The sequence below is a fragment of the Paenibacillus bovis genome (assembly GCF_001421015.2).
GTDB classification, from domain to species: Bacteria; Bacillota; Bacilli; order Paenibacillales; family Paenibacillaceae; genus Saccharibacillus; species Saccharibacillus bovis.
The window spans coordinates 1,150,686-1,208,356 of sequence record NZ_CP013023.1 but is presented as its reverse complement, the minus strand read 5'-3'; the positions used below and the strand labels follow the sequence as shown (position 1 = coordinate 1,208,356).

The following is a 57,671-nucleotide window of genomic DNA, read 5'->3' as shown; positions in this document are numbered from 1 at the left end:
GTAACCGATCGTCTGGTTGATGTGTATGTTCGTTGGGTTATGTCAGTTGTTGCTATGTCAGTTGTGCGTTATTTCAGATGATTTCAAGCATTTTCAATGACTGGCATTAAGAATGGCAGGTTCCCCTTCACGGGGGAACCTCCGCTTCTTTATTCCTGGTTGGCAGGCAGCTTGGCCTTGCCGGGTTTAAGTTTGGCGATGATTGCTGTGACCGGTGAGATCAGTGTTTTGGACATCATCACGCCGGATACGCGAGTTTCCTTGAACAGGAAGGTAAATGCGTAGCTGGAGACGATGAAGGCCAGTACAGTACCGACAGCTGCTCCGACACCGCCGAACAGCGGGATCAGAATCAGGTTGACGATGATCTTGGTTACTGCGCCCATCACCTGGCTGATCAGTTCGAACCGGTACATGCCTTCGCTGATAATCCATTTGTTCAGCGCTGCTCTCATAAAGATGAACAGGCAGGCCCAGACGTGAATGACCAGGATACCGATCGACTCGATATATTCCTGACCGTACAGAATGGAGATGACCGGCTTGGCCATCAGGGTTACCGCGATACAGATACACAGTGCGAACCAGAACAGCAGATTGTAGAGCTTTTGCAGTTCGGCATTGTATACTTCAGGGCCGAGCTGCTTGTTTTTGATCATACTTGGAAAATAGGAAGCGGCGACGACCGTCGGAATCACGTACCAGACTTCCGACAATCGTGCAGCTACTGCGTAGATCCCAACAGCCGTATCATTGATCATGTAGCTGAGCATGACCTGGTCAATTTTCAGATAAATGATTGTTGAGATACCCGCTACAATTAGCGGCCAAGAGCTGTTTGTTAATCTTTTCCCTAATTTCCAATTAAATGTCCATTTTGTAAGTGAAATCTTCTTTCTCTGGGTAAATAACAGAAAGAGGTACCCGAGAATCAATTCCAGCGCATACGATGCGGCGAACCAGATCAGCGAGGAATGGAACACGATCAGCAGTACTTTCATCACGGAAGTCATCGCAAACGCGATTCCTTTGGCATAGACCGCGTACTTGGCTTCCACCGTAGAGTCAAACCACTGGGAAATGACGTCCAATGGCTGGAACAGCATGTTGGCTGCGATGATGACAATACTCCAGCGAACCATCGGGTCCTGACCGGGAATCATGAAAGCCAGTGCTATCGTAATAGCAAAGGCAATCAATCCGCTACATAGACGCAGTGTAGATACGGTTCCCAGTATTTCATTCTTGTTATCCGGGTCCTGCACCAACTCTTTGACGATGATATTGGCCAGCCCCAGCGGAACAACAGCCGCAATAATCGTTACGAAAGATATCGCAAAATTATATTGTCCGAACTGTTCCGGTCCCAGATAGCGTGCAATCCAGATACTGACGATCAGGTTAATTCCGAGTCGCAGGAATTTGTCCATCAGCTGCCAGTTACTGTTAAAGAAGATTTTGCGTTTCTCCGGGGTCATGGAGAATTTATTCTTTATCTTGGCAATTGCATTAGCCATTCATAATCATCTCACTTAGTAGACAGGTACAGCGGACGGCTTCAGAGAATGTCTCTTCAGGTCAGCGTCAACCATATTTTTTACCAGCTGATCAAATCCGACTTCCAGCTCCCAACCCAGTTGTTCTTTGGCTTTGGTGCAATCGCCGAGCAGCAGATCCACTTCAGCCGGACGTACGAATTTCTCATCGATTACAACGTAGTCTCTCCAGTTCAGACCTACATGGTCGAACGCGATTTGTACCAGTTCTTCAACGGTGTGCATTTCACCAGTGGAGATAACATAATCATCTGGAGTATCCTGTTGCAGCATCAGCCACATTGCTTTTACATAGTCACCGGCAAAGCCCCAGTCACGTTGTGCATCCAGGTTACCCAGACGCAGTTCTTTGGACAGACCCAGTTTGATCTGAGCAACACCGTCGGTTACTTTACGTGTTACGAATTCTAGACCACGACGTGGTGACTCATGGTTGAACAGGATACCGGAGCAAGCAAACATATCAAAGCTTTCACGATAGTTAACTGTGATCCAGTGACCGTACAGTTTTGCTACGCCGTAAGGGCTGCGTGGATAGAAAGGCGTTGTTTCCACTTGCGGAATCGCTTGTACTTTACCGAACATTTCACTGCTGGATGCTTGGTAGAAGCGTGCTTCCGGTTTTACCAGACGTACAGCTTCCAGCATGTTGGTCACGCCCATTGCTGTCATTTGACCCGTAGCAATAGGTTGTGGCCAGGAAGCCGCTACAAAAGATTGTGCTGCCAGGTTGTATACTTCGTCCGGATCGGAGACGCGAACTGCTTCGATCAGGGAAGCCAGATCGCCCAGGTCAGCAGAGATCCATTCGATTTGATCTTTGATATGCTCTACGTTTTCGTAGTTTGGTGTACTTGTTCTGCGGCGTACGCCGTATACTTTGTAGCCTTTTTCCAGCAGAAGCTCTGCCAGGTAAGATCCGTCTTGCCCTGTAACACCAGTGATCAATGCGCTTTTCATAAATTAATTCCCTCCACAGTATGTTTTTATAGTTTAAGTGTGCATTACATAAGAATTGTTCAGATAAAGCCAAAGCTTACTGCTGTACAGCCAGGCTGCTGCGGTAGTCTTCGTATACGGCACGGATGCCTTCTTCCAGCGGGATACTTGCTTTCCAGCCCAGACCGTTGATTTTGGTCGTATCTACCAGTTTGCGCGGTGTACCGTCCGGCACGGAAGAGTTGAATACCAGTTCACCCTCGTAACCCACGATGTTTTTGATCAGCATTGCCAGATCCTTGATCGCGATATCCTCGCCCACACCCACGTTTACAATTTCATTGCCTTCGTAATTGTTCATCAGGAAGATACAAGCGTCTGCCAGGTCGTCGGAGTGCAGGAATTCACGTTTCGGTGTACCTGTACCCCAGATTTCAACGGTTGGGGAGCTCTGCTCTTTGGCTTCGTGAATTTTGCGAACCAGTGCAGGCAGTACATGGGATGTTTTCAGGTCAAAGTTATCGTTCGGGCCATACATATTTGTTGGCATCGCCGAGATAAATTTGGAACCGTACTGACGGTTGTAAGACTCGCACATTTTGATACCGGCAATCTTGGCGATTGCATACGGCTCATTGGTTGGTTCCAGCTCGCCGGTCAGCAGATATTCTTCTTTGAGCGGCTGTGGAGCGAATTTTGGATAGATGCAGGTAGAGCCCAGGAACAGCAATTTCTGTACGCCGTTAAAGTGCGCTGCATCGATAACGTTAGTCTGAATCAGCAGATTGTCGCGAATGAAGTCTGCCGGAAAATCGTTGTTAGCCGCAATTCCACCAACTTTTGCCGCGGCCAGGAAAACATAATCAATCTTTTCCTGTTCAAAAAACGCGTATACCTCGGGCAGCTTGCGCAGATCGAGTTCGGAACTTGTCCGGGTTACCAGATTGGTATAACCCTGATTTTCCAGTGCTCTCAGGATCGCTGATCCTACCAGACCACGATGTCCTGCTACGTAAATTTTGGAATCTTTATTCATTAATGGTCACCTCATCATCGTCGGTATGATTATTTGTTTAAAACGCGTCCTTGGCACCAAACAGTACCTTCACGGTTTTCAGGAGAATAAACAGATCGAACAAAATTCCCCGTTTCTTGATATAGTGCAGATCGAGATCGACCATTTCCTCAAAGCTGAGTTCGTTGCGTCCGCTGACCTGCCATAATCCGGTGCAACCCGGTGTTACGCTCAGGCGCAGCTTGTCGCGCTGGCTGTATTCTTCCACTTCTCTTGGCAGCGGCGGTCTTGGTCCAACCAGACTCATATCTCCGCGCAGTACATTCCAGAGCTGTGGAAGCTCATCGATACTGGTTTTGCGAATAAAGCGTCCGATCCGCGTAATGCGTGGATCGTTCTTCATTTTGAACATGGCACCCTGAATTTCATTCTGGGCCAGCAATTCTTTAAGTCGTTCTTCCGCGTCTGACACCATGGACCTGAATTTGTACATCCGGAAAGTCTGCTCGTCTTTACCGACGCGGGTCTGATAAAAGAACACCTTTCCTTTCGGGTCTTCTAGCTTGATCAAAATGCCAAGTACAATAAAGAGTGGTGATAGAACGATCAAGCCCAGCAAAGAGCAAATGATATCGAGTGTGCGTTTGACCATCATGTAGAACCGGAGCTTGGCCGACATACTACCGACATGTGTCGCATAAAACTCGCTATAGCTCGCTAAAGCTTCCGCTTCACTCCCTTGTCTTGGAGTCATTAGCTCTCACCTCTTGCTATGAGCGCTTCCTCCTGCATCTCCCGCTCGATTACAGCTTTGAGAGAAGACAGAAGAGGCGCCTTAAGATCATCATTCTTCAAAGCGAATTCAATAGTAGTTTGAATAAAGCCCAGTTTCTCACCCACATCAAAGCGGGTTCCCTGGAAGTCATAAGCGAATACTTCCTGCAGTTCATTCAGACGCTGAATCGCATCGGTAAGCTGAATTTCACCACCGGCTCCTACTTCCTGTGCACCGAGGAATTCGAAAATTTCTGGTGTCAGTACGTAGCGGCCCATGATCGCCAGATTGGATGGTGCTGTACCGGCGGCAGGTTTCTCCACGAATTGGCGCACCTGATGCAGACGGCCAAATTGTTCAATCGGATCGATAATCCCATAACGGTGTGTCTGATTCTCGGGTACAGTCTGTACGCCAATCACCGATTTTTCCGTCATTTCATATTGCTCAATCAACTGACGTGTGCAAGGTGTATCGGATTCGACGATATCATCGCCCAGCAGAACCGCAAACGGCTCGTCTCCGATAAAGTTGCGTGCACACCATACGGCATGACCCAGACCTTTTGGTTCTTTTTGGCGGATATAGTGAATATCCACTTTGGAAGACTTCTGTACTTCATCCAGCAGATCCAGCTTGCCTTTTTCCAGCAGTGTCGCTTCCAGTTCAAACGCGTTATCAAAATGATCTTCAATTGCGCGTTTTCCTTTACCGGTTACGATAATGATGTCTTCAATACCCGAAGCGATTGCTTCTTCTACAATGTACTGAATCGTTGGCTTGTCCACGATGGGCAGCATTTCCTTGGGCATAGCCTTTGTTGCAGGTAAAAAGCGAGTTCCAAGTCCTGCAGCCGGAATGATTGCTTTACGAACCTTCTTCATAAGATCACACCCTATCCTTTTTTTGTTGTTTCTGTCATGCTGACCAAGTTGCACTTATGTAGGAACCGTAATCCCAGAACCCCTTGTCCTGGCAATTACAGCGCCCGCCGGTCTACTGGAGCATAGAATTTTCTGAAAATACGCGTTATAGTCTCTCCATGTATGTTTACCTATAACGCGTGTTTTCAGCGTCATTCATCGGACCGGCTTCAAACAGACGCCGGGCATTCAACCCGTCCTCATCATCATACCTTTGACGATAAACGTCTAAGGCTGCATGGCAGCCCACAGCATGACCGAGTGCCTCCGGTGATATGGGTGCAGGAGACATTACCCCAAGCTTGGCCTGTACAGATGAGAAGCAAACTACATGGAGATGGAATTGCCTTATTTATTGTTCGTGGTACGCGCTCGCCAGAGTCTTGCGGTTAGCCTGATTCAGTACGGCTCCCAATAGTTGGGCGCCTACAAATTCCAGGCTGGACATCGCTTTGGCAATATCCTTGCGGCTTTCGCCTCCTGCTTTGATGACCAGCACCACACCATCACACAGCGGTGTAGCTACCTGGGCATCTGTAAATGGCAGAATCGGCGGCGTATCCAGAATAACCAGATCGTATTGCGACTTCACTTCGTCCATCAGGGCTTCCATTTGACGGGAACCCAGGATCTCGGATGGATTCGGCGGGACAGGACCTGATGTCAGCACACTCAGGTTCATTGTCCGGCTCTGCTGGATATTTTTCTCCAGCTCGGCGGTATTGAACAATACATTAGATAATCCTTTGTCATTCGATACATTGAAGATTTTGTGCATAGCCGGGTTGCGCAGATCGCCATCGACGATCAGTACGCTGCGGCCGGTCTCCGCATAAGCAATCGCCAGATTGGCGACGGTCGTACTTTTGCCTTCACCGAGTGCTGCCGAGGTGACCATAATGCTCTTCACTCTGGCATCCAGCCGGGAGAAATCTATATTGGTACGCAGCCCTTTATAGGATTCTGCGATCAACGACTTGGGATTCTGTTTTGTAATCAGCGGCCATTTAAGTGTGGTTGGCACGTTCTCCACCTCCTACAAGAGGTTTGGCAGGCATAGTATTTTTGGCTTCCATGTCTTCCTCTTTGATTTTGGCGATAACGCCCAGTACCGGTAGCCCCAGTACATCACGGATATCTTCTTCCGTTTTGATGGAATCATCCATGTACTCCAGCAGGAAGGCAACTGCAATACCAATCACTACAGATAGTACAAGAGCAATCAGTACGAACAGCAGTGGGCTCTTCGTAATTGGTGGTGCGGATGATGATGGGTCAGCCTGATCCAGCACCGTAATATTATCAAGTTTCATGATCTGCGGAATCTCGCGCTTGAATACAGTAGCTACAGCATTTACTGTTTCTGCGGCACGCTGGTAAGAAGTATCCGTTACCGTCAACGACATAACCTGCGTCTCATCCACTGAATTTACATTAATGCTGTTAATCAGCTGATTAGCCGTCAATCCGAGTTTTGGATTCTCTTGCGCCACTTTATTCATGATGGCAGGTGTTTTGATAATCTGCTCATACGTCTTGATCAGTTGAATATTGGAATTGATCGTTCCCAGATCCAGCTGATTGGCCGGTTCACCGTTCGTATTGCTCGGTGTGCTGTTCACCACCAGCTTGGCTGTGGCGGTGTACATCGGCGTGTTCGTCATGAAACCGTAGATCCCAGTTCCCGCCGTAATCACCACGACGATAAGAAGCACCAGCCAGAGACGCTTCTTGATGATATTAAAATACTGTTTAATCTCCACTATAGTTCCTCCAATTACTGTTAAATTAAGCAGTGCATCGGGCGTGACCAGTAAAGTTCCTGCATTCCCCTTTCTTCTCGTCTTTTTCAGAAAAGACAGCCGCCTCTTCTGTACCCCTCGAATAACGTGTATCCCTCTTGGTTACATTTTGTCATTCTGAAATTACAAATTTGTAACATCTACAAAATAGAAAATAACGGCGATCACTTCATTGCTGAATAAGAGAGAATGCCGTCCTGTATAGTATGACTGTCGTAAAGCCCGAAAAGTTACTTTGTCATCCATGCTTGTTTTTAATTTTATAACAGATTGGTTACAACAGGATCAAGTTTCAGTCCAACATCACACTGCTGCTCATGATCACTATTGCCGATATGGCAGCCTGTCCAGCGTATGCATCTGCGAGCTGGCGGCACTGCCTTACAGGCTTTGATATTCAATCCAAATGTTATTCATTTTGAATAACTTATGCGCTCATTATAATCCTTCATGAAAACTTTGTAAACCACCTCTACTTGCGTAAATGATTACATTTCTCGTTTTCAGAGAGCTTGATTACCCTGTGCTGTGATGAATCCTTCCAGCGTACCACCACTATTTATATGTTCCATCAGATCGTTTACGCTGCATTTCATACCCATGTTCTGGAAGATCATGTCGAGCAGCAGTGCAACATTGATGCTTTGTTTGCCATTGTCTGGTAATGGACGATATGTTTTATCCTCGTAAATCCCGTGGTAGTAGGTAATTTCGTGGTTTGAAGGATATTGGGCCAGAGACAACAAATCGGTAAGAGGTTCGATCGAGTCCGAAGTCTGTGTAGGCTGGAGCGTAGGGTCTGCAGCAAGTTTGTGAAAAAATGTTTTGACCTCATGCTTCTTTTCAATCCAGTTGTTATTAAGGACATGCTGATTTCTCACCATCAATTCCCTCCTATAAATCCACTTATCTTTTATTCGTTTTGAATAATTATAAAATAGGTTATCTAAAAATCATGTCGAACGCTAGGATAAAAATAAAACTTTATTTATTTAATTTTCGACTTTCTATACCTTTAGTAGTGAGTATTAAGCAATAGGTATTGTCGGATTTTTCACCTTTAGTCTCGGTTTTAATTGGTTACAAAAAGTTTACAGGTCTTTTTGTCTAGTACCTTAACAAAAAAGGCTTATCTGGTAATTTAAACAGTTTTTTAATTCTGACACAGGTAATTTTTGTTAATTCATTCGTTTAGCTATTTTTGTGTTACTCATGTATCCGTTTTCATTTATTGATATATATAGCATTGTTGTGAAAATGATTGGAAGCGGATGATTTTTTTATAACCTGTGCTAAAATGAGATTTATCCAAAAAGAGAGCAGTAATCCTCCATCTTTATAGAAACGACAACATTTTCTATCTTTTTGGAGTTTTTTGCCAATTTTCTGATAAAAAGGAGCTAAGAACTATGGGTTTAATTAAGGAATTCAAGGAATTTGCAGTGCGGGGCAATGTAATTGACCTTGCAGTAGGTGTAATTATCGGAGCAGCGTTCGGTAAAATTGTAACATCCCTGGTAAATGATATTATTATGCCGCCTGTCGGCAAGCTGCTTGGTGGTGTGAACTTTGCCGATCGGTTTTGGGATTTGGATAGTCTAACCGGTAGCACCAAAAAATATGCTTCATTAACCGAAGCACAGCAGGCTGGAGCGGCAGTTATTGCATACGGACAGTTCATTAATACGGTTATCGACTTTCTGATCGTTGCGATGTGTGTCTTTTTCCTGGTCAAAGGCGTCAATATGCTCAAACGCAAAGAGCATGCCAAACCAGAGCCGGAAAAAACAACCAAAGAATGTCCATACTGCCTTAACGAGATTGCTCTCAAAGCAACACGCTGCTCGCATTGCACTTCCGAAGTGTAAATATATATCCTGCAAAAGGCATTGTTTCTATTAAACCATACACTCGTTTTGACACTTTGCACAAATACGCAAAAAAAGCGCCCTTTTCCGTTGCCGGAAAACCAGGGCGCTTTATTTTGGACAGGATCTATATCCTGCAGCTTATTTTTCTACTTCTGCAGAATCAGTGCTTGATTAGATCGGCCGGTTCTGATTAGGCAGAAGATTGGATAATAAATTCTTGAGGTCCCGGTCTTCGGTAAACTTTTGTTCACCGGTATCGAGCTCCCGAATACGAATATATTCAAAAGTAGACGATGCACCTGCAGGTAAAAAGCGCATCGGATCGGCAGGATCGGCTGTCACCTGATAGCTCATATCCTTAAACATTCCGATTAACTGTTCGGTTCCCGGCATAGCATCCTGGTCTACAAATACCAACCCTCGCAGTGATTTGATCTCATGAGGATATACGACGTCAAACTTTACGATACATTCCATAATAGTTATCATCCTTTCATTCGTGGTGTGTTACGGAATTGTAAATATTCCGTCGTCTCCGCTACGTATGATCCGGAGATAATAGCAGTATATTACTTCTTGTTTACAATCGACAGCCGGGTGTGAATCCGCTCCCTATTATAATAGAAGAAACTCGTTCAAAAGAATATGAATTATTTAACTTTGAAGCAACCGGAAAGGATAAAAAGAAGTAAATTCTTTATCCATTTTGGAAGGTTTGTCAGACCTCGATTTACTCCTCCAGCGGCAGCAGACCCGGCAGATAACGCTCCAGAATACGACCATACCCTGTGCCATAACGACGGATTAGTTCTTCGCCCAGATCATTTTCCATCTCATACAGGATCACTTCCTGGGAAAAATGCTGAAGCAGCAGCTCGGCCATCAGTGGATGCTCGGTGACCATTGCCTGGGCAGGCATGGTGTCGCTACGCATCCCGACTATACACCATCGGCGGTCGATCACCAGCCAGAATTTGCGCCCGCTGATTCCTTCACGCAGCATTCGGATGCCAGGATGACCTTCTTCTTCTCCCCCTTCAAAAGACCAGAGCACCCGCACACCGCGCTGCTCGGCCTGCTCCAACTGGGGACGGAACCAGGCTGCTTCCTGCTGCCAGATTGCTGCGATAATCTCATCCTCTGCCCGTTCCAGTTCACGGCTCAGAATCTCCATAATCCGGCGCTCTCCTTCTACGCTGTAAAAGGCAGGCGGGTCCTCCTTGTGACTGGGCATCGCCTGCTCCAGATAGGAGAGCGATTCACCGATCTGACCGGCAATCATACGGGTAAGCTCTTTGACAGGGAGCACGCTGTAGCGAGCAGGTTCACCCGGTGTCAGCTGTACGACTCCGCGAGTCGATAGACGCTGCAAAGTAGCATAGACATTCGAACGGGAGACACCGATTCGTTTGGCGACCTCGTACCCCGACTGTGTTCCCTGCTGTGCCAGGGCTATAATCACCTTGGCCTCCAGCTCGGTAAATCCCAGATTACGCAAATGATTGAGCAACTGTTCCATCAGGCATTCCATCCTCTCCGGTTGGCTTGCAGTCTGATCCAAGTGATGTCTATGTATGAGACAACAGGCTGATCACTATGCGATGATCAGCCTGCCTGCTGCATTATATCTGCTCTGTTCCACAATGCGGGCACCATTTGGAGCCTTTTTGCAGTACCTGTCCGCATGACTGACAGTGAAAAGTATCTGTCTCCACTTCGTCGTCAAATTCCATTTCCAGCGGCTCGGTAACGGTTACTACCTTTTTCACAGGTTCCTGACGTACAGTCTGTGGTTCACTTTGCACCGTACGCTGCTGCTCCGGGGCAGCTGTGGCAGCGACAGCAGGCACTTCTTCTTCCGGTTCTTCTTCATGCTCGATACCCAGATCCTGCTTCCAGGAACGAACAAGACGATCCAGCTCTTCCTGACGCTCGCGTTCTTCGCGCAGACGGGCTGCCCGGCGGCGTTCGGCTTCGTCCGCTGTCAATTCCTCCTGCTCGTATTCCTCTTCTTCCGGTTCGTGTACCGAAGAATCGGTCGGGAATACAATAGGTTCGTCGCGTATGATATCCCGTTCGCGCTGGAATTCTTCCCGATTTTCACGAGGCATCTCCAGCTTTTCCATTTTGCGTCCGCAATTCGGGCAGAAATTCGCATCCAATGCCACGACTGTACCGCATTCGCAGACACGTTCATTTCTAAGTATCGCTATCCGTGTACGGATTTCTTCAATTTCTTCATTAAGAAGATCGCATGCCTTGCACAACTCAGTCATCTCTTCTTCGGCAATAGACATATCACCTGCGCGGTACCCTTCGTAAAAGACTTCACCCATGCGCAGATAATGAACTCCGATCTCTCGTTCAATATCTACAATATGGCCGTTCATACGGTTTACTTCCACTGCATTTTGCGCCCGTTCGGTCGCTTTTCCGGCACCGCTTTTCAGCCGTTGTAACAAATTCATGACTGTTCTCCTCCTCTAATTGCACCATCTCACTGTACACCTATAGTGAACGGTTGTACCTGTTACATTACATTTTTTGATGAAGTTCCATATTGGGGATTACTCATCGGTTATACATCCATTATAATAGAAGGATATGCATAACAGTACCCGTATATAGGTTGATACAACCCTATCATACCAAATTTCTGCCTCACTTGAAAAAAGTGACGCCGGAAAGGAAGATTACCTGTTGAAAGACACGATGACCAAACAAGCTCTCCGACCTCAAGGTATCCCTGTTCATACCCCGCTGCCGGCCGCCAAACCGGCTCCTGCTGATACAAGTATTACCCTGGTTCCCGATTATGCGGAGGACGCAGCCTTTTTCCGTGCGTTGGAACAGCAGGGCATTCTGCTGAATGCGCCGCAGATAGAAGCCGTTCGTCATGGCGAAGGCCCGCTGCTCACACTGGCTGGTGCAGGATGCGGCAAAACGACTGTCCTCACAGCACGCGCCGGTTACCTGTTATCTGTACGCAAAGTCGATCCGCAGCATATTCTGCTGGTTACCTTTACGACCAAGGCTGCTGCCGAGATGAAATCACGGATCGCTGCGCTGCCAGGTGTCAGTGCCAGAACTGCGCGTGCTGTTGAAGCGCGTACTTTTCATGCGTTTGGCCTGCTTCTGCTGCGCCGTTACGGTAATCTCAAGGAAGATATTTTCGGGGATGCCCGTGCCCAGCATGCGGTTCTTCAGCGTCTGCGCCGGGAGATTGGCTCCACCAGCATCACGCCGCCGGAGACGTTGCTCGCTACCTTGTCCGCAATCAAGCTGGAAGGCGGTTCGGCAGATGATCTGCCAAAGGATACGCCGGAAGAACGGGATCGCTGTGCACTATTGTGCCGCTATGAGGAATGGAAACAGGAGCATCGCAAAATTGATTTTGATGATATTCTGCTGCGTACCGAGCAGCTGCTCAAAGACCCGGATCTGCTGGTAATGCTGCAGGAGCGGTTCCGCTATATTATGGTGGATGAATTTCAGGATACGAATCGTCTGCAATATGAGATGGTTCGCCGCCTCGCCGCGAATCACCGCAATCTGATGGTAGTCGGTGATGATGACCAAACCATTTATTCCTTTAATGGAGCCAAACAGGAATATATTCTCGATTTCCCCAAAGAATATCCCGGCACGCGCATTATCGCACTGGATATTAACTACCGCAGCCATCCGCAGATTCTGGGCCTCGGCGTCAAGCTGATTGCCCATAATGAAGCCCGACATGACAAAACGCTGCAAGCCGGTGCATCTGCCGGCCAGAGTCCGCTGTATATCCGGCCGGCCCATGCTGATGAAGAAGCCGACGAAATTGTGAAAAGGCTCAAAATCCAGCAGAACGAAGGTCGTTCACTCGGCGATGTGGCTATTTTGCACCGAACGGTCAGTGGCACACGGGCGATCGCCGAACGACTGCTGATGGAGGATATTCCATTTATCCAGTACGGGGAAGCGCCGGTATTCTACGACCATGCGCTGATTCGGCCGGTTATGGATCATCTACGGCTGTCCGTAAACTCACGACGGATGGATGCTCTGCCCGGCGTGATTGGGCCGCTTTATATCTCACGGGATGCCGGTATGGAGCATATTATGAGCCAGGAGCAAAAGCAGGCCAAAAAATATCCACTGATCCACCTTTTCCACTGGGAGCGGCTGCAATCGTTCCAGCGCCAGCAGGTCAAGGACCGGATCGTGTTTCTGAAAAAGATCAAAGAAATGAAGCCGCTGTATGCGATTCGCGAGATCCGCCGCGTCTTTTATGACAAGTTCGCCAGCGCCGACTTTAGTGGCCCGGCTACCCGGCACAAGGACAATATTCGCGAGACACTCGACGAGCTGGAAAGTGCAGCAGGCAAATTCGGCACTGTGGAAGAAATGGTCAAATTTGCCGATGAACTGTCCGCCAAGCGGGAACAAATGCTTGAGCTGATGAAGCAGGAAGCGCCAGAAGGTGTACATCTGATGACTGTGCACCGGGCCAAAGGTCTGGAGTTCCCCTGTGTCTATCTGCTGGGCGCCTCGGAAGGCATTTTGCCGCACAAAGCAGCCTTGCAGGAAGAAGCTCCCGAGGATGTCAAAGCCGGACAGGGATTCACTGGCCCCGATCCCGAGGGCAAGCTGATGCAGGCTGCTCTGGAGGAAGAACGGCGAATCGCTTATGTAGCCGTTACCCGTGCCAAGCACGAGCTGTATATTTCTTCACCGGTGATGCATCATGGCAAAACGGTACCGCCTTCACGTTTTTTGCTGGAAGCTTTTCAGTAAAATCGACTGATCCGGTATATCAAGCCGACCAAACCACTATGGATAAAAACACAAAAAAACTGCCTGCTGAATACGATCAGCGGCAGTTTTTTGTGTTTTTCATTCTTTCTTGTCAGGAAGCTACCGGGTCCAGCGTGATACCCTCAACCCGCAGCGCACCTGTCTGCCAGCCGTACTGCAGAATAACTGTACCGACTGCCACACCATCCGACATTTGGGCCGCCACTTCGGCATTCAGCTTGTTATGATCATCCACATAATAGCGGATCACCGAACCAAACTGCGGCAGCTCCGATGAATGGGCTGTATTGACCGGCAGAGCTACAGGTGATTGTCCGGGCACGCGAGCCTGTATGATCTGTCTGCCGTCCTGATGCAAAATAGAAAAGGATACCTGATCGCGCGTATAGTCCAGCGGGTCCTGTACTTCCAGCTCACGGGTACTGTTCCAGTCTACAATATGTGGCTCGGTAATATACATGCCTGTGCCGTAACCCCGGGTCGTTACAACTACCGCTTCCGCTTCGCCATCTTCATTGAGATCGGTCTGATAGACCAGCGGTTCATAACCGGGACTGCTGACTGTCTGCCAATCATAATCCCGGCTGATACCGGTTTTTTCATTTTCAACGGTTATATGATGATAGACCCCATCGCTGTTCTGAGTTGCATACAGACGGATCGGACCTTCCTGAACCAGTGGCGCAGCTGACGAGTGGGCTGGTGAAGACGAATCATCCGGAGATGGGGCCGGACTGAACGTGCATCCTGTCGTTTCCAGCAGTACAAAAGCGGCAAGTATCGTCAAAAACCGCCGATGGTTCATGAATGTTCCCCCTTTGCTCTGAAGATAAATGCAGATCACCATACCAGCCTCAGAATAAAGTAGGATTACTATCGCTTATTTCATGAAAAGCTGAATTCATTTATGGAGTGAATCTGAGTGTATTGGATAGGCTTTGCGTCGTTTTAGTTTACTGCTTGATCTTGTCCTGGTCAAAATATTCTTCCAGTGTCAGGTCTTTGGCAGTCACGTCCTGTGCCACTTCTTTGCCGACATAGCGGATATGCCATGGTTCCCAGGTGTACCCGGTAATAGCATCGGCGCCTTTTTTGTAACGGATAACGAATCCGTATTCTGCCGCATGCTGCTTCAGCCATTTGCCTTCGGCTGTTTTACCAAAGCTCTGTTCCAGTCCGTAACCGATACCCGGGCCGGATACATCGATAGCCAGACCCGTCTGATGTTCGCTTGTACCGGGACGTGCGCTGACACGATCGGTGTACGCTTTGCCTTTGGTTGCTACATTATTATTGTAAATGGATACCTGGCGTTTGTAGGAACGATAGCCGGATACCGCACGCAGATCGAGATCGTCAGACTTGGCTGCCTTAAACAGTTTTTCCAGTGCTCCTGCGGCTTCTTTGCGCATATGGCTTTTCTCCAGAACACCGTCATAAGAAAAGGCAACATCGGGAACGACCAGATCCGGCGGCTCATAGCCGTCCGGCAGATACCGATCCTTGTTCACAATAACGGTCATGGATTCCGGATTGGTTACTACGTCCTTGCCATCTACTTTTTTGATCGTGGATTGCAGGGAGCTTTCCTCCCGCTGCGCAGTCAGATCGGCACTTCCATCTGTAGAAGCACTGGTTTGTTTGCTACCGGCTGTCGACGGCTGGCCTGCCGTATTGTCCGCTGGAGCAGTTGTATTACTGCCTGTGCTACTGTTGGTTCCGCTGGCTGCAGTTCCTTCTGCCGCAGGTGCCGATGTACTGCCTGTCTGCGGAGCTGCTGCTGAATCGGTACTGCTGTCCGCAGCACCACAGCCTGCCAGCAGTAGACCCGATACTAGTACTCCTGCCGGAATCATCACTTTCCATCCTGTTCGTTTGTGCTTATCCATCATGATAAATCTCCTTTGCTCACTGCCTCCATCGGGAAGAAAACAGAGCCGGTTCTACCTACCGGCTCCATACGGTGATCCTTATTTTTTGCTCTGCCGGGACATATGGCGCTGCCTGATACGGTCAGCCACTTTGCGGCGTACTTCCTCATATCCATCCATGGCGCCTTTGACTTCGGGCAGCAATGTCTGCAGATCCGGCATCGTCTCCTCACCGGGAGAAGGCGTATATACAACCAGTGTAGCGTTTTTCTTTAATTGCTGCTGCCAGCTATTATTGGCATTTTGTAAATATTCCTCGACTTCCGTCAAACCTTCGCCCAGTTGATGCAATGTTCCTGCTGCAGCAGATTCTGCCAGCAGACTGCCCAGACTCGGTTCATCGGACAGGGTAGCTACCGCCTCGTCCTCCTGTTCGGAGACGCTCCATTCGGCAGGTGCCGGCAGCTGCTGTCCCCATTGCTGCCATATTTCGCGCAGCAGCTTGTCCGTACTCCAGCCAGCCAGATGCCAGGCAAGCAGCGGCTGGTGATTCAACTGCTCCCAGGCATGGCCCAGCAGCATCTGAATCTGCTGTTCCTCCGCTTGCCGATCATTTTCGGCTGTAAGATAAGCAGCCAGATCCTCGTTGGTATGCAGATACGGCGTACAAGAAGAAAGTACTTCGGCTACAGTCGCATCTGCTGGCAGTTCATGCACATAGTCCAGTCCGATCGCGGACAACAGGGACGAACTGACAGGAGATGATCCATCCTCGTTCGCTCCTGCTTCTTCCCGCAGTGCATCTCGCAGCAGCAAATATACCTTTTGCGCTGAGGCACTGAGACTGTTCAGCAGATGACGCTGTTCCTGTGCAGAAGGCGGCTGAATCAGAATTGTTACCGGTTCGCCGGCTGATTCCGTATCGCCCGACTGCTGGATTGTTCCGTGGATCATGCCCTCTGCAATGCGGCAGTCCCGGATCGTCCATTCCTGTGTACTCATTCGTCAGCCCCCCATTCTGCAGATTGCAGGGAGACCAGCTGCTTCAGCTCTTCATCCGACATTTCGGTCAGCCACTGCTCGCCTGCACCTACCACTTGCTCGGCCAGTGATTTTTTGCTTTCGATCAATTCATCGATCCGCTCTTCCAGGGTTCCCTGACAGATCAGCTTGTGTACCTGTACATTGCGCTGCTGTCCGATCCGGAAGACCCGGTCGGTCGCCTGGTTCTCAACAGCGGGATTCCACCAGCGGTCATAGTGAATAACATGATTGGCACGGGTCAGATTGAGTCCGACGCCTCCGGCTTTGAGTGAAAGCACGAATAACGGAGGTCCTTCGCCCTGCTGGAATAAACTGATCATCTCGTCACGGTTGGCTTTGCTGACACCGCCATGCAGGAAAAATGGCTCCTCGCCATAATGCTTGCTCAGACGCGCGGTCAGCAGCTCGCCCATTTCGACATACTGGGTAAATACAAGCGCGGCTTCCCCGCTGTCCCGAATCATATCGAGCAGTTCGATCAGACGCGCCATTTTACCGGAGCGTTCCTGCTTGCCTGTGTCCCCTTTGCCGGTGTTATGCAGCAGATATGGATGATCACAGATTTGCTTGAGTTTGGTCAGGGAAGACAGCACAATCCCTTTGCGCGTAATACCTTCGGTATTGCTCATGCGGCCCAGCATATCAGAGACGACGCTCTGATACATGCCAGCCTGCTCTACGGTCATATAGCAGTAGGACTTCAGCTCGATCTTGTCCGGCAGATCCCGGCGGATATCCGGATCGCTTTTGAGACGACGCAGCATAAATGGAGATACCAGCTTGCGCAGTGTCGACAGCTTGCTCTCCATTTCCTGACCGGCGCCTGTATTGTAGTTATGCCGGAACGACGAAGCTGTTCCCAGATAACCCGGATTCAGAAATTGGAAAATAGACCACAGTTCGCTCAGTCGGTTCTCCACCGGCGTACCGGTCATGGCAATCCGGTGCGGCGCATTCAGTTTCATAACGCTCTGCGCCTGCTTGGTGCGGTAGTTCTTGATATACTGCGCTTCATCGAGAATGATCGATGACCATTCGATCTGGCGCAGATCTTCGCCGTCCCGGCCAGCCAGATGATACGTGGTCAGCACAATATCATGCGATCGGGCTTCTGCGGCAAATTCCTCGCCGCGTGGACGACGACTACCATGGTGAATGTATAGCTGCATTTCCGGTGCGAAGCGTTCCAGCTCACGCTGCCAGTTGCCCAGCAGTGAAGTAGGACAAACGATCAATCTTGGCGCTGTCACCGGCTGGTCCAGCATACAGGTAATTACCTGGACGGTTTTCCCCAGACCCATATCATCTGCCAGACACGCACCAAATCCCAGATCCCGCATTGTGGCCAGCCACTGGAATCCCCGCTCCTGATAAGGACGCAATGTACCATGCAGTCCTTCAGGTACTGTTCGTTTTTCTACATCTCGCCATCCGCTGCCTTCCATCAGATTGGTCAGCATCGGATTGGTCTCGATCTCGAAAATATGCAGACCGTTCCAGAGTGCATCTTCTTCTTCGGCATAGATATGCATTAATTCATTAAAGGAAATCTCGCCTTCTTCATGACGACGGATAAAACGCAGCACCTGCTTGATCTCGTTCAGATCGACTTCGATCCAGCCACCATCAAGCGGAATAATCGGTACTCCGTTTTTGACAATCTCGGCCATCTCTGCAGCAGTCAGCGTTCTGCCATCCAGTACAGCCTGCGGTTCAAAGGATACCATCTGCTCCATCCCAAGTCGGGTATTTTCACTGGAGCTGCGGTTTTCCTGCGGCTGGGGTGATTTGACTTTCAGCTTCAGTCCTGCGCGCTTTTTGCCTTCGCGTGTCCAGCGCGATGGAATCTGTACGGTAATGCCTGCTTTGCGCAGGCGAGGAATATCTTCCTTGAGGAAAGCATAGACATCGCCTGCTTCCATCATGCCGCCGACCGGACTCGCCGTACGGATAAACAGCGACACAATAGGTGAACACTCCGCAGCACGTCCCAGCTGCATCAACAGACGCTGCTGTACCTGCTCATAAGTACGTCCCCGTACAACCATACGGGTCTCCGGCTGCTTCCACAGCATCGCTGCCGGCAGCAGCACAGCAGGATCGGATTCGTCGGTCGCCCAAAAGGACATCCGCCACTGCGGCAGCATATCCGACGGCATCTGTGCAGCTTTGGACTCCCGGTTCTCCAGCGGCGGTTCCAGACGAACGACGAGTCCCAGCTCGCCAATCCGCTCTTCCAGAACGCCTGCCTCGGGAAGAGGTACTTCCGCGCCATTATGATCCCGAATCTCTTCTTCCAGCTCTGCCATATCCTCTGCGGTGCCCTGAACAGCCAGTTCTGCTGTAGCATCGAACATGGTATTCCACCACAGATGTGCATGCGGAGAAGAACCTCTGCGATAATTTGCCTGGTATGCACGGAACTTGCCATAACCGGCATCCCGGAACATCCGGCGTACTTCCGCATCAATCATCGCTACCAGGAACGAGTGCAGCACTTCCGCCCGTGCCTGGGAAATGCCGGCCGGTTCGCCGGCTGCAAACAGTGACAGGGCAGATAATCCGATCATTGGAATCGACTCCGCCAGACGCGCGAACATTTCGCGGTCTTCTCCTGTCAGTAGCGGCTTCCATACACCGCGCAGTGAAGCCTGCGAGCTGCGTCTGCCTGTACCGGCAATGACGCGGCTATCCGGCAGAATCTTGCCTTCACGCAGCAGTTTTTCGGCGAATTTCGCAGCAATATGCCAGTACCGCATCTCTGCACCAGCCTGAATTCCCTGACGGGCTACCAGCTTCTCGTCCCATTCGAGCAGCAAATCATACGCCTGCTCGGCAGAGAGCGCCAGTCCTTCTACCATACGTCCTGGCAGCCTTTTATTGCGGCCAGCCCGGCGTGAGAATGTCTCTTTGGATGCCGTATTGACCGGGCCTGATTTCAGTTCGGCCAGACGCAGTCCGGATTGTACAAAAGGACGCCGCCCTGCAGGCAACTCCATTCTGCGCATTACTTTCATCCATGCATCCACTTTGGGCTCCGACATTTCACCGGAAAAACAAAAAAATACGTCTCCAATCCATATTCCATATAACGGTTGATCCATCATTGTCTCCCGTCCATCTCGGTCAAATCTTTACGATTGTAATAGTTAGTGTGTATTCTCATAACAGGATATTCCTCTCCTTACGGTAAGCAAGCCTTCAGGCCATCCTGTGCATGGCATCTGCTTTCTGGATAAATGCGAATAAAGCAGGTATCTTATCTATTATAAGGTTGGATGTTCGAAAATTCCATATACACTGTCAAAAATACAATAAATATCAGGAGGAAGATGTTCATGAGCGATGACATTTTGCTTGAAGTGATTGCGACGACTCCCGAAGATGCCCGGATTGCAGCCGCAGCAGGAGCCAACCGCATCGAATTGATCGCCTCCCAGCAGGAAGGCGGATTGACTCCTCCACTCGATCTAATACAGCAGATTACAGCCGAGAGCCCTATACCGGTTAACGTCATGATTCGTCCACACAGCCGCAGCTTTTATTATACGCCGGAAGAGTTGGGACAAATGGTGCATGATATCCGGCAGATCGCTGCGCATACACAGGCTTCGGCGCTGGTACTGGGTGTACTGAATGCGTCCGGTCAGATCGACGAACCGGCTCTGCAGCAGCTTCTGGCAGCAGCGGACGGGCTGCCTGTTACTTTTCACCGGGCTTTTGATGAAATTGCGGATCAGGAACAGGCGCTGTATACACTGTCCCGCTACCCGTCTATCACGCGTATTCTGACATCGGGCGGTCAAGCTTCTGTACTGGATGCAAAAGATACCATTATCCGGCTGAACCGGATTGCCCAGCAGCAGCAGATTGGCCTGATCGCTGGTGCCGGGCTTACACTGGAATCGCTGGACGAGTTTGTTCGCGGGACCGGCGTACAGGAAGTCCATCTGGGCAGCGCTGTCCGGCAGGATAGCAATATTCATCTGCCTCTGGATGCAAAGCGCATCCGCCAGGCCAAAGCAGCCTTGTTAGTCAGATAGTACGATGTCTACTACAATGTCTTCATCCTACACAAATATACCCGGCAGGCAGGTTATGATACTGCTTGTCGGGTATATTTGTGATATTTATAAATTCAGGTTTGATTTCTCATGCGGTGGTTCTGCATTGCTATCCGCGCTGCTCCGACCATACCGGCCTGATTGCCGAGCAGGGCAGGCTCCAGCAACACCGGTCTGCCGCCCAGTTCATCAATACGCTGGATCAGCAGCGGCCACCATGTTTCACGTGTAACAATAACGCCTCCGCCAATAATAACAGCCTGCGGATCAAAAATCTGATCCATATTGATAATGGTACTCGCAAAATCGTTGATCCAGTTATCCAGCAAATAACGGGCTTCGGCATCCCCTGTCCGCGCGGCATCCATCAGATCGGATAATCCCCAGCCAGCATGGTAATCGGCCGCAATCCGGTTCAGTGCCTTGCCGGAAATATACTGCTCCACACAGCCCTTTTTGCCGCAGTTGCATTGACGACCTCCGGGATGAAGAATCATATGCCCCAGCTCACCGGCGCCGCCGTACTGTCCGGAAATAATCTCGCCGTAATGAACGAGCGCTCCACCCACACCTGTTCCGATCGTCAGCATAATCCACGAACGAATAACTGCAGCTGCACCGATCCAGTCTTCACCTGCCGCTGCTGCATGGGCATCATTGACTGTATAGACCGGCAGACCGGTCGATTCCATAACGCGCTCTGCCAGATGCAGCCCTTTCCAGCCGGGGAGATTGTCGGTGGCATCGATAACGATTCCTTTTTCCCGGTCGATCCGGCCAGCAGATCCGATGCCGATACCATGTATAGTAATAAACTGCTTTTTTATACTGTCGTAGACGATACTTTTTAATTCATTCGCAATATACAGAACACGGTTCAGGATAAATTCAGCACCCTGCTCCGCCTGTGTAGGCAGCTCCATTCGCTCAATCATCTGACCTTGTTCATTCACCAGGGCACCTTTGATCCCGGTACCTCCTATATCTATACCTATCCAGCAAGATTCCATATTGATCATCTCCATGAGCTTAAATGTGTTATGTAATAACAGGGATCTATATCATGTTATCGTGTATTTTTAGTGAAAAAGTTAGCTTTTCACTAAACTCCCGACCCTATCTATTATACGCTATTCGCGTACTTTTATAGCAAATTCCATTATTTACTTATAAAGGAATATCAAGCGGGGTAGGCTGCATCGTTCTACCCGTCTGTAGCAAAAAAAGAGCATACCGCCATTTGTCCGGCGATATGCTCTTGCTCATATGAATTCTGTTAGCCACTCTCTTCCTGCAACCGTTCAGTCCTTACACTGTTCAGACTCGCAGGGTCAATTCCTCCAGCTGACGATCCGCAATACGGATTAGTATATTTCCACTGCTATCCTCCACACTCCAACCTGTTTGTCCCGCGATCCATTCATCCAGCGCAATCTGCTGCAGCTGATCAATGGCAGACGGCATAAACTCAGGCTGACGAAGGGTAAAGCAAACATGCTGGCGCTTCACCCGGTAACCATCTTCCAGATAACGAAGCGACAGGGTCAGAGCCCCGTCTGATCCACGGGCCTCTACATGCAATCTGGAGTAATGGCCATTCTCATGGGCAAAAGTCTCTCCATCATCTTCATACAGCGTATATTCGGCATGGAAGGAATCAGTAGCTTGGGCACCGTAAATATGGAAATGAACCACATCATCTACCCGATCGTCTGCCGCGTGCTGACGCAATTCGCCTTCGGCAACAATAGCTCCGCCGCGCACATATATCGGCATCACTTCCAGTGGAGCATGGGCCAGAACAGTCTGTCCGCCTGCCTGCTTTGCACCAGTCCAGTAATCATACCAAGTGCCTTCCGGCAAATAGACGGTGCGGTAATCGGTATCTGGACGATAGACCGGAGCCACCATAACATCCGGACCGACCAGGAATTGATCACACAGATTGGTCACTTTGGGATCTCGTGGATATTCCAGCAGTACCGGACGCAGGATTGGCATCCCTGTTTGGGACGATTCATAAAACAGATTATACAGATGCGGCATCCAGCGGTAGCGCAGACTGATATACTCCCGGATAATCCCTTCCAGCTGCTCGCCAAACGACCACGGCTCCTGTCTCACGGTTCCAATAGAGGAATGATTACGGCAGTACGGGAAAAACACACCCATCTGTGTCCATCGTACCAGCAGCTGCCCCGAGGCATGATGGGCAAACCCGCCAATATCCGGTCCGGCAAAAGGCAGTCCGGATAATCCCATATTCAGGATCATCGGCATTGCCATCGCCATATGCTCCCAGAAGCTGCGATTATCCCCTGTCCAGATGGCGGCATAGCGCTGAATGCCGGAATATCCCGCCCGTGTCAGTACAAAGGGACGCCTGCCATCCATATGCTGCTTCATGCCCTCATAGGTGGCTTTGGACATCAGCATGCCGTACAGATTGTGAACCTCTTCATGCGTGACCGGATTGCCGTCATTGCGGTGCATCACATCGGGGTCCATCGTTTTCAGCTCATTGAAAACAGCCGGTTCGTTCATATCATTCCAGATGCCATCGATACCGAGCGAAGTGTAAAAGGCATGATGATCTCCCCACCACTGCGCTGTTTTGGTATCCGTAAAATCCGGGAATGCGCTGATACCCGGCCATACGCTGCCAAAATATATATCCCCTTCCAGTCGGCGGCAGAAATGGTCTTCCTGCACACCTTCGCGGTAGATCGGATATTTGGGGTCCTGTTTGACACCGGGATCGACAATCGGTATGATCCGAATGCCCATCTCCTTGAGCTTCGCAATCATGCCCTGCGGGTCGGGGAAACGAATCTTGTCAAAGGTGAACACCCGGTATTCATCCATATAATGAATATCCAGATAGATCACATCACACGGAATATTTTTGTCGCGGAAGCTGTAGGCAAGCTCCATTACTTCTTTTTGATCCATATAGCTGTACCGGGACTGATGATAGCCCAAGGCCCATTTGGGAGGCAGTGCAATGCGGCCAGTGAGTGCAGTATACCGGCTCACTACATCCTTGATCTCCGGACCATGGATAAAATAAATATCATACGCGCCGGTCGTGCATCCTATCGTATAAGAGACACCATAAGAGCGCATATCAAAATCCGAACGACCCGGATTATCCAGAAATACGCCGTAGCTAGAATGGGAATGCATATGAATCAGCAGCGGGATCGATTCATACAGCGCTTCGATCTCCGGCATATGCGGCGCGTACACATCCGTATTCCACATCGTATAGCGCTCGCCGCGCTTATCCAGAAAGCTAGATTTCTCACCCAGACCATAGAAGTGAGAATCTTCCGGCATACTAAACTGTGCATTCACAGCACCGCGCGGCGTCCAGCTGACTGTTGCCTGGCGGGCAATCTCATGGCCTTCTTGATCTTCCACAATTAGTGCAAACGTTTGCTTATCAAGCGTAACTGTAATCAGCTCGGTACGAAAAACCAATTCCTGCTCATTTTCTTCTATACTGGGGACGATCTTTCGTTCCTGTGGCAGTACGGCAATTGTCGTGGACAAATCAATACCGTCTGTCCCAAATACTTTAAAACGAAACTCTGCTTCCGACAAAAAAACCAGGGCAGCGCCAGCCATCTGTCCCTGACAAAGATAGACACCATCCTGCTCTTTCCAATTTTGCAGCTGACCGAATGAACTCCAGACTTCCTGGATCATCTGATGATCTGCTTTGTCCGGATGTATCGCTGCGCTCGTATCCTCCATCATAGTGTATTCCCTCCGTTTGTAGTGGTGTAGTATGAACTGCGGAATGACTGATTCTGCTGAATATACTCCTGCTATTATCACTATCCCAATAAGAGTCTGATATGTGCGGATTATCAAAGCAGATTGAGCTATATTTCTCTTGTTAAATGGCTATGTACATTCCATGCTATGTTGCATCATATCATTTGTGGTAGCGTTTGCACAATAGTGAATATACAGTTGATTTCTTTGTAAAATAAACTCTTTTTGTTGCAAGAGTTTCTACACCGTCTTATACGTACATTGGTGGGATACACTTTTTTATTCAGCAGCAGAAGCGCCATTTCATCATAAAATAAGCAGCCGGCAACAAGTGCACCGGCTGCTTGATCTTTTTATTTGGCCATTCATATCGTACCGATCTGTTAACGCAACTGTAGATTGACCCATTGCTCCTGCATTTGCTGCAGCATGCCCTGGCGATCCAGTTCGCCAGCCAGGTAAGCCTGCATGGTGCTGGCATAATCCTTGCTTAATCCCATCGGGAATTTCGGGAAAATCCATGGCAGAATCTTGCCTGCGTTATTGTACTTCACTATATCCGCTCCGATCGGTCCAAGCTGCTTGTCGGAGGTCTGGATATTTTTGAAAGCCGGAATGAACTTGAATTCGTCAGTAATATAATGCTTGCCTGTATCCGAGCTGACGAGCCAGTTCAGGAACTCTTTGGCTTCGGCTTTGACAGGTGAGTTTTTGTTAACGACCCAGTTATTCGGTACACGTACAAAGACACGGTCGTTCTCTTCCTTGTTGTTATTGATCGGCATCGGCATCAGGCCAATATTCATATTCGGCTTGATACCGTCGATCTGTACCTGGGTCCAGTTGCCCTGCTGCATCATGGCAGCTTTGCCGTTGGCAAACAAGGTTACCTGAGTATTGTAGTCTGTAGTCAGCGGATTCGAGTTCCCGTATTTGACCATCAGATCGAGCAGATTGAGCCATTCGTCGAATTTCTCATTGCCCGGAATCTGTGCTGTACCGTTATCCAGCTGCTTCAGGAATGCATTGGGATCATCCTGATGGGAAAATGGAATGGTCACATTATGATTGCCCAGTACCCACCACTCCTGGAATCCGTTTGAAAAAGGAGTGTAGCCTGCTGCTTTGAGCTTCTCGCAAGCAGCACGCAGTTCATCAATCGTAGTCGGCAATTCGGTAATGCCTACTTTTTTGAAAATATCCTTGTTGTAAATAAATCCGTAGCCTTCCAGACCGTTCGGCTGACCATAAATATGGCCATCCTTGCTGATCTGTTCAGCAGCGCCGTCCACGATATTTTTGACCCATGGCTGATCAGACATATCTTCGAGATATTCGAGCCACAGATTCATTTCCTCATCGCCGCCATTGGTGAAAATATCCGGTTCGTCACCGGCAGCGAATTTGGCTTTGAGCGAAGCAGCATAATCCGCTCCACCGCCGACCGACTGAATCTCCAGTTCCACATCGGGATGTTGTTTTTCATATTCCGCTTTGAGCTTGTTCAGGGCGTCTGCGATCTCGACTTTACCCTGGTAAATATGGATCACTTTTTTGCCATCAGCGTTTACATTGCCGCCTTGCTGATTCCCGCATCCGGCAATCAGCACGGACAAGCTGAGCAGCAGGGTAAGCGGGACAAGCCATACTTTTTTCATTGAGGGTCCTCCTGTCTTTCTGGGCTTGGCTGGCACTATACAGGATATCCTGTCCGGCATGGTTACGGTGGTCAGTGCGAATATCCTGCTTATTCATTTTGCATATGGAATAATTAGATCAATGATAGGTTGCGCAAATCATAGGCTAACGAATAGTAACGATAAATCTTATCCTTTTACCGATCCGGCAGTAATTCCCTGGATAATATAACGCTGCAGGAACAGGAAGAAGATAATGATTGGCGTGATACCCAGCACAAGGGCTGGCAGCGCCATATCCCACTGCTTGGTATATTGTCCAAAGAAGCTGTACGTTGCCAGCGGAATCGTGCGCATCTCCGGGCTCGACAGCATCAGGGACGGCAGCAAATAATCATTCCAGATCCATAGTGTATTCAGAATAATCACCGTCACGAACATCGGCATCATCAGCGGGCAGACGATACGGAAAAATACACCGTAACGGTTGGAGCCATCGACCCGTGCCGCCTGTTCGATCTCCAGCGGTACATTTTTGACGAATCCATGGAACAGGAAGATCGACAGCGGAGCACCAAATCCCAGATAGCTGACGATCAGACCAAGCATGCTGTTACTGAGGCGATAAGCGCTCGCCATCTCCATCAGCGGCAGCATGATCGATTGAAAAGGAATTACCATCGCTGCGACAAGTACAAAATACAGAATCCGGTTGAACCTGCTCGGATGACGCACCATCTGATAGGCTGCCATGGCGCTGATCAGCACCAGCAGCAGATTGCTCACGATAGTAACGATCAGCGAGTTTTTGAGCGCAGACGGGAAGTCGATTGCTTTCCACGCATCTACATAGTTGCTCCATACGAACTGCTGCGGCCAGGACGCCGAGTTGGACAGAATATCACCAAACGATTTGACCGAGTTGATAATCAGAAAATAAAACGGGATCAGAAATACGAGTCCCAGTAAGATAACGATAATTTCCAGAATCAATGTACGGGCGCTGTATTTGCTTTGTACGTCCATTACATTTCAACCTCCCTGCTCTTGGTAGCACGTACCTGAATACTCGTAATGATCGCGACGATGACGAAGAAGATAACCGCTTTGGCGGTACCCAATCCGAGACGGTTATTGGTAAAGGCTTCATTGTAAATATCCAGTGCGACCGATTCGGTAGCCTTGAACGGTCCGCCGCCAGTCAGCGCGAGGTTCAGATCGAACATTTTGAATGCCCAGGAAATTGCCAGGAACAAACAGATCGTTACCGCCGGCATAATCAGCGGCAGGATAATATTGCGAATCACCTGCCAGCGACTGGCTCCATCAATCTCGGCGGATTCCAGTACATCCTTGGGAATATTGTTCAGCGCGGAGATATAGATAACCATCAGATAACCGGCTGTCTGCCATACAAATACGATAACAATGCCCCAGAAGGAAGTCGCCCGGTCACCGAGCCATGGCAGATTGAACAGCGTCCAGCCTGTCGCTTCCCCTACAGCAGCAAAACCACGGATAAAGATAAACTGCCAGATAAAACCAAGCAGCAGACCACCAATCATGTTCGGCATAAAGAAGACTGTTCTAAGTATGTTTCTCGTGCGAAGCGGTTTGGTCAGTAAGTACGCGAGGATAAATCCAAGCAGGTTGGTCACTATGATGCCGACAACGGTGAATCTGACGGTAAACCAGAACGCGTTACGGAAATCGGGATCTTTGGTCAGGATGTGGGTATAGTTCTCAATTCCGATCCAGTTGATCTGGCGGGAGATGCCGTTCCAGTCTGTGAAGGAGTAATAGACGCCCAGGAAGAAAGGAATAATAACAATGAGAATAAAGAAAAATGTAGCAGGTCCTACAAATACAAGCTGCTGAATCCACTGCGACAACTTGCGCTGGCCCGATGTCCGGGTAACATGGCGTGTTGTCTGAGCCGCTCTGGTATCGTTCATATTTCCAACCCCTTTGATAATCGACTTTTTCCATATTCTTATTCGCAATATATTGTTATATACCCAAAGATTGTAAGAATGATGACATTTGGATTTCTTTTTTTGTAAACGCAATCATTTCAGACAATTCAGTAATATTCGAATCACTCCAGAACCTTGTCGCACGATGGTTAACAAAATAATATTTTTCTAACCTTTACAAGAAGCCATACTGCGGGTATATAAAGAGAGTACGGTTATTTGTACTACTACATACCCTATCAAAGGAGGCAAAACTTTTGGCAAAACTGAATATTTACCGCTGGCTCAACGTGCTGGGAATTGTGGGTGTGCTGATTGTCAATTATATGGCAAGCGCGCTTACCCTGTTCGGAAGAGATACAGGCGATATCTCGGATCAGTATGAACTGTACATCACTCCGGCAGGCTATGCTTTTTCGATCTGGTCGCTGATCTATGTGCTGCTGATCGGATTTATTATTTATCAATTCCGTAATACAGATGAGAGCCGTGAATCGGTAGAAGCGATCGGACCATGGCTGTTCCTCAATTCGCTCTGTAATATGGGTTGGCTGATGCTCTGGCATTCGCTCGAACTGGAATGGGGCGTACTCGTGATTGCCCTGCTGCTCGTGACCCTGATCATTCCTTATCTGCGTATCCGCAAAATCGTTCAGCCCACGATGGCACAGATTCTGCTGGTGAAGCTGCCCTACAGCATTTACATGGGCTGGGTATCGATAGCGACGATTCTGAATACCGGGATCGCACTGAACAAAAATCAATGGGACGGCTTTGGATTGTCACCGACTGTCTGGTCAGTCATTGCTTTAGTAGGCGGTGCGCTGCTCGCTATTATTATCAGCTACCGCTTCCGTGACAGTATCTATCCGCTGGTATTCGTCTGGGCGTATATCGCGATTGCTGTGAAGCACCCGGATCTTCCGGTTACTCACTGGACAGCACTGATCGCTGCTATTCTGCTATTTGTATACGCGATCTGGATCTTCTTTGTCCGTAACAAATCAAGGGATTAAGATTAATCTTCCTGTCAAAAAGGCTGCTCTCCGATGATGGAGAACAGCCTTTTTATGTAGTGTATGGTGTAGTCGATGGTGCAGTAATAGCTATGCCGTTCTGGTAATCATGTCTACATGATTCAGACCAAGTGGCAGGCAACCCAGTGGTCATTGCCCGCATCACGGAATACAGGTACTTCTTCCCGGCAGCGCTGCTCGGCAAATGGACAGCGGGTATGGAATTTGCAGCCAGAAGGTGGATTTGCGGGGCTGGGGATATCACCCTTGAGTACGATACGTTCACGTTTTAGCCGCGGAATAGGAACCGGTACAGCCGATAACAGCGCTTTGGTATACGGGTGCAGCGGATGACGGAACAGCTCATCCCGTGAAGCCTTCTCGACCATCGAACCGAGATACATCACTCCGATCGTGGAGCAGAGATGTTCCACGACACTCAGATCATGGGAGATGAACAGATAGGTCAGTCCGCGCGTCTCTTGCAGATGGCTGAACAGATTAATAATTTGCGCCTGAATGGATACATCCAGCGCAGATACGGGTTCATCCGCAATGATCAGATCCGGGTTGAGAATCAGCGCCCGGGCGATCCCGATCCGCTGCCGCTGTCCACCAGAGAATTCGTGGGGAAATCGGTCAATATGATAGGAGGACAATCCGCAGGAAGCGAGCACCTCCTGTACCTGCTCCCGTACTTCTGCCGGAGAAGCCAGCTCGTGATCCAGCAGCGCCTCGCCAATCGCATCACCGATCCGTACGCGCGGATTCAGCGAACTATAAGGGTCCTGGAAAATAAGCTGCATCCGCGGACGCAGCTGGCGCAGCTTGGGTTCGGATAGCTGATACAGATCGACTCCCTTGAAATGGACATCGCCTGCGGTCTTGTCGGTCAACCGGATCGCGGTTCGTCCGACGGTGGACTTGCCGCTGCCGGATTCGCCGACCAGACCGAACGTCTCACCAGGACGGATAGTGAAGCTAATATCATCTACAGCCTTTACCTGGCCCACCGTGCGACTGAACAATCCTGATTTGACCGGAAAGTACTTTTTGAGATGCCGGATATCCAGCAGTGCTTCAGACATGAGCAGCCGCCTCCTTTTCATACAGCCAGCAGGCTGTTTTTTGTCCCTGCTCCAGCTCTCGCAGTGGCGGCTGCCTGTCCCGGCAAATATCCATGCAGTGCTCGCACCGATCATGAAAATAGCAGGATTCCGTCAGCTCCAGCGGATTGGGCACGTATCCCGGAATCGAATAAAGCGCCTTTTGCCGCTGATTCATGATCGGCTTGGAGCGCAGCAATCCCTGTGTATACGGATGACGCGGATTCTCGAACAGCTCTACGACTCCGCCTTCCTCCACTACTTTGCCGGAGTACATCACGATCACATAGTCTGCCATCTCGGCGACAACACCAAGATCGTGGGTAATCAGCAGAATCGACATGCCCCGCTTTTCCCGGAAACTGCGCAGCATATCGAGAATTTGCGCCTGAATCGTCACATCCAGCGCGGTCGTCGGCTCGTCGGCAATAAGCAGCTTGGGCTCGCAGGAGATAGCAATCGCGATCATGATCCGCTGCAGCATACCGCCGCTCAGCTCATGCGGATAGGCGCGCAGAATCTGCTCGGGACGGGAAATGCCCACTTCGGTAATCAGCTCCAGTGCCCGCTGACGGGCCACTTTGCGATTTAATTTCCGATGAATCATTAGCGGCTCAGTCAGCTGTTCACCAATCGTCAACACCGGATTGAGTGAAGACATCGGCTCCTGAAAAATCATCGAAATTTCATTACCCCGGATCGCGCGTAGATGATTGCGGCTGAGTTCCAGCAGATTCTGCCCTTCGAATTCGATAGCTCCTCCAGCGATTTGTCCGACCGGCTCCTCAATCAGTCCCATTACGGATAAGGCGGTAATACTTTTGCCACAGCCTGATTCACCGACGATGCAGACGATCTCCCCCGGTCTGACGCGGATACTGACATCATCGACTGCTTTGACTACTCCTTCGTCTGTCTGAAACTGCGTCCGCAGATTACGGATATGCAGCAGATTGTTTGTCATGGTGTCACCTACTTTCTCTGCTTCGGATCGAGTACATCCCGCAGTCCATCCCCGAAGATATTAATCGCAATAACAGTAATAAATATCGAAAAGCCTGGCGGTACCCATAGCCATGGCCGCTCCTGAAAATCGATCATATTGTTGGCTGTATCAATCATATTGCCCCATGTAGGTGTAGGCGGCATCACACCGAGTCCGAAAAAGCTCAGTACCGACTCGCTCAGAATCGCTCCCCCGATATTCAGGGTCGCGATCACGATCAGTAGCGGTACCAGATTGGGCAGCAGATGATTCACCAGCTTGCGCCGATCACGCAGACCGAGTACGACGGTAGCCTGCATAAATTCACGCTCGCGCAGCGATAGCAGCTGACCACGAATCATTCGTGCCAGCGAAGGCCAGCCGACAAAGCTCAGAATCAGCATAACGATATACATCCGGTAATCGGAAGGCACTTTCCATTCGGATAACAATGCTCCGAAAATAAACAGCAGCGGCAGACTCGGAATCGTCAGCAGCAGATCGGCGATCCGCATAATGATCTGATCCACTATTCCCCGGTAATACCCGGCAATCGCACCCAGCAGAGTTCCGATAAAGACCGACAGAAACATCGAGGCAATACCGACAGTCAGAGAAATCCGGCCGGCTTGCATAACCCGGGTCAGTACATCCCTGCCCAGCTTGTCCGTTCCCAGCCAGTGATGGATATTGGGCGGCCGGTTCATCATACTCATATTGACCTTGCTGTCCGTATACGGGGAAAAAAGCGGCCCGATAAAACAGATCAAAAACATACCGATAACTACCGCCAACCCGGCAATAGCCAGCTTGTTGCGCAGCAGTTTGCGCATGGATTGACGCCAAAGTGACGATTTGGCTGCACGCTGCCGGGTGGCAGGTACGCCTGTTATTTCAGCTTGTATGGAAGGCATAGACTTTTCCTTTCCCATTCTGATTGTATGGCTGCCCTCCTAATTCAAGAGAAATAGCTGCCTATACAGCAGAATGCGTGGTACGAGAGCATTTTATTTTGAAAAATCCTGTTTATTCGGAATCCGGTTTGGCTAGCATGACACAGCTTATACATTTATTTCAGCCCTCTACAGCTTCACCCGTGGATCAGCCGCATGATACAGGATATCCGACAGCAGTGTACCTATCACGGTCAGCACTGCGATAAACATCGTGAATCCCATCAACAGCGGATAATCCCGTACGGTAAAGGACTGCATATACAGCTGTCCAATCCCCGGCCAGTTGAAGATCCGCTCAATAATAAGCGAGCCGCCGAACAGCGCGGGCAGTTCGAAGCCTACCAGTGTAATAGCCGGCAGCAGCGCATTGCGAAGCGCATGAGTGAACAGTACCCGGCGTTCGCTCAGCCCCTTGGCACGGGCGGTACGAATATAATCCTGCTTGATCACGTCAATCATATTGCTGCGGAAGTAGCGGGTTAAGGAACCGACTCCGAGCAGCGTCATAACGATCACCGGCAATGTCATATGCTGCACCACTTCCCGCACATAGGCCATACCGGTTGCATTACTGCCAGTCGTCAGCATCCCGCCAGGCGGCAGCCATTTCCAGTCTACGGCCAGAATCTTGATCAGGAACAAACCGATAAAAAAGGACGGAATCGACATGGCCGCGAAAATACCGATCATGACCAGCGTATCGAACCAGGAATACCGCCGATACGCTGCAATCACACCGATAATCACTGCAATCACCCAGGTCAGAAAAGTCGATACGACAGCCAGCAAAAAGGAATTCCAGATATACTGGTTGAACAGGGTCAGTACCGGCTGCTGCTTATCCAGCGAATACCCGAAGTTACCGTGAAAAGCCTGGTTCATCCAGGTCAGATAACGCTCCAGCAGCGGCTTGTTCAATCCATACAGCTCACGCAGCTCCGCTTTGCGTTCCGGACTTAATTTGATATTGCCGGTAATAAAATCCCCCGGCGTCATCGCATAAAGAGAAAAGATCAACAAGGACGCTGCCAGCAGAATCAGGATCGTATAGGTCAGACGACGGGTCAGATACGCACCCATGGACTACTCCCCTCTCTGTATTCAAACATAAGATATGCCTGCAGATTATTTCAATGCCCACTGCGGTACACTCGAAGCAATACCATTGAACGGACTTACCGTCAGATCGTTAATCCGTCCGTTATAGGCATATACAATCTTTTTGTAATTGGTAAAAATCACCGGCAGATCATCATTCAGTAGCTTGAACAGTTCGGCATAGATCTGTTTGCGTTTATCCAGATCATTGGTCGCCAGCGCTTCATTGTACAGCTTCACGAATTGCGGATTATCGTATCCCTTGATCTCTCCATCGAGGAATTGGACCAGTCCGTCCGACGGATCGGTCAGCATCGGTGTGGAAAAGGAAGCCAGATCATAATCTCCACCTTCCACTTTGGATGCCAGCGAGTTGTAATCTGCGAATACCTCCGGCTGAAAATCGATACCAATCGCCTTGAAGTTTTCTTCCGCTACCGCGATAAACACGTCGGTTTGTGCGCTTTTGGAACCCAGATAGTGCAGGGTCAGCTTTTGTCCATTTTTCTCGCGGATACCGTCGGCGCCAGGTATCCAGCCTGCTTCATCCAGCAGCTGTCCGGCTTTTTCCGGCTCATAGGCATACGGATTAATCCCATCTTCCGTGTATGCCCATGAGATCGGCGGTGCCGGAATATTGGCGATTTGTCCTGCACCTTGGTTGGCATCCACATAGATGCTCTGGCGATCCAGCCCATAAGCGATGGCCTGACGTACCTTTTTGTCCTGTAGAGCCTGATGTTCCAGATTCACCTGCAGGAAACTATACGTACTCGGTGTATACGGCAGAATATTTACGAAGCCCAGACTTTTAAGCTTGTCGATATTTTCCTGGGTGGCGCTGAATGAAGCAAAGTCGATCTCGCCAGTCTCTACATACTGCCAGGTATCGCCTTCGGAAGTTTTATAGATAAAATTCTTGGTTTTGGGTTCGCCCTGGAAATAATACGGATTCGCAGTGAAGCGCACTTCCTGACCAGGGATAAATTTCTCCAGTACATACGGACCGTTACCGACCGGTTTTAGATGAAGATCCTTGATGTAATCCAGATGACCGAAGCGATAATCCTTGCCATAATAAGCTTTAGATAATACATCGCTGCCGAGTGTCAGCAGGGCGGTCGCATTCGGCTTGGCGATAGTTACAGAGATGGTCTGCGGATCAATAATCTTGATCCCGGAGATATGATCTGCTTTGCCTTCGTGATATTCCTGGCCTCCCTTGATACCGAGCGTCGGAATCAGGGAATCGCCATCATAGGCTTTGTCATGCAGAATCGTCCAGGTAAAGGCTACATCCTCAGCCGTTAATGGAGAGCCATCGCTGAATTTAAGATCTTTTTTCAGATGAAACGTGTATGTAAGTTGGTCTTTGGATAATTCCCAGCTGTCCGCCAGACTAGGCGCCGGCAGCCCTTTGTCATTGGTAGTTACCAGCGGAGCGAACATTAACGAAGAGACATTGCCATCATAACCACTCTGGTGAAAATACGGGGTAAAGGCTCCGCTCGGATCGGTCAGTGCCATAATGATCGTATCGGTTCGCTGCTGGGCTGTCGCTGGAAGTTTCGATAGATCGGGTGCTTTGAAAAGACTTGTTAACGCAGCAGGCTGCTGGGTGGCAGAATCTGTACCTGCTGCCGATGTGCTGTCCTGCGCTCCTCCGTTGGAGCATGCTGTAAATAATAATGAAGCCAACAGCACGCCGGATAGTAAAGTTGCACTTTTTCTCATTGATCCTACTCCTAAAGTATATTATTCCGACCTATTAACTAGGTAAAGTCGGTAAGCCCTATTATAGAAATCGTATCCAGTAATGTAAATAGATAGCGCACTTAAAATCATTTATGGAAAAAGTAGCATAACCACTCTACTTCTATTGCTGCGAGTTATCTTCAAAAAATAATGCTATTCTTACTCCCTCTATCATTTACAAATAAATTGAATATCATTCCGTTTAAAGGCTTATGGCGATTTTTCCCCTTGTAGAACATCATCTGAACTACGCAAAAAGACACTGCCTGATTATGCGGCAGTGTCTTTCTTTATTTCATTTTGCAATTAACCCCGTACGATTCGGTGAGAATTCTTTTTATTTTTTCAGTGCAATAACTTCGATCTCTACCAATGCATCCTTCGGCAGACGGGCTACTTGTACTGCGCTGCGTGCCGGATACGGCTCTTGGAAGAATTGACCGTAAATCTCGTTCATCGCTGCAAAATCATTCATATCCTGCAGGAAGACAGTCGTCTTCACAACCTGATCGAGGCTGCTGCCGGCTGCTTCCAGTACAGCAATTACATTTTGCAGAGCGACACGTGCCTGCTCCTGTACGCCTTCTGCCATATCTCCACTTACCGGGTCCAGACCAAGCTGGCCGGACGCGAAAATAAACATGCCTGTATCAATTGCCTGTGAATACGGACCCAGCGCTCCCGGTGCGCGGTCTGTTGCTATAGGTTGTTTGCTCATAAGAATATGCCCTCTTTTCCTGAATTGAAGTCTGTTGTTTCGCTATCATGTAACTCCCCTTATTCTAAAGGGCAGTCTACAGCTTGGCAACAGCGTCACTTGGCCTGAATAAAGCAGGTAGGAGGATCCGATCTGCCTTTTCCGACCTATTAGGCTTTCATTTCCCGATACTGTTGAATCGGGACAGCTGCCGGTGCTTTGAGTACCTGACGGCCGGCGGTTACCGCCAGCAGAATCAGCAGTACACCGACCAGCATCTGAAATCCATACGCCTGTACCCAGAACGGCATCGGCTTCATCCATTCGAAGATCTGCCCGCCCACCAGCGGTCCGATAAAAGAAGCCAGACCGGTAATACCGGAATAGACTGCGATAAACATGGGACGTGCATTTTTGGGCGTATCCCCGATAATGAAGTTAAACGACAATTGGTTGAATCCGCCAATTCCGATACCGAGCAGCATATGAATAATAAGCAGACCTACAATGACCGGTACAAAAGCCAGCAGACCCCATGCCATACAAGCTGCCGCGATAAATGGAAGCGTCCAGTACAGCAGCGTCTTGTTGCTGAATCTTGCATTCAGATTGCCCCAGAAGTAAAATCCCAGCATCATGAACATGGTCTGTACGACCGTCATCAGCGTTGTGACCGAGTAGCTGACCTTGAGCACTTCCAGCATGACATAGGAGTACAGCGGCACCACCAGTGTCTGCATCAGCAGCCAGACTGCCAGAAACAAAGATGCTTTGATAAAAGGCCCATCATACAGCGGCTGACGTAGCATCGGTACAAACTTGGTCTCAGTGGAACGCTCAAATGGTGCATCCGGATAAAACAGAATCACCCCGATATTGATGATCGCGCAGGTCCAGACGATGATGTACAGCAGCAGGAACCCTTGTCCGCCTGGTACCGCATCCAGCAGAATCCCGCCGACAAACAGCGTGAGGCTGCCAAGCGCATTCAGAATGGTATTGCGAATACCAAAGTATCGTCCTCTTAGTCGTCCCGGTACAATATCGCCGATTAGCGAAGCCCAGACGACCCCGATCACTGCATTACAGAGAAACGCGGCCATATACAGAATAATAAACCAGCTTACCCAGACCGAGCGGTCGAACAGGAATGGTACCAGACCCGTCGCTCCCCACAGTACCCGCTGCAGAATAGTGAACAAGACAAGCACCCATTTGCGCGTATTCAGACGCTGCAGCAGAAAGGCGATAATCACCTGAGCCACATTCACCAGCGTCGTCAGCGCGATCACAAACCCGATCTGTCCCGAGCTCGCTCCCAGATACAGCAAAAACCCTGTCAGGAAGGCCCCCCGAGCAGGGTAGAAAATATCGTTGAGGGTACACCTTCTATCGTGGCGATGCGCAAATGCTTGCGATACATGGAATAACGACGTTTTTGCATATTCAATCGGTTCAGCCCCAGAGCATGTCTTCGTTTAATAACGATCCCTCCTTTGACGGCATGAAACTTTTGATTTTGATTTTGTTTTTTGGCTTGGATATTGTGATAGTTTGGAATAACGCAATCATCAATTTGGTCATTGAAAATCGGTATAGATTTTTGAACGCTGAATGTTTTCTTTTTACCCTTTTCATCAAATACCAAACGGCGATCTAAACATCTTGATTTTAAGGTGACCGTTTACATTCCTATAGCTATCGCATATTTTACAGGTTGAATTTATTTATAAAATAAAGCGAATCATACTAAAAATCCCCTTTGTTGCCCTGCACCAATACACTCATCTTGAATGATGATTGTGTTGGTAACAGGGACAAAGGGGATTTGCTTGCTTTTATACGTTGAAGAGATGAAGATTCTGGATTGATTCTGATTACATTCAATTCTATTTTCTTGGCTAGCTGGCTGGCAAATATAGCGAAAATACGCTGCCTTCACCTTCCTTGCTCTGGAGCCGCAGATGTCCGCCAAGCAGATTGGCCAGATTGCGGCTGATCGAGAGACCCAGGCCGGTACCGCCATATCGACGGGCGATCGAACCATCCGCCTGCTGGAATGCTTCGAAAATCTGCTCATGCTGCGCCTGGGCAATGCCAATCCCAGTATCTCTAACGTCAAATACCAGCCAGCCCAGCTGTTCTTCCCCTTCCACTACACGGTGGATATGCAGGGTTACGCTGCCCTGCTGGGTAAATTTGAACGCATTGGCGAGCAAATTACGCAGAATCTGCTGAATTCGCTGGGAATCCGAAATAATCGTATCCGGCACATTGTCTTCCCGGATCACCCTGAACTCCATTCCTTTGCGGATCGCTACCATTTCAAAATGCATTTGCAGCAGCTCCGGAATCTCCTGTACGCTCACTTCCTCATAGGTAATTTCCAGCTTGCCGGCTTCCACTTTGGACAGATCCAGCACATCATTTACCAGCCCCAGCAGATCGAGTCCGGAGCGGTAGATCATCTCGCTGTATACCCGGGTCTCGCCGGGTGTACGTTCTTCCTCCTGTTCATACAGGAGCTGCGCCAGATTGATAATACTGTTAAGCGGCGTTCGCAGCTCATGCGACATATTTGCCAGAAATTCCGACTTGTACTGGGAAGCCAGAATGAGCTGCTTGGCACGTTCTTCAAGTACATGATGAGTCTGCTGCAGCTCTCTCGTCTGCTCCGAAAGCAGCTGATTGGCATGCTCCAGCTGCATCATCCGCTGTTGCTCCAGATGAAATTCACGCAGCAGCAGCATGAGCACCAGACTGAGTATAATAGACACCGGCAGCATAACAGGCACAATCTCGGTCAGATATGTACGGGTGGGCAGCACCCCAAAAGTTGCAATATTCACTGTGTTTACCAGATTGATCGTCAGCACGGTAACTATTCCTTTGACCGATAGCTTGGCTGTACTGCTGCGCATCCACACATTCAGTACCGCACCGACAGCACCCAGAATAGTCAGATTAAGCAGTCCGACAAAAGCCGCTTCTCCCAGTCCAAACGTCAACCGGGTCAATCCGATCCCGAATCCGATCAGCAGGATAACCCATGCACGGGAATAGACGGCAGCGGCTACAATTACCGGCATGAACCGGAGATCAAAAATCAGATTGCCCGGCAGCCGGAAGCCAAAAAAAGAGCTCATCCAACCGGCAAAAATCAGTAGCAGTATTGAACTGGCATATTTGACTCTGCCGGACATTCGTGACAGTCCATATTTATACAGCAGATTGGCTATGTATGCGATCGTGACCATCATGCCTGCATTCATAAGGAAGTTTTTCACAAATTCCATATGCTCACTCCTGATTGAGATCAGATAGATATACCGTTCATTTCGTTTTATATTATGTTCCAATTATTTTCTTGTAATTGAAAATAATTGGTAAAAGTTATTCTTATCATATCATAAAAATGCAGCATTTCCTCCCCTTTGTCCTGCAGAGCCTTTCTGGTATGATATCAGTAGTATTTCGATATGAATATACCAGATAGATTAACATTATATTATTTACAGGAGGTCTTGCCTTTATTATGAAATTTCGCGTATCTGCGGTGCAATATCACCTTCATACCATATCTTCGTTTGAACAATTTGCCGATCAGGTAACCCACTATGTGCGGACTGCCCAGGAATTCGATGTTGATTTTATACTGTTTCCGGAATTTTTTACGACCCAGCTGCTGTCGATCGGAGATGAATCCGGTGCGGCACTGGGTATCGAGCGTCTGCCCGAGTTCACGGATGCTTATCTGGAGCTGTTCCAGGGACTGGCGAGGGAGACAGGCACCCATATTATCGGCGGTACCCATGTCACGGAAAAGGAAGGCAAGCTGTACAACACCGCTCATCTGTTCTATCCGGACGGACGTGTCGCCACTCAGCCGAAAATCCATATCACCCCTACCGAAGTCACGGAATGGAATATGTCAGCTGGAGACGGATTGACTGTATTTGAGACAGACAAAGGTACGATCGCCCTGCTCACCTGCTACGATATCGAATTCCCCGAAATCGTACGCATGGCCAAAGCACGCGGTGCCGATGTTATTTTCTGTCCATCCTGTACGGATGACCGGCACGGCTTCCACCGGGTTCGCTATACCAGCCATGCCCGTGCCGTAGAGAATCAAGTATATGTGGTGACGACCGGTACGATCGGCTCCCTGCCAACTGTAGACTTTATGCGCGGCAATTTTGGCCAGGCTGCTGTCATTACGCCAAATGATGTGCCTTTCCCACCGCGCGGTATTCTCGCCGAGGGAGAGATCAACGACGATATGATCATTACGGCTGATCTCGATCTGGAACTGCTGTACAAGGTACGGGAAAAAGGCTCGGTCACTACATGGCGTGACCGTCGTACCGATCTCTATACCGACTGGAGCTGAGGAGCATGAACGCACGGTCTGATCGAGCGGGGCAGTACCATAAGTCCTGTTATGTATTCCATGAACGCCGTCCGTATCCTGCTGTTGTTCGTTCCTATACGGCAAAGGATTTCACGCGGCTGATCGAGATTCAGGCTGCTGCTTTCCCACCGCCCTATCCATCCGAACTTTGGTGGAACCGGGAGCAGCTGCACGAACATGTCCATCGTTTCCCCCAGGGAGCGCTGTGTGTGGAGATCGATGGCGTAATTGCTGGTTCAATGACCAGCCTGCTGATTGATTTTGATGAACATCATCCCGAGCACACCTGGGAAGAAGTTACTGATCACGGCTATATCCGCAATCATCAGCCAGATGGAGATACATTGTATGTCGCAGATCTGTGTGTGCATCCGGAGTATCGTCAGTGGGGACTGGGCAAGCTGCTGATGCAGTCTATGTATGAAGTAACTGCTGCACTCGGCCTGAAGCGTCTGCTCGGTGCAGGACGGATGCCGGGCTATCACCGGGTCGCCGATACCTGTACACCTCAGCAGTATGTGGAACGTATCACTAGCGGCGAGCTGTACGATCCAGTAATTTCCTTTCTGATGAGATGCGGACGAACGCCGCTAACCGTAATTGCCGATTATTTGGATGATGAAGAATCGCTTCACTATGCTGTATTAATGGAATGGAAAAATCCGCTGCCACCGGCAGCTACTCAGGGAGGCATTTAAATAGATGGATTATGTACACATTACTCATATTGATGATCCTTTGTTCGCGGATATGCATGCACTGATGGGACGTATTTTCCCGGCAGAAGAAGTACTGGAGTATGAATTGTGGCGTGAGCCGCTGGAAGACCCGGGTATCCGCGTATTCGTCGCTGTACACGAAGGTCGTGTAGTCGGCGCTACCGAATATCGCTATTATGAAGACGACAATGTGGCGATGACCGACTTTACGATTATTGGCGAGCCGGGGCTCGGTATTGGACCTTTCCTCGCGCAGCATCGTCAGGCCGATCTGAAAAAAGTCGCTGCCGCTGCCGGCAAAGAGCTGTCCGGCATGTTCGCAGAGATCTATGATCCTTATCGCGCCGAACGTCATGAATTTGGCGGCGTCAAGCCGATGGACCCGTTCGTACGCCGTGAAGTACTAGCGCATCTGGGCTACCGCCGTCTGGACTTTACTTATGTACATCCATCCTGGAACAACGACGGGGAAGCCGTGTCCGAGCTGGATCTGTGTTTCCTCGCGTATGATCCGACTGTACAATCCCTGCCTGGCGCGCTGATCGAGAAGTTTTTGCGCCGCTACTATGCTGTACTGGCTCAGAAACCGGATGCGTGGGAGCAGATGGTACACGAAGTGGGACAGCGCGATCAGGTCGCTCTGCTGCCGCTGTAACCCTCCTGTCCGCATCGCATGTTGATTGCGGCTGGATCGGTATAGACCTGTACAGGTGTAAGTTAGGCAAATTGGTTATGTTATCATTTTTCTATACAACAGCCCTTTACCGCAGACAGCGCCAACAGATTTTCTGTCGGCGCTGTCTGCACTTTTTTATGCGGTTTGTACTTTTTAGTATAGAAGATATGTATTATGTAAGTTAATTTTTAAACGGTTTCTGGGCAGATTGGAGAAAACGAATCCTCATTCTCCTTTTATCACCCATTGGTAATTATGAGTTAAGGTTGAGGTTCTCATCTGAACCCATATCCATACCTATATATAAAAGTATAGATAAAAACAGACGGCTGTAGTCTCCTGAACCAGGATTCTACAGCCGTCCTTTATATTATGTGCCATCTATGTCGTAGTTACATGCAAAGTAATCTTAACGTACTTTTAGCATTCTGGCAAGGCTTTTTAATAATAAATTGCCATTTGGTAAATATTTCATATTTATAAAAAGCATATTCTGTCGAATATAAGGCTCTATTTATAGTATGATTAATGATTGATACTAACGTTTGAAAAGGAGCTTACTTATGCAATCTGTTTTTTACCGCAACCTCATTATACTGCTGCTATGCCTGGTATCCGGCATCGTCGATGTTATCGGCTACCTGCAACTGGGGCATGTATTTACAGCCAATATGACGGGCAACATCATTATTATGGGCATGGCTCTGGGACATCTGCATACCGTTTCCCTGGTGCGTTCCGGCGCTGCTTTTATCGGCTTTATTATCGGTAATGCTGCTGCTGCCCTTTTTCTGGGGCGATCGCATCCAGGATCGGTCTGGTCGCCGCGTCTGACGGCGATTATTTCGGTACAGCTGGTATTTTTCCTCGTATTTGCCTGGGTATCCGCTACTCCGCTGGTACCTGCGATAGAGTATATGCTGATCGTACTGCTCAGCTTTACGATGGGGATGCAGACGACGATGGCGCGCAAGCTGGGCGTAGCCGGAATCTCGACTACCGTACTCACCAATAATCTGGCCAGTGTGATCGAAGATCTGGTAGCCCATGTACGCCAGTGGTTTGGACGATCTGCCGATCGTCGACGCTGGCTAAAATCGGATACATTGCTGCGTCTTGCTGCTGTTATCATTTATGGATCGGGCGCCGTTATTGCGACACTCATGGAGCAGTCACACACGCTGCTTGGTATCTGGATTCCGATTGTGATTATGATCATTATTCTGGCCATTGCTGTTACCCGTCTCCGAGCATCCGCTTCTGAGTTTTAACACATTATTGAATCGTGAAAAGATCAATATCTGGATAAAGATAGATTTTCCCGGTCAATCATGAGATGATTCGTGCAATCCATATTCACATGAATTATAATTAGATAGTATACCTAATTAATTTGGATAATGGAACTTATTTCTATTCTGCTCCCTTGACTGCTATCTTCAGTTTGTTGAATAGCTCATGCAATTTGCTTCGTTCAGGGTAATAAGACATGCTGCAGATTAATATTAAATACCGGGTGGTTAGAATCATTTTATGAAAAAGATATGGGAAATCTACAAAACCGATTGGAAAAATCTATTCAGCGTCTCTACGGGTATTCTACTCGTGATCGCGATTATGCTGCTGCCCTCTGTATATGCCTGGTTCAATATCAAAGCAATGTGGGACCCGTACAGCAATACATCGGGCATTATTATTGCCGTAACCAATGAAGATAAAGGCACGACGATTCAGGACAAAAAAGTAAATGTCGGCGATCAGGTGATTGACAATCTCAAAAAGAATCATACGCTGGGCTGGACATTCGTCGATCGCAACCAGGCGCAAAAAGGCCTGGATAATGGCGATTATTATGCTACCCTGCTGATCCCGTCCGACTTTTCCGAGAAAATCGGCAGTATTCTGACCGATGATCCGGTGAAGCCGCAAATTTTGTACACCGTGAACGAGAAGATCAGTGCGATTGCTCCCAAGATTACGGATAAAGGTGCTACTACGCTTACCCAGCAGATCAGCGAGGAGTTTGTCAGTACAGCCAGTGAAGCGGTGCTGACCAAAATGCAGGACGCCGGGATCAAACTGGAAGAAGAATTGCCGACGATCCGCAATATCGAAAACAAGATTCTGACGCTTGAAACCCGGCTGCCGGAGATTAACCAGTTTGCCGACCAGGCGCTGGAACTGGAGAAAAAGCTGCCGCAAATCAATGCGCAGGCCCAGAAAATCGTCGAACTGCAAAAGCGGATTCCCGATATTGAGAAAGCCGGCGATATGATCCTCAAAGTCGAAGACAACCTGCCCAAGATCCGCGAAGCCGGGGACCAGATTTTGCTGCTGCAAAAGCGGCTGCCGGAAATCCAGACTGCGGCGGACAAAGTGAACGAACTGGATCAGAATTTCTACAAGGTTGAGGATGCGCTGAATCAGGCGATTGAAGATGCCGACAAGCTGGCGAATATTATCAATACTGCCCAGCAGGCGCTGCCCAAAGTCAAAGAAATCACAGATATCGGTACCGAATTTGCCGACCGGGTGAATACGTTCCTCGATGAAAATGATGGTGCTTTTGATTCGATCGCGCCGGTGATCCGCCAGAATCTGGTACTACTCCAACAGACCGCCGATGCGACGACACAACTGGTCGATGCTGTGCAGAATGCGGATATTGATCCACAGACAGCCATTGATACGCTGTCCTTTCTCGAGCAGCGCCTATCCCGCGGCGCAGCTATTCTGGAGCGCACGACCGATCTGCTGAATCGGATCAATAATGTACTGCCCAACCATCCGCTGGATCGTGTAATCAGTCGTCTCGACAATGTACACAATCTGATGGAACGCCAGATTACACTGGTGCGCAGTATCAGTCAGGCGATACAGAACGGACAGCAGCCAGCGCGCGAGATTCTGGATAATCTGCGCCAGCTGTCTACCGATGCGAGCGACACACTGGGTGATATCATCACTATATATGATGAACAGATTGTACCGGATATCAACCGTGGACTGGATAATCTCAAGACGGCTGCCCGTGATGCTGCCGATGTACTGCATACCGCGCAGAGTACACTGCCCGATGTGGAGGCTGTGCTAAGCGATGCACAGAGCGGCGTACAGTTCGGTCAGGAGGAGCTGGGACTGCTCAAGCAGGACCTGCCGAAGATCCGGCAGAAGCTGCATGATGCCAATGAACTGATCCAGAGCCGGATGGCCCAGTTTACTCAAGTAGTCAACAAAGCTGCGAGCTTCGTACGAACCGATCTGCCTGAAATAGAAGACAAAATCCATCAGGCGGCTGATTTTGTCCGTAACGATCTGCCTCGTGCCGAGAAGGAACTGAACAAAATCACCGATCTGATCCAGAACAAGCTGCCCGAAGCAGAAAAAGCCGTGCACAAAGTTGGTGAATTCGTCCGCAACGATTTGCCGGGTCTGGAGAAATCCGTGCATAAGGCTGCCGACAAGGTACGCCTGCTCAAAAACAGCGACAGCGAACTGGCCCAGATTATCAAATGGCTCAAAGGGGATATCCAGCAGGAAAGCGACTTCCTCGCCAGTCCGGTCGATCTGAAGCAGGTTCGCACTTATCCGATCCCGAACTACGGTTCGTCGATGTCGCCATTTTATACCACACTCTCGATCTGGGTCGGTGGGATGCTGCTGATCTCCATGTTCAAAGCGGAAGTCGATAATCCCGAACGCCGCTTCCGTCCGTATCAGGTGTACTTTGGCCGACTGTTTACCTTTATGACCATCGGTCTGGTGCAGGCTTTTGTCATCTCGATGGGCGATCTGTTTATTCTCAAAGCCTATGTGGTCGATCCTGTCTGGTTTGTAACGATGAGTATGCTGATCAGCATGGTGTTCGTAACCATGGTGTATACGCTGGTATCCGTATTCGGCAACATCGGTAAAGGACTGGCTATTATCCTGCTGGTGCTGCAATTCTCCAGCTCGGGCGGTACCTTTCCGGTGAGTATGACCGGCACGTTTTTCCAGGCGCTGCATCCGTGGTTCCCGTTCACCTATGCGGTCGAACTGCTGCGCGAGACAGTAGGCGGTATGCTGATGACGACAGTGTACAAGGATATCACGTACCTGATTATCTTTATGCTGCTGTTTATCCTGTTTGCCCTGCTATTCAAAAAACCGCTCGGTCCGTTAACCGAGAAAATGGCCGAAAAAGCCAAAAAGACCAAAATGATTCCATAAAAAAAGCCTGCAGCTATTTCTCTGCAGACCGGGACCTGATCAGGAGATCAGGTCTTTTTCTTTATTTGGGTACTTTGGGATATCCGATTCTTTGGTATCCGGGAGAGAGGCTTTCGCTTCCTCGGTACTGTGGTAATGCTCGATAAACAACGTCGCCAGCTGCGGGTCCCACTGGGTACCCCGTCCTTCTTCCAGGATAGAGATGGCTTTGATCTTGGGCATTCCTTTACGATAGGGACGATCCGATGTCATCGCGTCAAAAGCATCCGCTACAGCGATAATACGACCGAATAAAGGAATATGATACCCTGCCAGTCCATCCGGGTAACCGCGTCCATCAAAGCGTTCATGATGGGAACGCACACCCGGTAAATAAGGACGCATCGCATCGGCGGGTTCGACCTGGCGCAGGATGCTTTCGCCCATTTCCGGATGCTTTTTGATCTGGTCAAACTCCTCATCGGTCAGTTTGCCATCTTTGAGCAGTACGGAATCCTGCACACCAATTTTGCCGATATCATGCAGCAGGGCTGTTTTGCGCAGCTGATCCAGATCGTAGGCACATAGTCCGGCACGTTTGCCAATAGCCAGTGCATATTCGGCGACACGCAGCGAATGACCGGCTGTGTACGGATCGCGTGCATCCAGTGCGGCTGCCAGCGTCGCAAAGTAGCTGTCCAGCAGCAGCTGGTTGCGCTCATCACGCATTTTGAGCCCCTGTACCATATGATTGAATCCGGAAATCAGCAGGGAGAAATCATCCGAGTAATAATCCAGTGCATCGGCACTGAAATCGCCATCCTTGATCCGGGACATCGCATTGTACAGATTATTGATCGGATGCTCCACATCACGCGCGAGCAGCTGCGCCCCGACAATACTAAAAGCAATACTGACTACAATGACCATACCCGCCCAGCTCCAGTATTCCGAAGCTTCCATACCGGTAATCTCCTGCAGCCTGATCTGTGCAGCCAGACTGAACAGCATAATCGGAAATACCCCGATCAGGAAAATGCTCAGCTGGAATTTGCGGCGAACAGTCAGATGGACTTTGCCGAGCAGCAGCGTTTCCTGTCCGTACAGCGTTTTGAGACGTTCTTTGACTGCGATCAGCATCGGGCGAATCGCCGAAGAAGTGAGAAAAAACTCAATAAATGCATGCATACTGGCAACCATTAGTGCCCCGGCAATACCGATCCATAGATAATAGGCAGGAATTATAATCCATCCGCTGTTCATGGCAAAGGCAAACAGAATCATCGATGGAACCGTCAGACCCAGAAAATGCGGCAGCATGATCCGGTACATCGATAATTTAGGAAAACGATGCAGCTGATTATAAGCGTGCTCCAGCTGCTGCTGCGTCGGCTTTTCTTCACGCATGGCATCACGAATTGGCTGAATATGCTTGCGGAATACCAACCCTTCCACTATCAGCATAAATACAAATGAAATCAGCATGATATCAATCATCCGCATACTTTGAAGCACTGAAGTATCCACCGTATTCCATACAAGCAGTCCGCCGACGACCATGACTGCGATTAATGACCCCAGAATATAGTTAAATAACACCTGACGGAGAAATTTTTGATATTCATTCACTGATGTCTCCTCATTTCCCAGGCTGCTGCCTGCCGTTCCCATTCATATGTTACGTTTCATTTACGATCCATTTGGATTACATAGTCTAAGGAAAGTCTTCTCTTTTATCACTGTTTTTATTGTTACTTCAATAGATTTCCGCTTATATTGACCTACTTCTTTATTTCGGACTCTAACCTGCAAAAGTTGATGCCAAATTCAATATTTGTTTGTGCACAATTTATTTTAGGAATACATTTACAGATTGATATTTAACAAGAGGGGGCTATTTATGCAAGCGATTGAACTTACCAGTAATCTTATTCTGCTACTTGGCACGCTGCTGCTGCTCGGCGTCCTCTCGACCAAATTCTCGTCGCGCTTTGGCATGCCGGCTCTCGTTTTCTTTATCGTAGCTGGTATGATCTTGGGACGTTTTATTTATTACGACAATGCTTTTATTACGCAGTGGTTTGGCGTGCTGGCACTGGTCATTATTCTGTTCGAGGGCGGTATGCAGACCGATATGAAACTGATCAAACCGGTTATTCGCCCGGCTCTGTCGCTGGCTACGATCGGTGTATTGCTGACTGCTTTTGTGATCGGATATTTTGCCCATCTGATTCTGGGTGTCAGTTTATTGGAGGGGATGCTGTTTGGCTCTATTGTCGGCTCTACCGACGCAGCAGCCGTCTTCTCTGTACTCGGCAACAAAAATGTACGCAAGCGCCTCACCTCCACACTGGAAGCCGAATCCGGCAGTAATGATCCGATGGCGGTCTTTCTGACGCTGATGTTTATCGAGCTGCTCAACAATCCGGAGACCAGCATATGGGGCGAGATTCTGTCCTTTTTCTGGGAAATGGGATTTGGACTCGTTCTGGGGATTATCTGCGGCAAGCTGGCCGTGTTCCTTATCAACAAAATCGATTTTGAGACCTCCAGCCTTTATCCGGTGCTCGCTGTATCCAGTGCACTGTTCACGTATGGAGTAAGCTCCCTGACGCATGCGAGCGGCTTCCTCGGAGTGTATGTGATGGCACTGGTCATGGGGAACTCCGATCTCACCTACCGCCGGACGATTCTGCAGTTCAATCAGGGCTTTGGCTGGATTATGCAGATTCTGATGTTTGTCCTGCTCGGTCTGCTCGTATTTACCGATCAATTGATCTCTGTGATCTGGCAGGGACTCGCTCTATCACTGCTGCTGATCATTGTAGCGCGCCCGATCGGCGTGTTGTTATCCCTGCTTTTCAGTCAATTTTCTTTCCGGGAAAAGACACTGCTGTCCTGGTCGGGTCTTCGTGGAGCCGTACCGATTGTACTGGCGACTTATCCATTACTCGCTGGTGTAGAGCATGGACAGCTGTTTTTCAATGTGGTGTTCTTTATCGTACTCACTTCTACGCTGATCCAGGGAACGACGATTGCTCCGCTCGCCCAGAAGCTCGGTCTGACCGAGAAAGTGCTGGATCAGCAGCCGTCGATTCTGGAGCTGGTCGCGACCGGCCGGACCACTTCCGAGATTACGCATATGACACTGACCAGCCGCAGCCGCATGATTCACCGCGAGCTGCAGGAGATCGATTTGCCGCCAAGTGTACTTATTACCGCTGTACTGCGTAACGAGGAAATCGTAACACCGCGCGGCGATACGGTTCTGCTTCCCGGTGACAAAGTGTATCTGCTCGGTCCCAAAGCCAAACGTGAAGATATCCGCCGTCTGTTCACCGGCGAGCCTGCTGCCGATACTCCCGGTGCTTCCTGAATACAGCCATTCCATGTATCGTGATACAAACAAAAGCAGCGTACCCCTGTTGAGGTACGCTGCTTTTTTATCATGGACCTGCCTGTTCAGCAGGTGATTCAATCAACCCTGATCCTGAATGCTCGCTGCGAGAATGACCGGTCCGCGAGGCTGACTGCCTTTCTCATCCGGTTCCAGCGTAATGGCTACTGTATCATATCCCTCCGGTTTAAAGGTATAGTACATCGCGCCCTTACCATCACTTGCCCAGAAGGTACCGGCGCTCTGTTTCACATCGCCCTTAATGAGCCAGACCTGAAATGCCTCCTTGCCCTGGAGTTTTGGCAAATTATCCGCCTGCACCAACAGATGGGTGCCTTTGGCATCGATAACGATCGTGGCCAGTCCCTGTGCCACAATATCCTTGGCTGCCGGACTCAGCTGAACCGCTTCATCGACTCGCGCGCCCTGTGTCGGCATGGATACCGTCGCCAGCTGTCCTTGCAGACTGTTTTTCTGGGTGTTCGCGATAGCCAGCTGCTGCTGCAAATCATGGAGCTGTCCCTGCAGATTGCCTGCATACAGCCCTGCAACAACAGCGGCGGCTGCGGTAACTGCTGCTGTCGCTCGCCAGAATACGCCTGTTTTGCGTCTGGCTGCCGGTTGACCCGATTCTGCAGAATGGACTTCTGCTGGCCGTGCTGGCTGCTGCTGTACGGCTGCCGGTGCATTAGATGCTGTACCCGCTTCGACTGTACGCGGTGCCAGAGGTATTACGTTATCTGCTGTACTGCCTGTCTCGCTGCTACTGAATACATGCTGCAGCACACGGTTTCTCATGCCCTGCGGCGGCTCCACAACCTCGGAAGTCAGCGGAAGGAAACCGATAATATCCTGCAGCTCTTCGACAGCTGTACGGCAATCATCATCCTGTCTCATATATGCTTCAAACCGCTCCTGTTCTTCACGATCCAGACCGCCGAGCACATACATTTCGACCATATCCATCATATCGCTTTTTTTGTAATCGTTACTCATATGCGTTTCCCCCCTTTACCGCTTCAGCAAGCTTGTTATGAAGCTGCCGTATGGCAAGGCGTACCCTGCTCTTGACGGTTCCAAGCGGAATGCTGAACTTTTCAGATACTTCGTGCTGAGTGAGTCCCTGGAAATAGATAGACTCAATCACCTGCTGCTGCTCCTCCCGGAGTTCCATCATGGCTTCACGTATACGCTGCCGCTCCCAGTTCAGCGATACCTGCTCCTGTACATCCGTTTTCGTATCCGGTAATACCTGAAGTGCTTCATCACCGGACGGATCTGCCGTAGCGCGCGATGCTTTGCGCCGCAGCATGTCTACTGCTATATTACGCGTGATCGTAAACATCCATGTCGAGAGCTTCCCCTGGCTTCGATCATAACGTTCCGCGTTATTCCATACTCTGAGAAATAATTCCTGAACAACTTCTTCTGCAGCCATCGTGTCATGTACGATACGATAGGCAAATGAGTATACGGCCCGTTCATAACGGTCGTACACATGCTCTAATGCTTCGGTATCCTTTTCGGCAATCCGTCGCATGAGTTCTCTATCATCAGTTATGTCATTCATCCAAGGGCTCCTTTCCCATTCCCTTATATTATAGCGTTCGCAGAAAATTTTGCGATGGATGACTTTTTGCAATATTTATTTTTTGTCAAAGATCAAGGATCAGATCTTTTTTATTATCCTTATTTTTGGGTAAACGTTATCATTTGAAAAACTGGTAGTCCGATCATTAGAGCTGTAATCCTTCTCTGTTACCGCATTAGGACTATGAGAAACAGCCCGGGAACAGGTGCCTGTATTGCATTCAGCAAGTAATTTAGTTCCTTAATTTTATACAATTTGCCTGCTTGCTTTTGGACTGCCGGGTGTAATAAAAAGGGTAGTCACAATTTACGTCATGATTCTACATACATGGTGACTGATTCACTTCTCTAAACAATAGGTTCACGCTTACCCTTTTCTTGCACTAGGGGTATTCCGCATGAACCGGTAATTGGCTTTATTCGTTATACCGGGCAGACTCATGAGTTATCATCATAGCGGTCTGTTCATTAATCCTGAAGGAGTGTGAAAAAATGTCCAAATCTTTTCTGTCCAGAATCGGTATTCTGCTGATGGCAGTCATACTGATCCTGCCGGCAACTGCTGGCGCTGCAGCAACCACCAAAGGCGCAGGTGCCGATCTGCGATCCGCTCTTGGTCAGGTGCTCGGTGAGCATGCGTTGCTCGCTGTAATCGCCATGCAAAAAGGTATTGATGGGGCTGCCGATTTTGATCAGGCTGCCGCTGCCCTGAACGCCAATACCGATGATTTGTCTGCTGCGGTTGCTTCTGTTTATGGCAATGAAGCCGGTGCTGCCTTCAAAACCATCTGGGCGTCCCATATCGGCTATTTTGTCGATTATGTCAAAGCCACAGCTGCCAAAGATACAGCTGCTCAACAAAAAGCCAAAGATGAACTGGCCGAGTACAAAGTCGAACAAGCCAAGTTCTTCGCCGATGCCAATCCGAATCTGCCACAGGCTGCACTAGAACAAGGTCTGGAAGAGCATATCAATATGCTGCTGACTGCCTTTGATGACTATGTAGCCAAAGATTATAACGGTGCCTACCAAATGGCTGACAAAGCCTACAAGCATATGTTCATGTTCGGCGATATTCTAAGTGCGGCTATTGTAAAACAGTTCCCGGACAAATTTACCGGTGATATGTCCAGCATGCCTGCTTCCGATCTGCGCTCTGCTCTGGGTAACGTACTGGGCGAGCATGCCACGCTGGCTGTATGGGTGATGCAAAAAGGTATTGATGGCGCTCCTGATTTTGATCAGGCTGCCGGACTGCTGAACCAGAATACCAATGAACTGAGTGCAGCTGTCGCTTCTGTCTATGGTGACAAAGCTGGCGAAGCATTCAAAACCATCTGGGCGTCCCATATCGGCTACTTTGTCGATTACGTCAAAGCAACAGCTGCCAAAGATACAACCGGTCAGCAAAAAGCCAAAGACGAGCTGAAAGAATACAAAGTCGAGCAAGCCAAATTCTTCGCGGATGCCAATCCGAACCTGCCACAGGCTGCTCTGGAACAGGGTCTTGAAGAACACATCAATATGCTGCTCAAAGCTTTTGATGATTATGTTGCCAAAAATTATACTTCCGCTTATGCACAGGAACGTATGGCATACGCCCATATGTTTATGTTCGGTAACACGCTGAGCGAAGCAATCGTTATGCAGTTCCCGGATAAATTCGGAGGAAGCGCTCCGGCAGCTCCGACTCCACCACAGCCGGATCACAGCAATATGCCGGGCATGACACCTGCGCCTCCTGCAACACCTGCTCCACCTACTGGTGGTGGTGCTGAAGGTACATCTGCTGATTATAATCCCGAGCTGAAAATGCGCGTTATCCAGTTCACACTGGGCAGTAAAACATATATGGTCAACGGTAAATCCATGAGCATGGGCATTATGCCTGTAGAGTATATGGGTACGACTTATGTACCACTACGCTACCTGGCCAACAATGCCAATATGAAAGTGTCTTATGACAAAGCAACCTCTACGACATGGCTTGATACCGGTATTCAGCGTTACGAATTCTGGGTCAATTCCAAAGTCTACAAAGTCGATAACATGCGTAAAGGCATGAACGATATGATCATTTCCAGAAATGGACATGTACTCGTACCAGTTCGCTGGTTTGCAGACAATTTTGAATGGAATCTGGCGTATGATAATGGCATGATTACCCTGTCCAAAACGTATTAATCTACATTTGCTGCTCTACACCAATCTTTTGGATCAGATCGATGTACGGTATCAATGCGAATGGTCAGACAGCAACCTGATCAATCGGTCCATTTCAGCCCAAAACTGTACAGCTGCCAGCCAGCTGTACAGTTTTTTGGTGCTGTTACCCATTTCTATAGACATGGGTCTTATATAACAGGAAACACAGAAATCCACCTTTTTTGGTACTATCTGATTAACTACTCTCTAATAGGTTTATACAATACATAGACAGCAAGGTAACAAATTGATCTCCGGGCTCTCCGCCCTGGCTCACATAGACCAGCACGGCAGGCAAAGACCGAAAGATCCACTACATTGGCTTTATCTCATGATAGCGCTTTAATTTAAGTTTATTCATCTCTGTACAGACATAACAATACATTAGGCAAAGGAGCAATACATGATGAAAATGAGAAAACTGATCGCACCCGTTCTTGGACTTTCCCTGTTACTGCCAGCTGCTGGCGCATTCGCTGCAGAAGGTACAACTGCAGATTACAACCCGGAGCTGAAAACAAGAGCTATCCAATTTAACATGGGCAGCAAAATGTACATGGTCAATGGTAAATCCATGAGCATGAGCATCATGCCTGTTGAATACATGGGTACTACATATGTGCCGCTTCGTTACCTGGCCAACAACGCCAACATGAAAGTATCGTATGACAAAGCGACTTCCACTACATGGCTGGACACTGGTATTCAGCGTTATGAATTCTGGGTCAACTCCAAAGTATACAAAGTCGACAACATGCGTAAAGGCATGAACGATATGGTGATCTCCAGAAATGGACACGTACTCGTACCGGTTCGCTGGTTCGCAGACAACTTCGAATGGGATCTGATGTATGACAAAGGCATGATCACCCTTACCAAAACCTACTAAGCATCATACTTTTCCAATACCAGGTAATGGCGATCGGATCGACTTTATCGTCTTTCCGAAGCCATTCAGCTCTGACTGCTCCTTACAGCGGTCAGGGCTTTTTTATTTATAAACTGATTAGGCGTATGCCCCCGGGTGTATCTATTAATGATTACATTTAATGATTAGATAGAAAGTGTATGATGATTTATCTTGTCGTTCATGCTGCCGCCTGTCCCCATTTCTATGGATTTTTAATCCCATGATTTGAAAAGGAGCTGTGCATATGAAATCAAGAAAATGGATCGTCCCTGCTTTGTCGCTTTCCCTGCTGTTTCCTGCCGCCAGCGGCTTTGCTGCCGAGACGACAGCTGACCAGAATCCGGAGCTGGAGACCAAAGTGATTCAGTTTACGATCGGCAGCGACCGGTATATGGTCAATGGATTATCAGAGACGGTAGATACCGAAGCGACCGTGTACAATAATGTCGCCTATATTCCGCTGCGCGATCTGGCAGACAGCATGGATGGTGCCACTGTATCCTATGATGCTGCAACAGGTACAACCTGGCTGGATACCGGGCTGGCACGCTATGAATTCTGGGACAACAGCAGCCGCTATCGAGTCGACAATATGGAGATGCGCGCAGACGCACCGATCCTTTCCCGGGACGGTCATGTATTGATTCCTGCTTCGTGGGTAGCGGATACGCTGGATTGGACTCTTGTATATGAAAATGGACTGGTCACGCTGTACAAACGCTACTAATTCTTGCTATTAAATCTTTCAATGATCTTTACCATTGATCCTGTATTGATCCTTACTACTAATCTTCATTTACACGGATCGCCCTTGATCCTCTATTAAGATAAAACTGACTTGGCTGCACGTTCACATATCTATCTATAAGCAAAACAGGCCTATTTCGCAGAGAAAGGCCTGTTTTGCTTATAGATTTATCTTTTATATATCTATTTTTTATACACTAAATAGATTATTTATTTAATAATACAGGTTATATTGTAATAATTTGACTTTATCTATGCTCTATGATACGATAGAACAGTTGTTTTTAACCCTCGGTTTTATCCTTCGCAAATTTTTCCGGGTGCTGCCGGAATCATCCCAAATTTCTTTTTATTCCAAACTCATTTGAAATTTGACGATCTGATTCACACTGGCGCGGTCATCGGAGCCGCAAGGACAGAAGAGAGGTAGGGCTTTTGTTGTTTTGGATTCAACGTGTTCAGACACAGACTATTCCATGTATGTCCCGTCTGTATACACCAAGCAAGCGAACCAAAACCGTCCCCGTCTATACATTTCACATTTCACCGCACACGGGGTTACGGGTTAATGATAGCTGCAGTTAAGCAGCCATATGGATACCGGAGAGCAGGATTACGCAGCCTGACTCTGTAACTAAAGCAGTACATTTTGCACCCCACGGCATACTAACATGCCATTTTGCAAAATCCGGAAACATCAATTACACACATTGTTGAGCATGAAGCAATTCACATATGGCTCGTAGGCTGTATCACGGCTTATGGCATTTCAAGCAAAATCAAACATAAGACGCAACACCAAAGATCTCCGGCAGGACGACCCAACAGGTTGTCTTCCGGAGATCGTCCAATTTATAGGGATATTTCTCTCATACTCTCCTGTTGTTCTGCGCTACTCTCCTGTTCTCTTTTGCTCTTGCTCTTTTGCTCTTGCTCTTTTGTTCTTATTTTTACTCTTCCTTCTCTTCCTTCTCTTCTTTCCTGTTCTTCTTTCTGCTTCCTTTTCCAGTTCTCTTATTATTCTTGTCAAATTCATATCGGATACGTGGGATCGCAGCAACCCTGAATCGCATACAATAGGGTACATAGATAGCAAAAGGATATACCTATGTCCCGATATCGGACAACGATCTGAGATTTACCGTGAAATGATAAAGACAGCGGAGACACCGCATTGTATCTGCTCTATAGTATCTGTTACATTCAATTAGATTAGTACATCATTATATACAGAGGTGAACTGCATTATGAAGCGAATTACAATTCTAATCGCCGATGACGAAGCCGAGATCGCCGATCTGGTCGCTCTGCATCTGCAAAAAGAAGGTTATCACACGGTCAAAGTACTGGACGGACAATCGGCACTGCATGCCGTTCAGACGCAGGCAATCGATTTGGCGGTACTGGATATCATGATGCCGGGTATGGACGGCTACGAAGTCACTCGCAAAATACGGGAGCAGCATCATATGCCGATCATTTTCCTCAGTGCCAAAACGTCGGATATGGACAAAATTACGGGGCTTATTACCGGAGCCGATGATTATATGACCAAACCTTTCAATCCCATGGAGCTGGTCGCACGCGTCAATTCCCAGTTGCGACGCTCGCTGCAGTTCAACCAGGCTGTTCCCACCCAGCGTACCCTACTGGAAAAAGGCGGACTGGTAATCATGCCCGAGCAGCACAGCGTGACGCTCTACGGCAAGCCGCTGGAGCTGACACCCAAGGAATTCGATATCCTGTACCTGCTCGCCAGCCACAGCAAGCAGGTATTCAGCGCCGAAAGCATTTTCGAACAGGTGTGGGGCGAAGCTTATTACGAGGGCGGTAATACGGTTATGGTCCATATTCGTACCCTGCGCAAAAAGCTAGGTGAAGATCTGGACAAAAATAAATTTATCAAAACGATCTGGGGTGTGGGGTATACGTTCAATGACTAAACGAAGAAGCTTCCGTACAACCATGATTTTGCTGCTTGGTCTGAGTATGCTGGCGTCTGGCGCTATTACATACGGCGTATACAAACTGCTGCAGGCGTATTATTGGGGGTACGGGCCGAAGATCAGCTCGCCCAATACCGCCACTTCATGCGTAATATCGGAGATATTTATTTTTTCCTGCTGCTGTTTATCCCTCTGGCTATTTTGTTTTTCTTCTGGTTTACCAAGCCATATGCCGCCTATTTCCGGGATATCTCGGCAGGTATCAGTCATTTGGCCAATGGCGATTTTCAGCATCGGGTACAGATTTCCTCCAGGGATGAGCTGGGCATGATTGCCGAGGACGTGAATCTGGCCAGCGAGAAGCTGCAGCAGGCGATCGAACGAGGAGATTTTGCCGAGAGCAGCAAAGATCAGCTGGTCGTCAATCTGGCGCATGATCTGCGAACACCGCTGACTTCGGTGCTTGGCTATCTCGACCTGCTGATGAAAGATGATCAGCTGACCGATGAACAGGTGCGGCATTTCACCTCGATTGCTTTTACCAAATCCCGGCGGCTGGAAAAGCTGATCGATAATTTATTTGAAATCACCCGTATGAATTATGGTATGCTGCCGCTTCAGAAAGCACAGCTGAATCTGAGCGAGCTGCTGAAGCAGATGAATGAAGAACTGTATCCCGTATTCGAGAAAAGCCGCCTTATCACCCGTCTGAAGCTGGACAACGATCTGGTCGTCTCCGGTGACGGGGAGCTGCTGGCGCGTGTCTTCGAGAATCTGCTGATGAACGCTTCACGTCATGGCAAAGACGGTGTCTATGTCGATATTCATGGATTCCGGGATGCCGACCAGATAGTAATCCGGGTCATTAATTATGGCGGCTATATCCATCCCGAGGATCTGCCGTATATTTTTGATATGTACTATACTGCAGATCGGGCGCGTACTCCGCAGGAAGGCGGAACAGGTCTGGGACTGTTTATTGCACGTAATATTGTAGAGCAGCATGATGGTACCATCTCGGTCCAAAGCGATGTTGTGCAGACGCTGTTTGAAGTACGCCTGCCTGCCATAACCTAAATCCGCCAAACAAACTTAAGAAAAACTTTAAAAATGCCCCACTTTTTCTTTAATCCATTTCCTTTATCCTTGATTGTATACAGAACAAGGAGGATCACGGATGAAGAAAAAGTGGGGATTTTGGATTGTG

At 48.9% G+C, this 57,671-nt stretch carries 46 protein-coding genes and 2 pseudogenes (1 of these 48 only partly in view); 16 read left to right on the top strand and 32 right to left on the bottom strand.

The genetic code is table 11. The features are described 5' to 3' along the window. Positions 1-149: 149 nt before the first annotated feature. The 8 genes from AR543_RS05155 to AR543_RS05120 all read right to left on the bottom strand — a co-directional run bounded on the left by AR543_RS05155 (position 150) and on the right by AR543_RS05120 (position 7,894). On the bottom strand, positions 150-1,517 hold the full coding sequence (locus AR543_RS05155) for a flippase (protein WP_060532402.1): 1,368 nt from the start codon (positions 1,515-1,517) through the stop codon (positions 150-152). A 15-nt stretch (positions 1,518-1,532) separates the two neighbouring features. Then, positions 1,533-2,516, bottom strand: a complete 984-nt coding sequence (gene gmd / locus AR543_RS05150) for a GDP-mannose 4,6-dehydratase (protein WP_017812584.1) — start codon at positions 2,514-2,516, stop codon at positions 1,533-1,535. 76 nt (positions 2,517-2,592) lie between these two features. Continuing rightward, the gene (locus tag AR543_RS05145; protein ID WP_060532401.1) at positions 2,593-3,531 is read right to left on the bottom strand and encodes a GDP-L-fucose synthase family protein; all 939 of its coding nucleotides are present in this window, start codon (positions 3,529-3,531) and stop codon (positions 2,593-2,595) included. A 37-nt stretch (positions 3,532-3,568) separates the two neighbouring features. Continuing rightward, complete coding sequence (locus AR543_RS05140; protein ID WP_017812582.1) at positions 3,569-4,264, bottom strand: sugar transferase; 696 nt, start codon at positions 4,262-4,264, stop codon at positions 3,569-3,571. Continuing rightward, on the bottom strand, positions 4,264-5,169 hold the full coding sequence (gene galU / locus AR543_RS05135; protein ID WP_060532399.1) for a UTP--glucose-1-phosphate uridylyltransferase GalU: 906 nt from the start codon (positions 5,167-5,169) through the stop codon (positions 4,264-4,266). Before galU ends, AR543_RS05140 begins: the two co-directional genes overlap by 1 nt. Before the next feature lie 391 nt (positions 5,170-5,560). Further along, a complete protein-coding gene (locus AR543_RS05130) occupies positions 5,561-6,232 on the bottom strand; it encodes a CpsD/CapB family tyrosine-protein kinase (RefSeq protein ID WP_060532397.1) in 672 nt (223 codons plus the stop codon). Continuing rightward, positions 6,216-6,971, bottom strand: coding sequence for a YveK family protein (locus AR543_RS05125; RefSeq protein WP_060532395.1), 756 nt, complete (start codon positions 6,969-6,971; stop codon positions 6,216-6,218). Before AR543_RS05125 ends, AR543_RS05130 begins: the two co-directional genes overlap by 17 nt. Positions 6,972-7,513: 542 nt before the next feature. After that, positions 7,514-7,894: a hypothetical protein gene (locus AR543_RS05120; RefSeq protein WP_060532393.1), complete on the bottom strand. Its 381-nt coding sequence runs from the start codon at positions 7,892-7,894 to the stop codon at positions 7,514-7,516. A 525-nt stretch (positions 7,895-8,419) separates the two neighbouring features. Between AR543_RS05120 and mscL the strand changes: the two genes are divergently transcribed. After that, positions 8,420-8,878, top strand: a complete 459-nt coding sequence (mscL, locus tag AR543_RS05115; RefSeq protein WP_060532392.1) for a large conductance mechanosensitive channel protein MscL — start codon at positions 8,420-8,422, stop codon at positions 8,876-8,878. A gap of 174 nt (positions 8,879-9,052) precedes the next feature. Here the strand turns inward: mscL and AR543_RS05110 are convergent, their stop codons facing one another. The 3 genes from AR543_RS05110 to AR543_RS05100 form a co-directional block, all read right to left on the bottom strand. Further along, complete coding sequence (locus AR543_RS05110) at positions 9,053-9,358, bottom strand: hypothetical protein (protein ID WP_060532390.1); 306 nt, start codon at positions 9,356-9,358, stop codon at positions 9,053-9,055. 253 nt (positions 9,359-9,611) lie between these two features. Further along, a complete protein-coding gene (locus AR543_RS05105) occupies positions 9,612-10,400 on the bottom strand; it encodes a TrmB family transcriptional regulator (RefSeq protein ID WP_060532387.1) in 789 nt (262 codons plus the stop codon). Positions 10,401-10,503: 103 nt separating this feature from the next. Next, complete coding sequence (locus tag AR543_RS05100) at positions 10,504-11,349, bottom strand: zinc ribbon domain-containing protein (RefSeq protein WP_060532385.1); 846 nt, start codon at positions 11,347-11,349, stop codon at positions 10,504-10,506. A gap of 244 nt (positions 11,350-11,593) precedes the next feature. On the opposite strand from AR543_RS05100, the gene AR543_RS05095 reads away from it, so the two are divergent. Beyond that, positions 11,594-13,660: an ATP-dependent helicase gene (locus AR543_RS05095; RefSeq protein ID WP_227871837.1), complete on the top strand. Its 2,067-nt coding sequence runs from the start codon at positions 11,594-11,596 to the stop codon at positions 13,658-13,660. A gap of 112 nt (positions 13,661-13,772) precedes the next feature. Here AR543_RS05095 and AR543_RS05090 read toward each other — a convergent pair whose 3' ends face one another. From AR543_RS05090 to AR543_RS05075, 4 genes are all read right to left on the bottom strand, one after another. Further along, positions 13,773-14,486, bottom strand: coding sequence for a hypothetical protein (locus AR543_RS05090; protein WP_060532381.1), 714 nt, complete (start codon positions 14,484-14,486; stop codon positions 13,773-13,775). 148 nt (positions 14,487-14,634) lie between these two features. Beyond that, complete coding sequence (locus AR543_RS05085; RefSeq protein ID WP_082472126.1) at positions 14,635-15,573, bottom strand: M15 family metallopeptidase; 939 nt, start codon at positions 15,571-15,573, stop codon at positions 14,635-14,637. 78 nt (positions 15,574-15,651) lie between these two features. Then, a complete protein-coding gene (locus AR543_RS05080) occupies positions 15,652-16,554 on the bottom strand; it encodes a hypothetical protein (protein WP_060532379.1) in 903 nt (300 codons plus the stop codon). Continuing rightward, positions 16,551-19,700, bottom strand: a complete 3,150-nt coding sequence (locus tag AR543_RS05075) for a DEAD/DEAH box helicase (RefSeq protein ID WP_060532378.1) — start codon at positions 19,698-19,700, stop codon at positions 16,551-16,553. Before AR543_RS05075 ends, AR543_RS05080 begins: the two co-directional genes overlap by 4 nt. A 234-nt stretch (positions 19,701-19,934) precedes the next feature. Between AR543_RS05075 and AR543_RS05070 the strand changes: the two genes are divergently transcribed. Beyond that, the gene (locus tag AR543_RS05070) at positions 19,935-20,639 is read left to right on the top strand and encodes a copper homeostasis protein CutC (RefSeq protein WP_060532376.1); all 705 of its coding nucleotides are present in this window, start codon (positions 19,935-19,937) and stop codon (positions 20,637-20,639) included. Between the two features lie 95 nt (positions 20,640-20,734). On the opposite strand, the gene AR543_RS05065 is transcribed toward AR543_RS05070, so the two are convergent. The 5 genes from AR543_RS05065 to AR543_RS05045 all read right to left on the bottom strand — a co-directional run bounded on the left by AR543_RS05065 (position 20,735) and on the right by AR543_RS05045 (position 28,035). Continuing rightward, entirely contained in the window at positions 20,735-21,670 is a 936-nt protein-coding gene (locus tag AR543_RS05065) for an ROK family protein (RefSeq protein WP_060532374.1), read from the bottom strand. Between the two features lie 307 nt (positions 21,671-21,977). Beyond that, the gene (locus AR543_RS05060) at positions 21,978-24,422 is read right to left on the bottom strand and encodes a glycoside hydrolase family 31 protein (RefSeq protein ID WP_082472123.1); all 2,445 of its coding nucleotides are present in this window, start codon (positions 24,420-24,422) and stop codon (positions 21,978-21,980) included. Positions 24,423-24,826: 404 nt separating this feature from the next. Further along, entirely contained in the window at positions 24,827-26,101 is a 1,275-nt protein-coding gene (locus AR543_RS05055) for an ABC transporter substrate-binding protein (protein WP_060532373.1), read from the bottom strand. A gap of 168 nt (positions 26,102-26,269) precedes the next feature. Further along, on the bottom strand, positions 26,270-27,106 hold the full coding sequence (locus tag AR543_RS05050; protein WP_060532371.1) for a carbohydrate ABC transporter permease: 837 nt from the start codon (positions 27,104-27,106) through the stop codon (positions 26,270-26,272). Continuing rightward, positions 27,106-28,035: a carbohydrate ABC transporter permease gene (locus AR543_RS05045; protein ID WP_060532369.1), complete on the bottom strand. Its 930-nt coding sequence runs from the start codon at positions 28,033-28,035 to the stop codon at positions 27,106-27,108. The genes AR543_RS05050 and AR543_RS05045 overlap by 1 nt, the downstream gene beginning before the upstream one ends. Positions 28,036-28,313: 278 nt before the next feature. Between AR543_RS05045 and AR543_RS05040 the strand changes: the two genes are divergently transcribed. Beyond that, positions 28,314-29,072, top strand: a complete 759-nt coding sequence (locus tag AR543_RS05040; RefSeq protein WP_060532367.1) for a TspO/MBR family protein — start codon at positions 28,314-28,316, stop codon at positions 29,070-29,072. 122 nt (positions 29,073-29,194) lie between these two features. Here AR543_RS05040 and AR543_RS05035 read toward each other — a convergent pair whose 3' ends face one another. The 8 genes and pseudogenes from AR543_RS05035 to AR543_RS05000 all read right to left on the bottom strand — a co-directional run bounded on the left by AR543_RS05035 (position 29,195) and on the right by AR543_RS05000 (position 38,965). Next, positions 29,195-30,160, bottom strand: a complete 966-nt coding sequence (locus AR543_RS05035) for an ABC transporter ATP-binding protein (RefSeq protein WP_060532365.1) — start codon at positions 30,158-30,160, stop codon at positions 29,195-29,197. Continuing rightward, positions 30,153-31,142, bottom strand: a complete 990-nt coding sequence (locus tag AR543_RS05030; protein WP_060532363.1) for an ABC transporter ATP-binding protein — start codon at positions 31,140-31,142, stop codon at positions 30,153-30,155. Before AR543_RS05030 ends, AR543_RS05035 begins: the two co-directional genes overlap by 8 nt. An 8-nt stretch (positions 31,143-31,150) precedes the next feature. Further along, complete coding sequence (gene opp4C, locus AR543_RS05025) at positions 31,151-32,077, bottom strand: oligopeptide ABC transporter permease (RefSeq protein WP_060536645.1); 927 nt, start codon at positions 32,075-32,077, stop codon at positions 31,151-31,153. A 168-nt stretch (positions 32,078-32,245) separates the two neighbouring features. Continuing rightward, positions 32,246-33,199, bottom strand: coding sequence for an ABC transporter permease (locus AR543_RS05020; RefSeq protein WP_060532361.1), 954 nt, complete (start codon positions 33,197-33,199; stop codon positions 32,246-32,248). A 45-nt stretch (positions 33,200-33,244) separates the two neighbouring features. After that, a complete protein-coding gene (locus AR543_RS05015) occupies positions 33,245-34,951 on the bottom strand; it encodes an ABC transporter substrate-binding protein (RefSeq protein WP_060532359.1) in 1,707 nt (568 codons plus the stop codon). 358 nt (positions 34,952-35,309) lie between these two features. After that, positions 35,310-35,690: a RidA family protein gene (locus tag AR543_RS05010; protein ID WP_060532357.1), complete on the bottom strand. Its 381-nt coding sequence runs from the start codon at positions 35,688-35,690 to the stop codon at positions 35,310-35,312. Positions 35,691-35,839: 149 nt separating this feature from the next. Beyond that, positions 35,840-37,113, bottom strand: a pseudogene (locus AR543_RS05005) (MFS transporter). A gap of 457 nt (positions 37,114-37,570) precedes the next feature. Further along, the gene (locus AR543_RS05000; RefSeq protein ID WP_060532355.1) at positions 37,571-38,965 is read right to left on the bottom strand and encodes a sensor histidine kinase; all 1,395 of its coding nucleotides are present in this window, start codon (positions 38,963-38,965) and stop codon (positions 37,571-37,573) included. A gap of 239 nt (positions 38,966-39,204) precedes the next feature. Here AR543_RS05000 and AR543_RS04995 point away from each other — a divergent pair, with 239 nt between their 5' ends. The 5 genes from AR543_RS04995 (at position 39,205) to AR543_RS04975 (ending at position 45,690) form a co-directional block, all read left to right on the top strand. Continuing rightward, the gene (locus AR543_RS04995) at positions 39,205-40,062 is read left to right on the top strand and encodes a carbon-nitrogen hydrolase family protein (protein WP_046225837.1); all 858 of its coding nucleotides are present in this window, start codon (positions 39,205-39,207) and stop codon (positions 40,060-40,062) included. A 5-nt stretch (positions 40,063-40,067) separates the two neighbouring features. Next, positions 40,068-40,781 (top strand): GNAT family N-acetyltransferase, encoded by a 714-nt coding sequence (locus AR543_RS04990; protein WP_060532353.1) that lies wholly within the window; start codon positions 40,068-40,070, stop codon positions 40,779-40,781. A gap of 4 nt (positions 40,782-40,785) precedes the next feature. After that, positions 40,786-41,457, top strand: coding sequence for a hypothetical protein (locus AR543_RS04985; RefSeq protein ID WP_060532351.1), 672 nt, complete (start codon positions 40,786-40,788; stop codon positions 41,455-41,457). Positions 41,458-42,041: 584 nt separating this feature from the next. Then, positions 42,042-42,749 carry a YoaK family protein gene (locus AR543_RS04980; protein WP_060532349.1) on the top strand — a complete coding sequence of 236 codons (708 nt, stop codon included), beginning with the start codon at positions 42,042-42,044 and terminating at the stop codon, positions 42,747-42,749. A gap of 262 nt (positions 42,750-43,011) precedes the next feature. Beyond that, positions 43,012-45,690, top strand: coding sequence for a YhgE/Pip domain-containing protein (locus AR543_RS04975; protein ID WP_060532347.1), 2,679 nt, complete (start codon positions 43,012-43,014; stop codon positions 45,688-45,690). 39 nt (positions 45,691-45,729) lie between these two features. On the opposite strand, the gene AR543_RS04970 is transcribed toward AR543_RS04975, so the two are convergent. Further along, a complete protein-coding gene (locus tag AR543_RS04970) occupies positions 45,730-47,298 on the bottom strand; it encodes an HD-GYP domain-containing protein (RefSeq protein ID WP_064505556.1) in 1,569 nt (522 codons plus the stop codon). Between the two features lie 271 nt (positions 47,299-47,569). On the opposite strand from AR543_RS04970, the gene AR543_RS04965 reads away from it, so the two are divergent. Further along, a complete protein-coding gene (locus tag AR543_RS04965; RefSeq protein ID WP_060532343.1) occupies positions 47,570-49,045 on the top strand; it encodes a potassium/proton antiporter in 1,476 nt (491 codons plus the stop codon). Positions 49,046-49,147: 102 nt separating this feature from the next. Here AR543_RS04965 and AR543_RS04960 read toward each other — a convergent pair whose 3' ends face one another. Beyond that, entirely contained in the window at positions 49,148-50,062 is a 915-nt protein-coding gene (locus AR543_RS04960) for an anti-sigma factor domain-containing protein (RefSeq protein ID WP_060532341.1), read from the bottom strand. Then, positions 50,055-50,636 carry an RNA polymerase sigma factor gene (locus AR543_RS04955; RefSeq protein WP_060532339.1) on the bottom strand — a complete coding sequence of 194 codons (582 nt, stop codon included), beginning with the start codon at positions 50,634-50,636 and terminating at the stop codon, positions 50,055-50,057. The genes AR543_RS04960 and AR543_RS04955 overlap by 8 nt, the downstream gene beginning before the upstream one ends. A 512-nt stretch (positions 50,637-51,148) precedes the next feature. Between AR543_RS04955 and AR543_RS04950 the strand changes: the two genes are divergently transcribed. From AR543_RS04950 to AR543_RS04940, 3 genes are all read left to right on the top strand, one after another. After that, complete coding sequence (locus AR543_RS04950; protein WP_060532337.1) at positions 51,149-52,840, top strand: copper amine oxidase N-terminal domain-containing protein; 1,692 nt, start codon at positions 51,149-51,151, stop codon at positions 52,838-52,840. A 424-nt stretch (positions 52,841-53,264) separates the two neighbouring features. Next, the gene (locus AR543_RS04945) at positions 53,265-53,750 is read left to right on the top strand and encodes a copper amine oxidase N-terminal domain-containing protein (RefSeq protein WP_082472122.1); all 486 of its coding nucleotides are present in this window, start codon (positions 53,265-53,267) and stop codon (positions 53,748-53,750) included. 265 nt (positions 53,751-54,015) lie between these two features. Further along, complete coding sequence (locus tag AR543_RS04940; protein WP_060532335.1) at positions 54,016-54,498, top strand: stalk domain-containing protein; 483 nt, start codon at positions 54,016-54,018, stop codon at positions 54,496-54,498. Between the two features lie 912 nt (positions 54,499-55,410). Here AR543_RS04940 and AR543_RS24195 read toward each other — a convergent pair. After that, positions 55,411-55,554, bottom strand: coding sequence for a hypothetical protein (locus AR543_RS24195; RefSeq protein ID WP_158523931.1), 144 nt, complete (start codon positions 55,552-55,554; stop codon positions 55,411-55,413). A 211-nt stretch (positions 55,555-55,765) separates the two neighbouring features. Here AR543_RS24195 and AR543_RS04935 point away from each other — a divergent pair, with 211 nt between their 5' ends. The 3 genes and pseudogenes from AR543_RS04935 to AR543_RS04925 form a co-directional block, all read left to right on the top strand. Continuing rightward, the gene (locus AR543_RS04935) at positions 55,766-56,461 is read left to right on the top strand and encodes a response regulator transcription factor (RefSeq protein WP_060532333.1); all 696 of its coding nucleotides are present in this window, start codon (positions 55,766-55,768) and stop codon (positions 56,459-56,461) included. Beyond that, positions 56,454-57,541: pseudogene (locus AR543_RS04930) on the top strand (sensor histidine kinase). Before AR543_RS04935 ends, AR543_RS04930 begins: the two are co-directional and overlap by 8 nt. A 100-nt stretch (positions 57,542-57,641) precedes the next feature. Next, a protein-coding gene (locus AR543_RS04925) for a M15 family metallopeptidase (RefSeq protein WP_060532331.1) crosses the window boundary here: on the top strand, positions 57,642-57,671 show its 5' end (the start). The gene runs 837 nt beyond the window's last position; the window shows 30 of its 867 coding nt (coding positions 1-30); it begins with the start codon at positions 57,642-57,644; the stop codon falls past the right edge of the window.

What these genes read in the sequence shown, in the direction of transcription:
- mscL (WP_060532392.1), top strand. Translation starts at nt 8,420, where the DNA reads ATGGGTTTAATTAAGGAATTCAAGGAATTTGCAGTGCGGGGCAATGTA.
- AR543_RS05110 (WP_060532390.1), bottom strand. Translation starts at nt 9,358, where the DNA reads ATGGAATGTATCGTAAAGTTTGACGTCGTATATCCTCATGAGATCAAA.
- AR543_RS04995 (WP_046225837.1), top strand. Translation starts at nt 39,205, where the DNA reads ATGAAATTTCGCGTATCTGCGGTGCAATATCACCTTCATACCATATCT.
- AR543_RS04940 (WP_060532335.1), top strand. Translation starts at nt 54,016, where the DNA reads ATGAAATCAAGAAAATGGATCGTCCCTGCTTTGTCGCTTTCCCTGCTG.
- AR543_RS05070 (WP_060532376.1), top strand. Translation starts at nt 19,935, where the DNA reads ATGAGCGATGACATTTTGCTTGAAGTGATTGCGACGACTCCCGAAGAT.
- AR543_RS04985 (WP_060532351.1), top strand. Translation starts at nt 40,786, where the DNA reads ATGGATTATGTACACATTACTCATATTGATGATCCTTTGTTCGCGGAT.
- AR543_RS05035 (WP_060532365.1), bottom strand. Translation starts at nt 30,160, where the DNA reads ATGTCTGAAGCACTGCTGGATATCCGGCATCTCAAAAAGTACTTTCCG.
- opp4C (WP_060536645.1), bottom strand. Translation starts at nt 32,077, where the DNA reads ATGCCTTCCATACAAGCTGAAATAACAGGCGTACCTGCCACCCGGCAG.
- AR543_RS04950 (WP_060532337.1), top strand. Translation starts at nt 51,149, where the DNA reads ATGTCCAAATCTTTTCTGTCCAGAATCGGTATTCTGCTGATGGCAGTC.
- AR543_RS05015 (WP_060532359.1), bottom strand. Translation starts at nt 34,951, where the DNA reads ATGAGAAAAAGTGCAACTTTACTATCCGGCGTGCTGTTGGCTTCATTA.
- gmd (WP_017812584.1), bottom strand. Translation starts at nt 2,516, where the DNA reads ATGAAAAGCGCATTGATCACTGGTGTTACAGGGCAAGACGGATCTTAC.
- AR543_RS04975 (WP_060532347.1), top strand. Translation starts at nt 43,012, where the DNA reads ATGAAAAAGATATGGGAAATCTACAAAACCGATTGGAAAAATCTATTC.
- AR543_RS05140 (WP_017812582.1), bottom strand. Translation starts at nt 4,264, where the DNA reads ATGACTCCAAGACAAGGGAGTGAAGCGGAAGCTTTAGCGAGCTATAGC.
- AR543_RS04935 (WP_060532333.1), top strand. Translation starts at nt 55,766, where the DNA reads ATGAAGCGAATTACAATTCTAATCGCCGATGACGAAGCCGAGATCGCC.
- AR543_RS05010 (WP_060532357.1), bottom strand. Translation starts at nt 35,690, where the DNA reads ATGAGCAAACAACCTATAGCAACAGACCGCGCACCGGGAGCGCTGGGT.
- AR543_RS05145 (WP_060532401.1), bottom strand. Translation starts at nt 3,531, where the DNA reads ATGAATAAAGATTCCAAAATTTACGTAGCAGGACATCGTGGTCTGGTA.
- AR543_RS05105 (WP_060532387.1), bottom strand. Translation starts at nt 10,400, where the DNA reads ATGGAACAGTTGCTCAATCATTTGCGTAATCTGGGATTTACCGAGCTG.
- AR543_RS05045 (WP_060532369.1), bottom strand. Translation starts at nt 28,035, where the DNA reads ATGAACGATACCAGAGCGGCTCAGACAACACGCCATGTTACCCGGACA.
- AR543_RS04945 (WP_082472122.1), top strand. Translation starts at nt 53,265, where the DNA reads ATGATGAAAATGAGAAAACTGATCGCACCCGTTCTTGGACTTTCCCTG.
- AR543_RS05100 (WP_060532385.1), bottom strand. Translation starts at nt 11,349, where the DNA reads ATGAATTTGTTACAACGGCTGAAAAGCGGTGCCGGAAAAGCGACCGAA.
- AR543_RS05075 (WP_060532378.1), bottom strand. Translation starts at nt 19,700, where the DNA reads ATGGATCAACCGTTATATGGAATATGGATTGGAGACGTATTTTTTTGT.
- AR543_RS05020 (WP_060532361.1), bottom strand. Translation starts at nt 33,199, where the DNA reads ATGGGTGCGTATCTGACCCGTCGTCTGACCTATACGATCCTGATTCTG.
- AR543_RS05055 (WP_060532373.1), bottom strand. Translation starts at nt 26,101, where the DNA reads ATGAAAAAAGTATGGCTTGTCCCGCTTACCCTGCTGCTCAGCTTGTCC.
- AR543_RS04990 (WP_060532353.1), top strand. Translation starts at nt 40,068, where the DNA reads ATGAACGCACGGTCTGATCGAGCGGGGCAGTACCATAAGTCCTGTTAT.
- AR543_RS05000 (WP_060532355.1), bottom strand. Translation starts at nt 38,965, where the DNA reads ATGGAATTTGTGAAAAACTTCCTTATGAATGCAGGCATGATGGTCACG.
- AR543_RS24195 (WP_158523931.1), bottom strand. Translation starts at nt 55,554, where the DNA reads ATGAATTTGACAAGAATAATAAGAGAACTGGAAAAGGAAGCAGAAAGA.
- AR543_RS04960 (WP_060532341.1), bottom strand. Translation starts at nt 50,062, where the DNA reads ATGAGTAACGATTACAAAAAAAGCGATATGATGGATATGGTCGAAATG.
- AR543_RS05060 (WP_082472123.1), bottom strand. Translation starts at nt 24,422, where the DNA reads ATGATGGAGGATACGAGCGCAGCGATACATCCGGACAAAGCAGATCAT.
- AR543_RS05155 (WP_060532402.1), bottom strand. Translation starts at nt 1,517, where the DNA reads ATGGCTAATGCAATTGCCAAGATAAAGAATAAATTCTCCATGACCCCG.
- AR543_RS05030 (WP_060532363.1), bottom strand. Translation starts at nt 31,142, where the DNA reads ATGACAAACAATCTGCTGCATATCCGTAATCTGCGGACGCAGTTTCAG.
- AR543_RS05050 (WP_060532371.1), bottom strand. Translation starts at nt 27,106, where the DNA reads ATGGACGTACAAAGCAAATACAGCGCCCGTACATTGATTCTGGAAATT.
- AR543_RS05095 (WP_227871837.1), top strand. Translation starts at nt 11,594, where the DNA reads ATGACCAAACAAGCTCTCCGACCTCAAGGTATCCCTGTTCATACCCCG.
- AR543_RS05080 (WP_060532379.1), bottom strand. Translation starts at nt 16,554, where the DNA reads ATGAGTACACAGGAATGGACGATCCGGGACTGCCGCATTGCAGAGGGC.
- AR543_RS05090 (WP_060532381.1), bottom strand. Translation starts at nt 14,486, where the DNA reads ATGAACCATCGGCGGTTTTTGACGATACTTGCCGCTTTTGTACTGCTG.
- AR543_RS04955 (WP_060532339.1), bottom strand. Translation starts at nt 50,636, where the DNA reads ATGAATGACATAACTGATGATAGAGAACTCATGCGACGGATTGCCGAA.
- galU (WP_060532399.1), bottom strand. Translation starts at nt 5,169, where the DNA reads ATGAAGAAGGTTCGTAAAGCAATCATTCCGGCTGCAGGACTTGGAACT.
- AR543_RS05065 (WP_060532374.1), bottom strand. Translation starts at nt 21,670, where the DNA reads ATGGAATCTTGCTGGATAGGTATAGATATAGGAGGTACCGGGATCAAA.
- AR543_RS05120 (WP_060532393.1), bottom strand. Translation starts at nt 7,894, where the DNA reads ATGGTGAGAAATCAGCATGTCCTTAATAACAACTGGATTGAAAAGAAG.
- AR543_RS05085 (WP_082472126.1), bottom strand. Translation starts at nt 15,573, where the DNA reads ATGATGGATAAGCACAAACGAACAGGATGGAAAGTGATGATTCCGGCA.
- AR543_RS04965 (WP_060532343.1), top strand. Translation starts at nt 47,570, where the DNA reads ATGCAAGCGATTGAACTTACCAGTAATCTTATTCTGCTACTTGGCACG.
- AR543_RS04980 (WP_060532349.1), top strand. Translation starts at nt 42,042, where the DNA reads ATGCAATCTGTTTTTTACCGCAACCTCATTATACTGCTGCTATGCCTG.